At 61.9% G+C, this 57,671-nt stretch carries 52 protein-coding genes (2 of these 52 only partly in view); 15 read left to right on the top strand and 37 right to left on the bottom strand.

Annotated features, from left to right (window positions below):
• Window positions 1-238 carry the 3' portion of an ExbD/TolR family protein gene (locus tag JHX88_RS02400; protein WP_076522637.1) on the top strand. It extends 161 nt beyond the left edge of the window, so the window shows 238 of its 399 coding nt (coding positions 162-399); its start codon lies beyond the left edge, outside the window; it ends in the stop codon at window positions 236-238.
• Window positions 235-1,269, top strand: a complete 1,035-nt coding sequence (locus JHX88_RS02395) for a hypothetical protein (RefSeq protein WP_076522636.1) — start codon at window positions 235-237, stop codon at window positions 1,267-1,269. The genes JHX88_RS02400 and JHX88_RS02395 overlap by 4 nt, the downstream gene beginning before the upstream one ends.
• 370 nt (window positions 1,270-1,639) lie before the next feature.
• On the opposite strand, the gene tssH is transcribed toward JHX88_RS02395, so the two are convergent.
• The 12 genes from tssH to JHX88_RS02335 all read right to left on the bottom strand — a co-directional run bounded on the left by tssH (window position 1,640) and on the right by JHX88_RS02335 (window position 14,439).
• Window positions 1,640-4,273: a type VI secretion system ATPase TssH gene (gene tssH, locus JHX88_RS02390; protein WP_076522635.1), complete on the bottom strand. Its 2,634-nt coding sequence runs from the start codon at window positions 4,271-4,273 to the stop codon at window positions 1,640-1,642.
• A gap of 17 nt (window positions 4,274-4,290) precedes the next feature.
• Window positions 4,291-5,256, bottom strand: coding sequence for a type VI secretion system baseplate subunit TssG (gene tssG, locus JHX88_RS02385; protein WP_076522634.1), 966 nt, complete (start codon window positions 5,254-5,256; stop codon window positions 4,291-4,293).
• Window positions 5,253-7,163 carry a type VI secretion system baseplate subunit TssF gene (gene tssF, locus JHX88_RS02380; RefSeq protein ID WP_076522633.1) on the bottom strand — a complete coding sequence of 637 codons (1,911 nt, stop codon included), beginning with the start codon at window positions 7,161-7,163 and terminating at the stop codon, window positions 5,253-5,255. The genes tssG and tssF overlap by 4 nt, the downstream gene beginning before the upstream one ends.
• Entirely contained in the window at window positions 7,160-7,747 is a 588-nt protein-coding gene (locus JHX88_RS02375; RefSeq protein WP_076522632.1) for a GPW/gp25 family protein, read from the bottom strand. The genes tssF and JHX88_RS02375 overlap by 4 nt, the downstream gene beginning before the upstream one ends.
• A gap of 113 nt (window positions 7,748-7,860) precedes the next feature.
• On the bottom strand, window positions 7,861-8,358 hold the full coding sequence (locus tag JHX88_RS02370) for an Hcp family type VI secretion system effector (protein WP_076522631.1): 498 nt from the start codon (window positions 8,356-8,358) through the stop codon (window positions 7,861-7,863).
• A gap of 38 nt (window positions 8,359-8,396) precedes the next feature.
• Window positions 8,397-9,887, bottom strand: a complete 1,491-nt coding sequence (gene tssC / locus JHX88_RS02365) for a type VI secretion system contractile sheath large subunit (RefSeq protein WP_076522630.1) — start codon at window positions 9,885-9,887, stop codon at window positions 8,397-8,399.
• Between the two features lie 2 nt (window positions 9,888-9,889).
• Window positions 9,890-10,408 (bottom strand): type VI secretion system contractile sheath small subunit, encoded by a 519-nt coding sequence (gene tssB, locus JHX88_RS02360; RefSeq protein WP_076522629.1) that lies wholly within the window; start codon window positions 10,406-10,408, stop codon window positions 9,890-9,892.
• A gap of 76 nt (window positions 10,409-10,484) precedes the next feature.
• Window positions 10,485-11,840: a type VI secretion system protein TssA gene (locus JHX88_RS02355; RefSeq protein ID WP_076522628.1), complete on the bottom strand. Its 1,356-nt coding sequence runs from the start codon at window positions 11,838-11,840 to the stop codon at window positions 10,485-10,487.
• Between the two features lie 28 nt (window positions 11,841-11,868).
• Window positions 11,869-13,083 carry a type VI secretion system-associated FHA domain protein TagH gene (tagH, locus tag JHX88_RS02350; protein WP_076522627.1) on the bottom strand — a complete coding sequence of 405 codons (1,215 nt, stop codon included), beginning with the start codon at window positions 13,081-13,083 and terminating at the stop codon, window positions 11,869-11,871.
• Between the two features lie 6 nt (window positions 13,084-13,089).
• Entirely contained in the window at window positions 13,090-13,674 is a 585-nt protein-coding gene (locus JHX88_RS02345; RefSeq protein WP_076522626.1) for a DUF6931 family protein, read from the bottom strand.
• Window positions 13,675-13,891: 217 nt separating this feature from the next.
• Window positions 13,892-14,209 (bottom strand): hypothetical protein, encoded by a 318-nt coding sequence (locus JHX88_RS02340; protein WP_076522625.1) that lies wholly within the window; start codon window positions 14,207-14,209, stop codon window positions 13,892-13,894.
• The gene (locus tag JHX88_RS02335) at window positions 14,206-14,439 is read right to left on the bottom strand and encodes a hypothetical protein (protein WP_076522624.1); all 234 of its coding nucleotides are present in this window, start codon (window positions 14,437-14,439) and stop codon (window positions 14,206-14,208) included. The genes JHX88_RS02340 and JHX88_RS02335 overlap by 4 nt, the downstream gene beginning before the upstream one ends.
• 110 nt (window positions 14,440-14,549) lie before the next feature.
• On the opposite strand from JHX88_RS02335, the gene fliK reads away from it, so the two are divergent.
• Together fliK and JHX88_RS02325 are read left to right on the top strand one after the other, a co-directional pair.
• Window positions 14,550-15,887, top strand: a complete 1,338-nt coding sequence (gene fliK, locus JHX88_RS02330) for a flagellar hook-length control protein FliK (RefSeq protein WP_076522623.1) — start codon at window positions 14,550-14,552, stop codon at window positions 15,885-15,887.
• 11 nt (window positions 15,888-15,898) lie between these two features.
• Window positions 15,899-16,561: a flagellar hook capping FlgD N-terminal domain-containing protein gene (locus JHX88_RS02325; RefSeq protein ID WP_076522622.1), complete on the top strand. Its 663-nt coding sequence runs from the start codon at window positions 15,899-15,901 to the stop codon at window positions 16,559-16,561.
• A gap of 43 nt (window positions 16,562-16,604) precedes the next feature.
• On the opposite strand, the gene JHX88_RS02320 is transcribed toward JHX88_RS02325, so the two are convergent.
• The 7 genes from JHX88_RS02320 to JHX88_RS02290 all read right to left on the bottom strand — a co-directional run bounded on the left by JHX88_RS02320 (window position 16,605) and on the right by JHX88_RS02290 (window position 26,182).
• Entirely contained in the window at window positions 16,605-17,459 is an 855-nt protein-coding gene (locus JHX88_RS02320; protein ID WP_076522621.1) for a CE1 family esterase, read from the bottom strand.
• 21 nt (window positions 17,460-17,480) lie between these two features.
• Window positions 17,481-19,010, bottom strand: a complete 1,530-nt coding sequence (locus JHX88_RS02315; RefSeq protein ID WP_076522620.1) for an OpgD/OpgG family glucan biosynthesis protein — start codon at window positions 19,008-19,010, stop codon at window positions 17,481-17,483.
• A gap of 16 nt (window positions 19,011-19,026) precedes the next feature.
• Window positions 19,027-20,163 (bottom strand): OpgC family protein, encoded by a 1,137-nt coding sequence (locus JHX88_RS02310; RefSeq protein ID WP_272848164.1) that lies wholly within the window; start codon window positions 20,161-20,163, stop codon window positions 19,027-19,029.
• Window positions 20,164-20,240: 77 nt separating this feature from the next.
• Window positions 20,241-21,626, bottom strand: coding sequence for a tetratricopeptide repeat protein (locus tag JHX88_RS02305; protein ID WP_076522618.1), 1,386 nt, complete (start codon window positions 21,624-21,626; stop codon window positions 20,241-20,243).
• Window positions 21,627-21,876: 250 nt separating this feature from the next.
• Window positions 21,877-23,484: a thiamine pyrophosphate-binding protein gene (locus tag JHX88_RS02300; protein ID WP_076522617.1), complete on the bottom strand. Its 1,608-nt coding sequence runs from the start codon at window positions 23,482-23,484 to the stop codon at window positions 21,877-21,879.
• Window positions 23,481-24,488 (bottom strand): CaiB/BaiF CoA transferase family protein, encoded by a 1,008-nt coding sequence (locus tag JHX88_RS02295; protein WP_076522616.1) that lies wholly within the window; start codon window positions 24,486-24,488, stop codon window positions 23,481-23,483. Before JHX88_RS02295 ends, JHX88_RS02300 begins: the two co-directional genes overlap by 4 nt.
• 74 nt (window positions 24,489-24,562) lie before the next feature.
• The gene (locus JHX88_RS02290; RefSeq protein WP_076522615.1) at window positions 24,563-26,182 is read right to left on the bottom strand and encodes an acyl-CoA dehydrogenase family protein; all 1,620 of its coding nucleotides are present in this window, start codon (window positions 26,180-26,182) and stop codon (window positions 24,563-24,565) included.
• Between the two features lie 358 nt (window positions 26,183-26,540).
• On the opposite strand from JHX88_RS02290, the gene JHX88_RS02285 reads away from it, so the two are divergent.
• The 10 genes from JHX88_RS02285 (at window position 26,541) to JHX88_RS02240 (ending at window position 41,215) form a co-directional block, all read left to right on the top strand.
• Window positions 26,541-28,181: a GMC family oxidoreductase gene (locus tag JHX88_RS02285; RefSeq protein WP_076522614.1), complete on the top strand. Its 1,641-nt coding sequence runs from the start codon at window positions 26,541-26,543 to the stop codon at window positions 28,179-28,181.
• Between the two features lie 27 nt (window positions 28,182-28,208).
• A complete protein-coding gene (locus JHX88_RS02280; protein ID WP_076522613.1) occupies window positions 28,209-29,837 on the top strand; it encodes a long-chain-fatty-acid--CoA ligase in 1,629 nt (542 codons plus the stop codon).
• Window positions 29,834-31,567, top strand: coding sequence for an aldehyde dehydrogenase family protein (locus JHX88_RS02275; protein WP_076522612.1), 1,734 nt, complete (start codon window positions 29,834-29,836; stop codon window positions 31,565-31,567). The genes JHX88_RS02280 and JHX88_RS02275 overlap by 4 nt, the downstream gene beginning before the upstream one ends.
• 29 nt (window positions 31,568-31,596) lie before the next feature.
• Complete coding sequence (locus JHX88_RS02270) at window positions 31,597-32,217, top strand: TetR/AcrR family transcriptional regulator (protein ID WP_076522611.1); 621 nt, start codon at window positions 31,597-31,599, stop codon at window positions 32,215-32,217.
• A gap of 83 nt (window positions 32,218-32,300) precedes the next feature.
• Window positions 32,301-34,277 (top strand): alkyl/aryl-sulfatase, encoded by a 1,977-nt coding sequence (locus JHX88_RS02265; protein ID WP_076522610.1) that lies wholly within the window; start codon window positions 32,301-32,303, stop codon window positions 34,275-34,277.
• Window positions 34,278-34,490: 213 nt separating this feature from the next.
• A complete protein-coding gene (locus JHX88_RS02260; RefSeq protein ID WP_076522609.1) occupies window positions 34,491-36,575 on the top strand; it encodes a hydantoinase/oxoprolinase family protein in 2,085 nt (694 codons plus the stop codon).
• On the top strand, window positions 36,572-38,191 hold the full coding sequence (locus JHX88_RS02255) for a hydantoinase B/oxoprolinase family protein (protein ID WP_076522608.1): 1,620 nt from the start codon (window positions 36,572-36,574) through the stop codon (window positions 38,189-38,191). Before JHX88_RS02260 ends, JHX88_RS02255 begins: the two co-directional genes overlap by 4 nt.
• A 63-nt stretch (window positions 38,192-38,254) precedes the next feature.
• Window positions 38,255-39,070, top strand: a complete 816-nt coding sequence (locus tag JHX88_RS02250; RefSeq protein WP_076522607.1) for an NAD-dependent epimerase/dehydratase family protein — start codon at window positions 38,255-38,257, stop codon at window positions 39,068-39,070.
• Window positions 39,070-40,275: an NAD(P)/FAD-dependent oxidoreductase gene (locus JHX88_RS02245; protein WP_076522606.1), complete on the top strand. Its 1,206-nt coding sequence runs from the start codon at window positions 39,070-39,072 to the stop codon at window positions 40,273-40,275. The genes JHX88_RS02250 and JHX88_RS02245 overlap by 1 nt, the downstream gene beginning before the upstream one ends.
• A 28-nt stretch (window positions 40,276-40,303) precedes the next feature.
• Entirely contained in the window at window positions 40,304-41,215 is a 912-nt protein-coding gene (locus tag JHX88_RS02240) for a LysR substrate-binding domain-containing protein (RefSeq protein WP_076522605.1), read from the top strand.
• Window positions 41,216-41,227: 12 nt separating this feature from the next.
• Here JHX88_RS02240 and JHX88_RS02235 read toward each other — a convergent pair whose 3' ends face one another.
• Genes JHX88_RS02235 through phnG form a run of 8 tightly spaced genes read right to left on the bottom strand, consistent with a single transcriptional unit; the run spans window position 41,228 to window position 47,358 of the window.
• Complete coding sequence (locus JHX88_RS02235; protein ID WP_076522604.1) at window positions 41,228-42,358, bottom strand: alpha-D-ribose 1-methylphosphonate 5-triphosphate diphosphatase; 1,131 nt, start codon at window positions 42,356-42,358, stop codon at window positions 41,228-41,230.
• Window positions 42,355-42,885 carry a phosphonate metabolism protein/1,5-bisphosphokinase (PRPP-forming) PhnN gene (gene phnN / locus JHX88_RS02230; RefSeq protein ID WP_076522603.1) on the bottom strand — a complete coding sequence of 177 codons (531 nt, stop codon included), beginning with the start codon at window positions 42,883-42,885 and terminating at the stop codon, window positions 42,355-42,357. The genes JHX88_RS02235 and phnN overlap by 4 nt, the downstream gene beginning before the upstream one ends.
• A complete protein-coding gene (gene phnL / locus JHX88_RS02225) occupies window positions 42,882-43,565 on the bottom strand; it encodes a phosphonate C-P lyase system protein PhnL (protein ID WP_076522602.1) in 684 nt (227 codons plus the stop codon). Before phnL ends, phnN begins: the two co-directional genes overlap by 4 nt.
• A gap of 2 nt (window positions 43,566-43,567) precedes the next feature.
• Window positions 43,568-44,422, bottom strand: coding sequence for a phosphonate C-P lyase system protein PhnK (gene phnK / locus JHX88_RS02220; protein ID WP_084202737.1), 855 nt, complete (start codon window positions 44,420-44,422; stop codon window positions 43,568-43,570).
• Entirely contained in the window at window positions 44,422-45,261 is an 840-nt protein-coding gene (locus JHX88_RS02215) for an alpha-D-ribose 1-methylphosphonate 5-phosphate C-P-lyase PhnJ (protein ID WP_076522601.1), read from the bottom strand. Before JHX88_RS02215 ends, phnK begins: the two co-directional genes overlap by 1 nt.
• Window positions 45,258-46,349, bottom strand: coding sequence for a carbon-phosphorus lyase complex subunit (locus JHX88_RS02210; protein ID WP_076522600.1), 1,092 nt, complete (start codon window positions 46,347-46,349; stop codon window positions 45,258-45,260). The genes JHX88_RS02215 and JHX88_RS02210 overlap by 4 nt, the downstream gene beginning before the upstream one ends.
• Window positions 46,349-46,912 carry a phosphonate C-P lyase system protein PhnH gene (gene phnH / locus JHX88_RS02205; protein WP_076522599.1) on the bottom strand — a complete coding sequence of 188 codons (564 nt, stop codon included), beginning with the start codon at window positions 46,910-46,912 and terminating at the stop codon, window positions 46,349-46,351. Before phnH ends, JHX88_RS02210 begins: the two co-directional genes overlap by 1 nt.
• Entirely contained in the window at window positions 46,909-47,358 is a 450-nt protein-coding gene (gene phnG, locus JHX88_RS02200; protein WP_076522598.1) for a phosphonate C-P lyase system protein PhnG, read from the bottom strand. The genes phnH and phnG overlap by 4 nt, the downstream gene beginning before the upstream one ends.
• Window positions 47,359-47,447: 89 nt before the next feature.
• On the opposite strand from phnG, the gene phnF reads away from it, so the two are divergent.
• Entirely contained in the window at window positions 47,448-48,152 is a 705-nt protein-coding gene (phnF, locus tag JHX88_RS02195) for a phosphonate metabolism transcriptional regulator PhnF (RefSeq protein ID WP_076522597.1), read from the top strand.
• On the opposite strand, the gene JHX88_RS02190 is transcribed toward phnF, so the two are convergent.
• The 10 genes from JHX88_RS02190 to JHX88_RS02145 form a co-directional block, all read right to left on the bottom strand.
• A complete protein-coding gene (locus tag JHX88_RS02190) occupies window positions 48,137-48,757 on the bottom strand; it encodes an LbetaH domain-containing protein (RefSeq protein ID WP_076522596.1) in 621 nt (206 codons plus the stop codon). The genes phnF and JHX88_RS02190 overlap by 16 nt on opposite strands.
• Window positions 48,758-48,759: 2 nt before the next feature.
• A complete protein-coding gene (phnE, locus tag JHX88_RS02185) occupies window positions 48,760-50,076 on the bottom strand; it encodes a phosphonate ABC transporter, permease protein PhnE (protein WP_076522595.1) in 1,317 nt (438 codons plus the stop codon).
• Entirely contained in the window at window positions 50,073-50,951 is an 879-nt protein-coding gene (gene phnE / locus JHX88_RS02180; protein ID WP_076522594.1) for a phosphonate ABC transporter, permease protein PhnE, read from the bottom strand. The genes phnE (JHX88_RS02185) and phnE (JHX88_RS02180) overlap by 4 nt, the downstream gene beginning before the upstream one ends.
• A 65-nt stretch (window positions 50,952-51,016) precedes the next feature.
• The gene (phnD, locus tag JHX88_RS02175; protein WP_076522593.1) at window positions 51,017-51,931 is read right to left on the bottom strand and encodes a phosphonate ABC transporter substrate-binding protein; all 915 of its coding nucleotides are present in this window, start codon (window positions 51,929-51,931) and stop codon (window positions 51,017-51,019) included.
• Between the two features lie 22 nt (window positions 51,932-51,953).
• On the bottom strand, window positions 51,954-52,778 hold the full coding sequence (gene phnC / locus JHX88_RS02170) for a phosphonate ABC transporter ATP-binding protein (RefSeq protein WP_076522592.1): 825 nt from the start codon (window positions 52,776-52,778) through the stop codon (window positions 51,954-51,956).
• 124 nt (window positions 52,779-52,902) lie between these two features.
• Window positions 52,903-54,591, bottom strand: a complete 1,689-nt coding sequence (locus JHX88_RS02165) for a thiamine pyrophosphate-requiring protein (RefSeq protein WP_076522591.1) — start codon at window positions 54,589-54,591, stop codon at window positions 52,903-52,905.
• 37 nt (window positions 54,592-54,628) lie between these two features.
• On the bottom strand, window positions 54,629-56,077 hold the full coding sequence (locus JHX88_RS02160) for an aldehyde dehydrogenase (protein WP_076522590.1): 1,449 nt from the start codon (window positions 56,075-56,077) through the stop codon (window positions 54,629-54,631).
• 32 nt (window positions 56,078-56,109) lie between these two features.
• Complete coding sequence (locus JHX88_RS02155) at window positions 56,110-57,321, bottom strand: NAD(P)/FAD-dependent oxidoreductase (protein ID WP_076522589.1); 1,212 nt, start codon at window positions 57,319-57,321, stop codon at window positions 56,110-56,112.
• 3 nt (window positions 57,322-57,324) lie between these two features.
• Window positions 57,325-57,648: a 2Fe-2S iron-sulfur cluster-binding protein gene (locus tag JHX88_RS02150; RefSeq protein ID WP_076522588.1), complete on the bottom strand. Its 324-nt coding sequence runs from the start codon at window positions 57,646-57,648 to the stop codon at window positions 57,325-57,327.
• Between the two features lie 11 nt (window positions 57,649-57,659).
• A protein-coding gene (locus tag JHX88_RS02145; RefSeq protein WP_076522587.1) for a cytochrome P450 crosses the window boundary here: on the bottom strand, window positions 57,660-57,671 show its 3' end. The gene runs 1,164 nt beyond the window's last position; only the last 12 of its 1,176 coding nucleotides appear in the window; its start codon lies beyond the right edge, outside the window; it ends in the stop codon at window positions 57,660-57,662.

The raw sequence follows: 57,671 nt of genomic DNA, 5'->3' as shown, positions 1-57,671 counted from the left end.
GCCATCCGCCCTGCCCTCTCCGATCCTCGAGATACGCTCGACCACGGATTGGCTGCTGGATGGCCAACCGGTGTCGCCCGATTTGCTACCGGCCGCGCTATCCGGTTCGGACGACATCCTGCATCTGATGATCGACAAGGATGCCGAGGCAAGCCTGCTGATCTCTGCGCTCGGCCATCCCGAACTGGCCAGCCGCGAGGTGCGATTGGTTACGTTGCGCGCGGGGCCGGGACAATGATCGGCGCGACGGGCCGTAATTCAACCTGGATCCAGGCGGTACTCCTATCGGTCTCGCTGCATGGCGCGGCTGCGGCGGCATTGATCTACCGCCCCTCGTGGAACCTGCCCGCAGCCCCGCCGCTCGAACAGTTGCAGCTCGAGATCACGACGTTGAACCAATCCTCGACAGAGGTCGAAACACCGGCACTGACATCCACTGCGACACCAGAAGCTTTTGAAAACAACCCGGAACCAGAACCTCTGGAGCAATCCGAAGAAGACATGCTGGCGCATCTTGATGACGGGCAGATCGCCCCCGTATTGTCGGATCAGATGCTGCCGATGATCCAGAGCCCCGCATCCGATACACCCTCCAGCCAAGCCGAACCGGGCGGAGCTGAGCCCGATGCCGCAAGCGGCGAAACCGCTCCCACCGATCCGCGGCTGGTCGAATTGTTCGACCGCATCCGCAGCCTCCTGACCGAGCCATGCCTGCTTGCCCTGCCAGCCCTGCGTGGCGATGACGCGATTCAGCTTGGCGTGCTGGCCGCCAATGACCGGAAGATCTCGAGACTGATGGACGACCTGACCGAAGGCCTGACGACCGAGGTGACCGAAGCCGCCGTCTTGCTGGATCAGCGGCAATGCCCGGGGCTGACCTTCGCCCGGCAGGATCCGCTCTACCCGGTCTTCGGTCTCGGTATTCAGCTGGAATCCCAGCAGGTTGCGAGCGGGGCTTCGCTGCGGGGGCAGATTTCGGGCGGAACGGGACGCTACAATACCCTGCTACTGATCGATGACAATGGCGTTGTGCACGACCTGCGGCGCTTCCTGATCCGGTCGTCGAACCGCATCCGGTTCGACGCTCCGGTGGCGCGCTCGGGTGCGGCGCGGGACACGCATCAGTTGATCGTGGCACTCGCCACACCGCGACGGCCCGAGACCGTATCCCGCCTGTCGGGCCAATTGGCCGAACCTTTCTTTGAGGCGCTCAGCCGGGAAATCGGCGAGGAGGCGATGGTCGGGGTCAGCAGCGTCTATATTCGCTGAATCCAGATATCGTGGCGGCGCAGGTCGCAACAGCTACGTGCGTTGCATTGGTCATCCACGCAACGGGATCGCGATTCAGCCAGCAAATGCTGGGAATCCGGCTGCACAACCCGTACACAGGGCGTACACCGGCAGCCCGTGTTGCACGACAAATTTCGGCCTTTCGCGGACAGCCCGAACGAACAAGGCGGCACCCGGGATATCGCATCCCCAAAATCAGTATGAAAAACATACTAGCCCCCGATGACCGCGACAACTTCCTTCGAAGGAACAACCTGTCCCTTCTTCTTCATACAAATATCCCGGGGGTCCGGGGGCAGAGCCCCCGGCCATCGCGGGACGCAATCAGGAAGCGAAACGGACCCGGACGCTAGGCGAATTCATAGCCGAAACCGTCATCCGTGACCTTGATGGTGACATCCGACATCACCTCGCCACTGACCATGCGCGCCAGCACCTGCCGCGACAGGTCGGGCAGGATCGAGTTGGTGATGATATTGTCGATCATCCGGCCGCCGCTGTCGGGATCGCGGCACTGATCGACGATATGCGAGATCACCGCATCGTCCCAGACCAGCTTGGCGCCCTGCGATTCCTTCATCCGGCGGGCGACCGAGCCCAGCTTGAGACGCGAGATCCCGGCCAGCACCTCGCTGCTCAGCGGCACATAGGGAACGGTCACGATCCGGCCCAGAAGCGCGGGCGGGAAAGTGCCCAGCAATTCCTCCTTGAGCGAGGCCTCCAGCGTCTCGGTGTCCTCGATGATCCCCTCGGGCGCGAGGTTCATGATCGTGCCGGTGCCGACATTCGAGGTCATCAGGATCAGCGTGTTGCGGAAATTGATCGGACGGCCATTGCCGTCCTCCATCCGGCCCTTGTCGAAGACCTGGAAGAACAGTTCATGGACATCGGGATGGGCCTTTTCCATCTCGTCCAGAAGCACGACGGAATAGGGTTTGCGCCGCACCGCCTCGGTCAGCCGTCCGCCCTCGCCATAGCCGACATAGCCCGGAGGCGCGCCTTTCAGCAGGCTGACGGAATGGGCCTCCTGGAATTCGGACATGTTGATGGTGATGACATTCTGTTCGCCGCCATAGAGCGACTCGGCCAGCGCCAGCGCGGTCTCGGTCTTGCCCACGCCCGAGGGGCCGCAGAGCATGAAGACCCCGATGGGTTTCTCGGGATTGCCAAGGCCCGCGCGCGCCGTTTCGACCCGGCGGGCGATCATCTGCAGCCCCGGATCCTGACCGATCACCCGTTCCTTCAGGTGGTCCGCCAGTGACAGCACCGCCTGCAATTCATCGGCCACCATGCGGCCAGCGGGAATGCCGGTCCAGTCGCTTATGACGCTGGCGACGGCCTGATCGTCCACATGCGGATAGATCATCCGGTCATCGGCATTGATCGCATCCAGCTTGCCCATCCCCGTGGTCAGTTCGGCCCGGATGGCGTCGGAATCGACCTCTTCGCCCTTTTCCTTGGCCAGACGGGTGCGCAGGTCGAGGATGTTCTCGACAATGCTTTTCTCCAACTCATAGGCGGCCTCAAGCGCGGTCAGCTCGTCCTTCCGGGCCTGCAATTGCTCTTGCGCCTCGGCGAGCCGGGTTTCCGGGTTCGCGCCCAGTTCACGTTCGGCGGATTTGGCGGCGATCTCGGTTTCCAGCGAGGCGATGGCAGCCTGCAGATCGGCGATGCGGGCGGGGACGGAGGACTGGCTGACCGCCACCCGCGCGCAAGCGGTATCGAGAAGCGACACGGCCTTGTCGGGTAATTGCCGCGCCGGGAGATAGCGGGCGGACAGCTTCACCGCCGCCTCGACCGCGGCATCCGAGATGCGGACCTTGTGGTGTTCCTGCATCGGGCCCAACAGGCCGCGCATCATGTAACAGGCGGTGTCGATATCGGGCTCATCGACCTGCACCGGCTGGAAGCGCCGGGTCAGCGCCGGGTCCTTTTCGAAATAGTTGCGGTATTCGGCCCATGTCGTCGCGCCGATCGTGCGCAGCGTGCCGCGCGCCAGTGCCGGTTTCAGCAAGTTCGCCGCATCGCCGGTGCCCGCCGCGCCACCTGCGCCGATCAGCGTATGCGCCTCGTCGATGAACAGGATGATCGGGGTGGGGCTGGACTGCACCTCGTCGATGACCGAACGCAGGCGCTGTTCGAATTCGCCCTTCATGCTGGCCCCGGCCTGCATCGCGCCAATATCCAGCATATGCAGCCGCATGCCCTTCAGCGCGGGAGGAACCTCGTCCGCGGCCAGTTTCTGCGCGAAACCTTCGACCACGGCGGTCTTGCCGACTCCGGCCTCGCCGGTGAGGATCGGGTTGTTCTGCCGCCGGCGCATCAGCACGTCGATGATCTGGCGGATCTCGTCGTCGCGGCCCACAACCGGGTCCATCCGGCCTGCTGCCGCATCCGCCGTCATGTCGACCGAGAACCGGCCAAGCGCGGTCGAGGCCCCCGCCGCGTCTCCCCCGCCCCCCACGGCCGAGCGCAGCCCGGCGCCATCCATCGGGCGCATGTCCTCTTCCTCGGAATCGGCCCAGATGGTGCGGGATTCGCGGCCGATATGGTCCGGCGATAGGTCGTCGAACACCGAGGAATATTCCACCAGCGCGTGGCGCAGCGCCTGATCGTTCAGAAGCGCGACCAGAAGATGCCCGGTGCGGATCTGCGCCTCGCCGAAGAACAGCGAGGCATAGGTCCAGGCGTGGTTCAGCGCGTCGGCCAACCGCTCGGATATACCGGGTGTTTCGGTGACGTTCTTCTGCAACGCCGCCGCCGCACCGTCCAGGTCCTTGAGGATTCGGGCGCGATCCAGCTTGGCCTCGCGAAGCGTGATCGAGATATCGCAGTTCTGGTTGGAGATCGCATGAAACAGCCAATGGCACAGCTCGACATTGCGATTGCCGTCCGAGCGCGCCTGCCGCATCGCCTGAAGGAAGGCATCATAGCCGACGCGGTTCATCTTGCCTGCAAATTTCTCGATGGTAATGGCGGTCATGCTTGGCCTCTTGTTGATCAGTGTCCCTGAGTCAGGGCAAATCGTGAAATCTCGATCTTTTCTGCTGCCTGCATTTCAGCAGACGGAGCCAGCGCGGCAAGCCAGCCCAATGAAATGGTTTCGCCCATACGCGCGGTGGGAATTTCGGCCGGGGGCAGCGTCAACGCCAGATCCACCTCGTAGGAGCGGCCCAGATACCAATAGACCAGATCGGCGAGACGCTGGTGCCTGTCCTGGCCGGGCAGGAAACTGCGATAGGTCTCGGCATCGGGGATATGCAGGTGGACGCAGATCTTTTCGCTGACCGATTGCAGCCGCGCGCCCAGATACATGTCGCGCCCCAACCCGCCACCCGATCCCAAACCGCGCCGCTCGTCCTCTTCGAATTCCAGCCACGCGGGCACATGTTCCTCTACTTCCGCCTGCAATCCGAAATAGCTGGTCAGCATCTGCCGCAAACGCACGGCACTGCGGACCCTGCCACCGAAGATTGAAACCAGCGGCAAGCGGGCGACATCGGGAAAACTGTCATGCTGCAGAAACGCCGGGCTGCCGGTTCCTGCCACCGCCGCAACATAGCGGGCGAAACGGTCCTCGTCCGGGCGGTCATGCTGACTGATGGCATGGGAATCGGACCAGGCGCGGAAAAATAGCTGGTAGAACCGCGCCGCGAGCATGTCGACGAAGCGGACGAAACCCTCCTCGCCCTCTTCCTGCCAGCGCAGCACCTCTTCGGTCAGGTTCAGGGGAAGCGCACCGTGGGGGCCGAAAAAGCCCATGAAATTCGCCCGCAGCCTGATCCGATCATCCTGCCTCGGCTCGGCCGGGATCAGGTCGGCTGCGGGAAAGGCAAGCCGGGGATCCTGCCCGATCTCGACGATCTCGTCGCTGAGCCGCGTCGAACGGCCGATGCGGGGGCGATCCGGCCTCTCGCGTTCGAGGCGCCTGAGCAGCGCCAGAAAACTCGCGCCGTCCAGGTTCATATCAGTGGGCCCGTGCCGGTGCGGGGCGGCCATTTGCGAATTACCCCGCGCTGCTTGCTGACAGTCACCATCTGCGTGAAGCTGTTGATGCTGACATATTCGGCGAAGAAGCGATCCAGGACGGCGGCCATCAGGATGATGCCGCTACCCTCGAAGCCGGTTTCGTCGAAAGTTACCGAAATCTCGAGACCACGCGCGGGGAAATATCCCTCGGCACGCCGCAGCGAGCGGGTAATAGGCCGGACATTCAGCCCTACGACCGCCGCGATCTGGGCTTCGGTCACGCTGTCGGACAGGTCGGCGAACAGCGTCAGAATTTCACGCAGACTGGCAGCGCCGTCGCGGCCATAACGATCATCGAGTCCGAAGTGATTGAGCGCCAGATAGGAGATCAGCCGCCAATAGACATCGCCCTGCCCGGTGCGGTGCGGTCCCGCCCGCTCGGTCTCGGTCATGGCTTCGCGCGGCGCAGTCGGGCCGTTAATGCAGCTGACCGACATCTGCCGGTCCGACACGACATTGAAATCCTCGGAGCGCACGAGGGGCAGCGCAGAGGGAAGATGCCGGTTCGAACACAGGGTCCGCAGGTGCAACCGATGTGCGCGGTCGCCGATCACGGATTCCGGCGGCTCATAGATCGAGACATAGGTTTCGGTGCCGCGATAACCGCTGCGCATCCCGTGACGGCGTTCGGATTCGGTCATCCGCCGCGGCTTGCGGCGGCTCGTATAATAATAGGTCGAGCGCTGCGAGGTCGCCCCTTGCGGCAAGGCATAGAGCGGCTCGACATCGACCCGCTCATGAGCCGTTCCATAGGTGGCATAGACCTGCAGCAGCCGATGGACTTCGTAATGGCTCATCGGACCGGAATCGGGCATGACGACATATTCATGCCGCTTGTCATCCAACCTGATCTGATTCGAGCCCTCTTCGAACAGGTTGATCGCCGGCGCACAGTTCAGCCTGATGTCCCCTATCTGGGTCAGACGTGCAAGATCGTCATCAACGCGATCGAATTCGAAGATCACCTGCATCTGCCCTGTCGCGACATTGCGCAGGATATCGGTCAGGCCCGTTAGCCGGAACCCCAGGAACTTGCGTGGAAATGCATAGAAATCGCGCAGCAGGGCAAAACCCTCGAACAGGTTCGACTGACGATCGAGCAGCAATTCATCCGTGGTAAAACCGATCTGATCGATCTGATCGGGATGCAGGCGGAAGAAGCAGGGATCGCCGTTCGGCCGCAGCCAGCGAAGCGATATGCGCGTGACATTGCAGTGGATCTGTTCGTAAAGCGCGATCGCCCGAAACATGTCGCCGGTCAGGTGGAAGGTCAGCGCATCCTCGCCCAATGCGGATATGGGCTGTTCATTGGTCGACTCGATATCCATCTGCAGCCCGGCGCGCGTAGCCCGGTCGGGGTCCTGCCCAAGACCGCCAAGCGCGGTCGTGCGGTCGTGATAGGTCAACCCCGTCAACCGCAGCGGCAACACGGTCATGGGCGCGGTGGTGCTGAAACGGCAGGTCACCCGGTTATCGGCATCACGGAAACTGGCGTCGAGATATGTGTTGCGATTATAGCGCCGGACGCTCGGATCGCCTGAATCCTTGGTCGTTGCCGGGGCCTGAACCATCATGCAGCTGGGTATCGGCGACAGCGCATCGGGGAATATCTGCTCGAGCAGTTCGGTGGTAAAGCCGCGGAATTCCTCGTCCAGCTTGAGCTGAACACGCGCCGCCAGAAAAGCCGTCCCTTCGAGCAATCCGGCAATCGTCGGATCGATATTCTCGCGCAGCACACCGCCAAGCCGATCGGCCAATCCCGGGAATTCGTCGGCGAATTCCGCCGAGCGTTCATAGAGAATATCCAGTTCACGCTCGTAAGCGTCGCGGAAAGCTTTCTTCATGCGCCGCCCTGCATCCGCTTCATGGAAACCTTGCCCGCTGCCGGATCCACCTCGGCATAGAATTGCAGCGGAATATCAGTCGGATCCGAAATCATTTCCGCCATGATTTCGAATGTCAGACGCTGATCGACCGAAGGATCGTTTTCATCCACGCGAACCTCGATCGTCTCGGCACGCAATCTTGGTTCGTTGCGGATCAACGCGACGCGGATCGCATTGGCCATGTCGCCCGGCGTCCGATTGTTGCGCCACAGCGAATCCATATCCTGGAAGCCGTGATTGATGACCGAGTCGCGCACCCGCGGCGAATCGGACAGGTCGGTGATGACATCCAGGCGAATCGTGTTCATCAGGCTGGCGATATCCAGCGCGAGATTGCGCCGCAACGACGCCTCGCTGGCACCCTCGCGGCGCTTCTGGCTGACCAAGGTCAGATCCCGCTCGCCTTCGGTATAGCGACGGGAATTGTCGCGCGAATCCCGGCGTCCAGCGGAATCGCGGAAAATATGCAGAAGCGACATTTCCCGCAGGCTGCCCCGCGCGGAATCATCGCCCGGAGCGCCGGAAGGACGACGAGAAGCCATGATATCTCCTGATCGCATGGTTGCGGGCCATGTTAGAAACATCCCGTGCCAAATGAAACAGGGCCGGCACCAGATAGCGCCGACCCTGCCACGAATTCATAAGGATCGGAGGCTTACGAGCTCCATTCCTTGTTCTCGGCGATATCGAAGCCAGCCACGGTCTCGGCACCGGCTGCGCCCGATTCTTCCTGCAGGGTATAAAGCACCTCGAACTTGCGGAAGTTCAGCGTCACGGTTTCCTGGATGCGGTCCAGACCGTCCTTGGCGCCGCCGGTGTTGTAGCTGGTGATCATGATGTTTTCCATCTTGATCCGGAAATACTCGACCGGCGCCGCGCCGCCCGACTTGCGGACGATCAGCTCGCCATTCTCGATATGCTCGCCCTTGGTGGAGCGCTTGATCAGGTCATTGGTGGCCAGGTCGACATATTTGGTCAGCGTGATGTCCTGCACGTTGACCTTGCCACCGCCGCCGCCCGAGCCGATATGCGTGGTGCCGGACTGGGTCAGGCCCCAGTTCCATGCGAGCACATCGATCTCGTCACGATGCGTATCGTCCTGCGATTCGCCACGGATGTTGTTCGAGAGTTTCAGGAAAATATCGACAGCCATATGTAGAACTCCTTTTACTGCGGCAGTCAGCTTGAAAATTATTTACCCTTGGGCAGTTTGGAAACCAAAGACATTCCGACGTCCATGCCTTCCAACTGGAAATGCGGCTTGAGATAGAATTTGCCCATATAATAGCCCGGATTTTCTTCGTCCTCAACCACTTCCACTTTCGCACCGGCCAGCGGTTTCTTCGCCTTTTCCCGCTCGCTGGCGCTTTCCGGATTGCCTGAAACATACTTGTTCACCCAGGTTTGCAACTGGGTCTGAAGTTGCAGGCGATCGGGGCTTTGCCCGATCTTGTCGCGGACCATACACTTCAAATAATGGCTGAATCGTGACACCGCGAAAATATATGGCAGGCGCGACGACATGTTATCCGACGCCGTGGCCTGTTCATCCACGTATTTCTTGGGACGATACAAGGTCTGGGCCCCGATGAAGGCAGCCTTGTCGGTATGCTTGCGGTGAATCAGGCCGATCAGCCCGGCCTTCGACAACTCTCCCTCGCGCCGATCGGTGATCGACACTTCGGTCGGACATTTCAGATCCTTGGACCCATCGCCCGTATCGAAATTATGCGTTGGCAGGTTCAACACCTCGCCGCCCGATTGCACGCCGCGAATTTGGACGGTCCAGCCATGCTCCTTATGCGCGCGGTTGATATTCACCGCCAGCGCATGGGCAGCGTTCATCCAGGAATATTTCTTGCCCTCATGCCCGTCGGTCTCTTCCTCGAAGTTGAATTCCTCGACAACGGAATTCGAATTCTGGCCATAGGGCTCACGCGCAAGAACGCGTGGCATGGTCAGGGCGACATAGCGCGAATTCTCGGAATCGCGCAGCCCGTTCCAAGCGGCATAGTCCGGCGTGTCGAAGATTTCCGACAGGTCGGGAGGGGTGCTTAATTCATTCCAGCTATCCAGCCCCAGCAATTCCGGAGCCGAAGCCGAGATGAACGGCGCATGTGCAGCGGCAGCGATCTTGCCCATGTCCCGCAACAGGGCAACGTCACCGGTGCTGTGATCGAAATAATAGTCGCCAATCAAGGCACCGAAGGGTTTGCCGCCAAGGGTCCCGAATTCTTCTTCATAGACCAGCTTGTTCAGCGGTGACTTGTCCCACTTGGCGCCCGGATAGCGCCGCATCATCTGTTGCAGCTCTTTCTTCGAGACGTTCATCACCTTCACGCGCAGCGAGGCGTCGGTCTCGGAATTATTGACAGTATAGGCAAGGCCGCGCCACGAGGATTCCAGCTTCTGGAATTCCTCGTTATGGATAACCTCGTTCAACTGCTCGGACAGTTTCTGATCCAGCTTCGACAGCATCGCGTCGATGGTGTCGATTACATCCTCGGCGATCAGCGTCTGGTCGTCCAGCGCCTCCCGCACCAGGGCCACGACGGCATTGTCCACCTCTTTGGCGGCGACTTCCGATCGCGGCTTGATGGTCTGTTTCAGGATGTCCGAAAATTCGTCCAGCTCGGACAGGGCAGCGGCTTCAGAGACCTGCGCCTGATTTTCCTGCGCCATAATCAGCTGTCCTCTTCAGATGTGTCTTTCCCCACGTCACGCTCGGCAAGCGCGGCCATCAGGTCAGGATCGTTCAGCAATTTTCGGATCTGGTCCTGCGCCTTGGGCTTCGAATTCATGTAGCGCTGCAGATTGGCGAGATGTTGACGCGCCTCCAGCAGCTTTTTCAATGCCGGAACCTGGGCTGCGACCCGGGCCGGGTTGAAATCATCCATGCTTTCGAAGTTGAGCGTGACCCCCAGGCGATCCGCCCCACCCATCTTGTTCTCGACATTGAACGATACGGCCGGCCCGACGCTTTTCATGTAATCGTCCAGCGTGGATGCGGTGACATCGGTAAAATCACGCTCCTCCATATCGGGTTTCTCGACTTCCGACGCATTCCCGGACAGATCGGACAGCACACCCATCACGAAGGGCAGTTCAACCATCTTCTCGGAATCGTACGGGTCCTCATAGGAAATATTCACCCGGGGAGGGCGATTGCGTTTCAGGAAATCTGTCGACTTATCGGATGCCATCTATCCAATCCCTCCACTACGGGATAACGAAAACGTCAATTTATTCGCAAAGTCAATGCGAACTCTATTCGAAAATCTAGCCGTCTTGCACTGTGGCAACAAGTAATTCGGCCATAATAGCGTCAAATCTCTTTTCCAACATTTCACGTGCTTTGACAAGGAGCAAGGGAATAGGGCTAGCCGGTTCCTGGGCCGCGAAATAACCCTCAACCCCAAGCAAATGGCCTATAAGATCGCCCCGCCGGGTGATCGTCGGCAATGCCGTCGCCTGCCCCGAAGCCTGTTGATCCTGCTCAAGGCCGGATGTGGTAAGCTCTTTCAAGCGGGCCATCGGCAAGCTGAAACTACTGCCCTGCCCGATATGCAGAACGACATTTCCGGCTTGTGTCGGCATGAGGACCTCGATCGCCTCGACCAGCGGCGCGCCGACCAGAAGCCGCGCCTGCGTTACCAGAACGAGCGCGGGCGAAGATGGCTCGTGACCCGCAAGCCATGTCTTCGCAGCGTCCAGCGCGGCAGCCGCGGTAGCCCGGTTCGGAATGGTCGGGACCGTCCCGGCCTTGGCCTTGGGTGGCGCAGAGGGCTGCCCGGTCGGGGCCGAATCTTCGACCGCTGCCTCGGCTGCATCCTCTGTCGCATCCACCGCGGCCATGGCTGCGGCACTGGCAGACCAGGGGCGCAGATCCGGGCGTACGGATGCGATCATGCCCTGCATGTCGGCAATCGCGGCACGGACCGCACCCAGATCGGGAGTAAAGGTCCTGACCGGATGACTTGCCGCCAGCCCCCCCATCCGGTGTAACGCGTCCGCGACACGGGTCAGCTGATCGTTCACATTCGTCACGGACCGCTGATTTGCCTCGGAGCGCAGCGGCCCCAGCAGATCGCTGCCGGCAATGTCGCCTTCGGATTTGCGCGCCTCGGCCTTGCCGCCCGCAACCATGTGGCGACGCAATGTCACCTCGCCATTAGACACGAGGGACAAGTGCAAAAGTGGCATCACCACGGCCGGCTGACTGTTGAGTGCCTCGATCGCAGCACGACGCTCTCCCGCCCCGCGATCCACCTGGGGATGCACCTCTTCGGGCCATTGCCCCATCATGGCGGCCATATCCTCGACGGTATCGGCGAAATCGCCCAACCGCCCGGCCAGGATCTGGAACCGGGCCAGAAGCCCCATCAGCCGCAAGTCGCGACTGCGCGCCAAAAGCCTGTCGATGACCGCCTTCTCTTTCCCGAGATCGACCGAACGCGGGTCGAACAACCTATCATCGCTGCCGTCTTCAGCCGTCCCCGGCGTGAAGTAACGTTCGGGCATTCGCGCCTCGGCCTCGAAATAGTAATCGACGAAATCGGGATCGTCCTCGCGCTCGAGATCGGGACCGCAAGGATCCTCTTCCGAGATGGGGGCCAGCAGGTTGACCGGTGCCAATGCAGATCTCCTTGTTCCTCACGGCCGCTCAGCCAGAGCCGCGACCGCCTTGTTCGTCGGCCTTGCGATAAGCCGCTGCGAATAGCTTGATGAATTCGTCCAGGATTCCGTTTTCGCTGGCGGTCTTGGCGTCCCATCGCTGCACATAGCTGTCCCATGCGCGCGATTTGCGCCCGCCAAGTGCACCGCCCTTCGCCTCCGCCTCGATCCGGGTCGGCTCCAGGTCATGCAGCAATTCGATCAGTGCAGGTTGCAGAGCCGCGAACAGGGCGGCCTGATGGCGGCGCAGATCGCCAAGCGCCTCGTCGAAACCGGCCGCGCCGGCCATGAATCCGGCGCGCGGACGCAGGAACAGCGCCTCCAGCGCCTGATCCGCATCCGGCAGGAATTTCAGCGGGTTATTGTCGGTGGCCCCCCGCATCGTCCGCTCTCCTCCGCGCGTGAAATGCCGCGCGGAGGCCCGGTCCTGTAGTGCGGACATGAGTTGCGACGCCGTCGCGCGCATGGTTTCGCCAAGAGCCCTGCCCAGATCGTCGGGGCTGACCTCGGCAGCAAGGGCACTGTCGAGCCCCGCCCCTTCGCAAAAGGCGCGAACGAATGCCGCCTGATCGACCGGTGCCGGTGGCGGCGCAGTTGGGGCCTGAACGGCCATCGGCGCTGGCTGCTCCGGTCTGGTCGGGGCTGGTTGCCCGGTGCCGGGCTGTGGCGGTTGCTCCGGCACCTCGGGCTCGGGCGGAGCGTCCGGGAATTCGACGAAATCGTCGCCGAAATCATCCTGACGCTTAGGGGAATCGCCGATGTCGATGTCCATCGGCGCGGGTACCTCTCCGCCGATGGACCAGGGATCATCCCCCGGATCCTCGAAAACGGGCTGATCGACCCGATGTTCCGGCAATGAGCCGGGGGACATCGCGCCCTGCGTGTCCGGCACATCTAAAAGCGCGACGACGATATACTGCCCGACCTGAAACCGGTCGCCATTTCGCAGCGCATGTGGGCCATCCAGTCGATGCCGATGCCCCTGCAGGAATGTGCCATTGGTCGAGACATCGCGAAGCCACCACTGGCTCCCATCGAAACTGACATCGAAATGATGCCCCGAGATATAGCGGCTGGCATCGGGCAGGACCCAGTCCATTCCCGACCGCCGCCCGGCCTGGATCCCGGCTTCGGGAACAAGGATGCTGACCGGCCCGCCATCATCGAGGACGTGATAATTCTCTATTTGCAAGGTCAGGGTCATGTCACATCAATAGGCACGAAAGAGGGATTCGGCCATGTCGAGAATGCGCGCGAGATAAACCGAGCGCTGCGACAGCGGTACGCGCGCAAGACAGGACAACACGGCACTGTTGATCGCAACCGGAGCCTTGTGCGCCGGGGCAGGCTCTGGATCATTCGGCGCAGGCTTTCCCGTCGACCAGCCGACCGCAAGCCCCAGCAGGACGGACGGCCCGCGCGCCGGTGCCCAGAGCGCCTCTTTCATGATGTCGTGGCGCAGCCGGGTGGTCGGATTGGCCAGCCACGCCGCGATCTTCTGCATCATCGGACGCTCTTGCGGGTGCAGATGATCCGCCATCAGGCGCAGGCATTCATAGCCCCAGCCAGCCGCATTGGTGGGCAAGGCCGCGAAAGCCGTATAGGTCACCGCCTCTTCCGGAGTCGTCGAGGCCCGCAACCGGGCAAGAAACCGCAGCCCGTCCTCGTCCTCGCGCGGACTCAACTTGACCAGATCGGCCAGACTTTGAAGCTGTACGAACAGCGCTCGCGGGTCTTCTTCACGAAGTGTCCGTCGCGGCCTTTCTGTTGTATCGTCCTGATCAGAAGGGCTCATATCAATCCATTAGCTAATATCGGCAGAATATTCCGACTGCGGCTGGATTATGAAAAGACAAATACGCCAAGGCAACCCGCCTCGTTGCCTTCTGCGGGTTCGCGACAATTTTATTCAACCGCAATCCTGTGAACCCGGCGTGAGCCGTCTTCTCGCCGGACGACCAGAAAGCATTGGTCTAAAACGCTTTAAGCGGAACCTGCCAAAAGCAGCGCCGTCAGAATCTGCGCGGCAGGGCTGCAACTGTAGAGGCAATCTGCCGCTGCCCCATGTCATCATATGTCTGCAGTGTTCGCGCCGCCTGGATGATCTCGTGAACCTGCTCGATTGCCGCCTTGGTGCCACGCAGGGAGGCTTCAGCCAATTCATGCAATTCGTCGATCGCCGCCCGCAGCTCCTGTTTCAAAGCCTCGTCCGGCGGGGATTGGTCCGCAGCCGCTGAAAACCGTTCTATCTTGTCGAGCGCCAGTTCCATATTCCCGGCGACGATTGCCGCACGCGCGGCCGACAGATGCTTGACCAGTGAAACACTCATCGCAATTCTCCGAGCCTCAGATCAAGACGCGCGGAAAGAAGCCTCGCATATTCCTGATTCAGGAAACTGGAAAAATGTTCCTCCCCATGCCCACCGGCAAAGCTTCCCTTGGAGGCTTGCGGGTTACAATATTTCAGCATCTCTTCAAGAAACGCTTGCTCGAGACGATCCTGGAGAGGCGCTGCATCTCCCCCTGCGGGCGGAGTCGTTGTTAGTGAAGCAATCTGCATCCTGTTCTCCTGCATATTGGACCGTGGCAGTTTTAGCTTCGCCAGGTAAATAATTGGTAAGGAGTGCGGCTTACAAGAAATCAGGATTTCAAGCGTGGGACCGCCAGCCAATGGATTTGATTATCCCTCAGATTATCTCCGCCGACACCGGTAAAGACATGCCGGCTTTGCAAATCGGTCCCACGGTGGAAATCGATCCTCGAACCGATACCCTCCCCTCGATCGAGTTTTTTCAGGCCCTGGAAACGAGTGCGCATCCCCTGCTTCCATCTGAAACGGAAACGATTCAACTGACAGTTCCCGAGGGCGAAGGCAATCGTGTAGCCGACACAGAACCTGTCGCTGAAATTCTGGAAGGCTGGTCGGGCATGACGGCGTCGCTACGCGCCGATCCGGCGGGGGACTATACTGACGAAGTCATCCGACCTGATCGATGGGAAACTAATTTCGTCGGGAGAGAGCATGCACCGGTTTCGCCGGACACGCATCAGGCCGTAGATACCGTACCTGATGTCGCTACAGGCTTCAGGTCTGTGGAATCCACTGCAGAATTTGAAAAGAGGGCCACGGTCGCAGATTCAGTCGGCGAAACGCTGGAGATAGAAAAGGATAGCGCTGAGCCCCCCGTTTCTGCCCATGGAACAGCGCTGCAGCCCGTTGCCGGGCGCGAGCTGGCCTTGCGGGCGCCTGCAGTCGTATCGGATGCGGCAAACCCTGCCCCCTCCGACTATTCCGAAGGTGATTCAGCCCGGATCACAAGACTAAATTCCGGCCCGATCGCAACGCGAGAAGCTTCCACGATGCCCACTCCACCAGCCGCCGGAGCAGATGATTCCGGCTCATATGCTCCCTCATCCGATATTCCGACAACAAATATCGGCCTCAATTCCGTCGATTCGACCACAGGCATCGCAGTACAGAGGGCCATTCCCTCGGCCATCGGATCACCCGACCTGTCCGCGCCCCCGCCTGCGATCAGCGATCAGGCATCGACATCGGAGGCAGGGCTGCAAATCAGCACACGCTCGCCAATAGCCTACACCGGATCGGTACTGCGCCAAATCACGGATGCAGTCGTCACAATGCGCGATGAGATGGTCGAAATCATGCTTTCTCCGGAAGAGCTGGGCCGGGTCCGGATGGTCCTGACAGGTCATGACCGCGCGCCGCATCTGACAATCTGGGCCGAGCGGCCAGACATTCTCGACCAGATGCGCCGCAATTCGGATACGCTGTTGCAGCAGTTCAACGACGAAGGCCTGGCCGACACGACCTTGAATTTCCAGGGAGGACGCCGCGAAGACCCCGAGGGCAAGGCAGCTCCGGAATGGCCGTTAGAAAGAGGCGATTCCGATCAGCACGGGAAATATGTTCAGACCGACCTGGATCATGCGGCGCCCGTTCTGCCGATGCGGACGGGAAGCCAACGAATTGACATCAGAGTGTAAAGGACGCGCGCATGATTACCGCGACGGAAAACAGGACAGCGAACGGCTTCACGACATCATCCCCGACTCCACCGGGAATCAGTACGAACGCCGATTTCTCCACCTTCCTGAGATTGTTGACGACGCAGATCCAGAATCAGGATCCGCTCAACCCCATGGAAGGCAGCGAATTCGCCGTGCAGCTTGCGACGTTTTCGGGCGTGGAACAGCAGGCTCATACGAACAAGCTGTTAGGCGAAATGATCACGCAGACGGGCGCAGGCGGATTGGGACAAACCGCCGGCTGGATCGGCAAGGAGGCACTCAGCACGGCACCCGTCTGGTTCGGAGACGAAGCCTTGACGCTGGACATCGCCCCCGATCCCCGCGCCGACGATGTCGCGCTGATCGTGCTGGATGCAGAGGGGCGCGAGATGACGCGCGAGATGATCGGAACGGGCACCGGTCCGGTGGATTGGTTTGGGCGTGACGCATCGGGGCAGAAACTGCCCGATGGCCGGTATTCCTTCCGGATCGAGAGCATGCAGGCCGGTGATGTGATCGCCGAGTCCGACGTCGGCGTCTATGCCAGGATCGAAGGCGTCAGGTCGGGACCGAACGGCGTCGCATTGGTCTTTGCGAATGACGCTTCGGCATTGGTGACGCAGGTTAGCGCATTGCGGCAGCCCGAATAGCAGCGACATCCATCTGTCCGGGTCCATCCTTGCGCCGGACCGATCACCGGTTGCCCGCCTCGTACCAATCCAGAACCATGTCGGTCCAGCCGGAAGGAACGGTATGCCCACCCGGATGTAGCGCAAAGACAAGGGATGTCCCGGCGGCACAACTGCTCCAGCTACGGATCAGGAAATCACCCTGATGCGCGACATCGTCGGGATTTGCCTGCGAACAACGGTTCGCCCTTCGCCAGATTCCCATCGCGGCGAAGACATCGCCTTGGGTAAGCGTACCATCCCCGACCGAGCGTCCTTCCAGCGGCACCGTCCCGTCCGACCAGCCATGGGTATGGTGCAACCTGACCGGACCGGTGCATTCCTTTGGATGCGGACGCCAGAAACTGCCAGCGACTGGCGCATAGGCATCGAAACTTTCCGGCGCCTCGCAAGCGACATAGCTGGTCATCGAACCGCCGATCGAAAAACCGGAAAGCACCATCCTGTCCCGGTTCAATCCGAAACTTTCCGCGACCTCATCGGCAACTTCACGTAGAAACGCCCCTTCGTCCCGGCCGTCACGATTACCGGGATGGAAAAGCCAGCCGCGCCCGTCACGCCCCTCTCGTGGGGTCCCATCGGGTGCGATCACCGCATAGCCGCGCGCTGTCGCAGCCTCGATCCTGCCTTGGTTATGCATCACGGCAGCGCCCTCGCTGCCCCAACCATGCAGGAACATGATCGCGGGCCAGCCGCCCCGTGGCGCCTCCCCTTCCGGCAAGGCCAGGTGATAGCTTCCGCCATTCGGGAGGGCATCAAGCCTGCAGGCTCCGGCAACCCCCGCACAATCCGCTAGCGAAACCCCCGGCAGAGCCGCGGACAGAACCGTCGCGAGAAGGCAGGCAAGGCTCGGCTTCATCGGACATCCCCGGACATCATGTCAATCGCTCCAGCGATACAGCCACACCTCACTGACCCGGACACCGTCGCGGTGCAGTTCCGCACGTATTTCGGGCCGGGCACCTTTCGCAGCGTTCAGCGTGAAGGCGAGGCGCATTCCGCCGGTTCCCGGATTATACTGAACGGTCGGGTTGCTGATATTCCCGATACGCGAATGCACCCGCGCCTCGAGTTTTGCGGGATCAAGGCCAAGCGCCGCATGCTTGGCAAAATCGATGGTGAAGATCCGCCCCTCCTCGAACACCCGGCGGCCCGACCTGCTATTCAGAACCTCTGCGACAGCGCCATCCACCGGGGCGGAATCGCACCAATGCAGCTTATAGGCAAAGTGATGTCCACGTCCTGCGCGCAGCGGTTCGGATGGCCGCCAGAAAGCCACGATATTATCGTAGATCTCCTTGTCCGCCGGGATCTCCACCAGCCCGACAAAACCCGGCCCCCAAGAACCCATCGGCTCGACCCAAAGCGAGGGACGGCGTTCGTAATGCGCCTGGAGATCGCCGAAATCGCCCTCCTCACGTGCGCGCTGCATCAATCCGAAGCCTCGGGTGCCGCTATCCATGAAATAGCTGATGCCAAGCTGGTGAGGATTGGAGAGAGGCCGCCAGATCTGCTCTCCCGCGCCGTTCACCATCAGCAAACCGTCGCTGTCATGCACGGCATCCCGGAAATCATCGAATCGTGAGCGGTTGGTCTGGTCGAAGAGGAACATCGACGTACCCGGCGCAATCCCCGCCGCAGCCAAGTCGACGCGGGGAAACAGGGTGCATTTCACCTCCATCCGCGTCTGTGCGCCCTTTTTGATCTTGAAACTGTAGGCCCCGGCGACACTGGGACTGTCCAAAAGCGCATGGATCGTGATGTCCGGCGCGTTCGGCTCGGGCGTCTCGATCCAGAATTCGCGGAAGGAGGGGAACTCCTCGCCCTCGGAACTGCCGGTGCCGAGGGCGAGCCCGCGCGCCGACAAACCGTAAACCTGCCCTCGTCCGAGTGCACGGAAATAGCTGGCCCCCTGGAAAACGGCATATTCCTGGAACACGCCGGGTTTTTCCAGCTCGCCGCGCAGACGGAAACCGGAAAAGCCCATTCCATCGGTGGGCAGGTCGGGAAACTGGTCGGTTCTGTCGAATGTATCCAGATCGAACAGAACCGGGCGGGCCTGCCCATCGGCAACCGCATTGATTTTCACGGGCCGGTCGAACAGATAGCCTGCAGGGAAGAAGTCGACCACCGCCGGCCGGCCCGTGTCACGCCACAGGGCATGCCGTTCGTCGAACCAGATGTTGCGAAATTCATCGTAATTCAACTCGCGCCAGGACAACGGCACCTGCTGCGGCGGAGCATAAAGGCTGGATGCCAGCTCTTCCGCCTTGTCGCGCAACATGTCGGCGCTGAACGGTTCCGGCTCGCCGAGTTTCACCGGGTCATGCGTCTCTGCCCATGCTGGCGAACCCAACGCCCAACCTAAAGAGGCAAGCGCCGCCGAGGAAATCACTTGTCGTCTGTGCATCACGATCCTTTGCTTTTCATATGCCCGACATGCCGGGTGTCGCGGCGGGTTGCCGGGACGGCGCCGCCGGATTTGCCGCCTGACGCCAAGGCTGCCGCTTGAGATAGGCCACGAAATAAGCCACGCCGGTAATGACCGCCGCACCAAGGAGATTGACGATCGCCGCGTTGAGAGGGCTGCGTCCGAAGATGTCGAAAAGCACTCCCAAAAGGCGCGCGAGGATCATCGATGTCATGAACACCGCCAGTGACTGTTGCCCGACCTTGCGGATGATGGCGACGATAGCGGTCCACCACCGCCCGCCGAACAGCCGGGAACCGCCAGGCCCCGCCGCAATCCAGGCAAGATAGGCGAGGCTGAGGAAATGGATATAGCGGAGGATGCCGAAATCCGTCTTGGTGAAGAGGAATTTCCACTCCCCACGCCACTCGCGGATGAAGTCGAATTCCCTGTAGATCCTGAACCAGGCAACCGGGATGGTCGCGAGAACGACAATCAGGGCCATGACGATCAGCAGGCGGTTCACCGGCGGCGCGGGCAACCAGCCCGCCATGAAGGCAAAGCCCGTGAAGAAGACCAGCTGCCATGTGAGAGGATTGAAGAACCATTGCCGCGTGCTGGAATTGTTGAACCAGTATTCGGCGGGGAATCCGAAACCGGTCACACTCGTCACCAGCCAAAGCGCGACACAGAACCCCATTGCGAAATTGGGGTGGATACGGGCCAACGCCATGACCAGCGGCAACAGGGCGAGGATCACCAGATACATCGGCAGGATGTCGAAGTAATTCGGCACATAGGTCAGCGTCATCAGCCCGACCGTGTTCGGCCCCGGATTGTTCAGGAATGGGTAGAGGTTGAGCGAGCCCACGTAATCCTTCTCGAACCAGCCGGTCATGTTCAGGACGACCATGGCCAGAAGACCGGTCACGAAGACACCGATATGAGCCCAATAGACCTGCCACACCCGATGCACGATGCGCAGCGTTCCCATGAACCAGCCCGCCTTGCGGAAGATACTGCCAAAGGCGATCGCCGAGGCCATCCCCGAGCAGAACACGAAGATCTCGGTCGCGTCGGAAAAACCGAAACGGGCAGGTATCCACAAGGTCCAAGGATTCCCGCTGATATGGGCGATCAGGATGATATACATTCCCAGCCCCCTGAAAAAATCCAGCCGAGGGTCTCGCGCCGGTTTTCCCGGAGGGCTGGAGGTGGATAATACAGCGCTCATATGGACTCCTCTATCCCGGACGAACGGCTTTGCGTTTCGCACGTAGATGCCCTGACAGAGGCGAGAAAGTCCAATCTGCGCCTCGTATACCCGTCCTGATGCCCGCCACGCGCCTTGACCCGTTCATTCAGCAAATTCTCGGTCTCGTCCAGATAGCCGCCGCGCAATCCCGCCTCGACGGCGATGCGGGTGAACACGTCGCGCTGCGCATGACTCCCTCCGACTGCCTGCAAATCCGACAGCGCCTTGCGCATATGCAGCCAGGAGACACCGTAATTCCCCGCGGCATAAGCCTGCAGGCTAAGCGCGGTATTATGGCCGTTTCTCCCGATGATCGCCTTCGCCTCGCCGTCAGAAGAACGCGCCTTGGCCATATTGCCGATCAGCCGGGCGGCCGCCTGTTCACGCTTGCCGCCAATCAGGGCCAGCAGATAATGCAGATCCGCGAAGGCCAAGCAGCCATCCCCTGCCCGCTTGTCCGAAAGATCGGCAACCTCTTCCCATCGGTCGCCGACCGGGACTCCCTCCAGCTCCAGCCGGGCCAGTAGCGAGGTCGCATTGGCGATATCGCGATAATCATCGGTCTTTTCGCGCCGGATCTCGGTGTCATACAGGTCAAGCGCAGCGTCGAAATTGCCAAGATCAAGATACATCAGCGCCTGGTGCCACCAGACGTGAAAGCGGAAATTATTGCAATGCGCCCAGGACGCCTCGCGCCCATGCAACCAATCCAACCCCTCCTGCGCACGCCCGGTCGAATCATAGACATGGGCCACCGCATGCAGCCCCCAGGCATCGCTCGGCGCCAGTTCGACGGCCCGCATCCCGGCACGCTCGGCCCGCGCATATTCGCCGGTTTCCTCAAGCGTGAATGCATGGCAGCCCAGAAGATAGCCCTTCGCTGCATGCCCCTCCCAATGCGGCAGCACCCCCTCGGCAGAGCGGCGCATGACATCGGGCCGGCCCATCACGAACTGGATGGCCTGCACCATCTTCATGGCCAGCGCATCGCGCGGGTTCTGGTCCAGCACCTGCTGCAAGCGATCCGCCGCGGCGCTCGGACGGCCCTGCAGCCAGAACCCGAGGGCGTCGATAAACCCCGTCTCGGCGGGGTTGGGGGGCAGGCGTTTCGCCGCAGCGAGCGCCTCGCGATAAGCCTCTTGCGCGACGGCGACCATTTCGGTCCGGCCCAGCAGCAGGCAGGCCAATCCGCGAACCGCTTGCGCCAGCGCGAAATCCGGGGCTTTCACGATCACCTCGTTCAGATCCGCCGCCGTTGATTCCGCGTGCGACAAGATCCCGGTCACGACACGGTTCCATGTGGGGATATGCTGCCTGTCCAACGACACGCCAATGCCTGACAGGTCCGCCGCATATGTCATCGTTACTCTCCTGATTGCCGGTCCGGACATGTCTGGCATCGCAGAACGGACCCGGATTACTTGTTGAACAATTCGACAGAGAGCATCTTTCGTTACAGAAAATCAGCATTTTATTTATCGCTTGCAGAAGCCTCCCGGAGTCGCGGAGAGATAAACGCCCCACGGGGTCAATGGTTTCTACGGCTTTCCACTGCAAGCTGAATCCCGCCAGCTTCATGACAGGATGGAATGCGGAACCAATATCGGAGCGTCAGAACGCTCCGTCATAGGCGCACGATCCGATCCGGATTGCCAACAGCGTAAAGCAGTCGCGTTCAAGCGCCTTGCCTGCCTCGATCGCAAGGCTCGCGGCATCGTCGATCCAGACCCCATGCCCGCCAAATGCCTGCGCCAAGGCGGGGTAGTCGGTCTTGCCCTTGAAATCGACTCCCAGGTTGGGACGTTGCCCCGCCCTTTGCTTCATCTCGATCAGCGACAGCGAGCCGTCGACCAACACCGCCAGGATCACCGGCAAGCCGAGATCGCGCAGCGTGGCCAGATCGCCAGCCCCCATCTCGAGCCCGCCATCGCCCAGAATGGCCAAGGAAGGCGCCCCAGGGCGTCCCAGGCTGGCGCCTGCCGCCAGGGGCAAAGCGCAGGCCATGGTGCATAAAGCGCTGGATTGCAGCATCAGTCGCGGCTCTGGGCAGGTCCAGATCTGGCTGGCAAGGATGCGATGCGCGCCTGAATCCGCCGTGACAACCGTTTCTGGCGGCATCGACTCACGCAAGGTCCGGAACACCTGATGCGGTCCCCAGCCCTCCGGCTCGGCAAAGGCTTGCGTCAAAGCCTCGCGCGCTCTGGCAGGCTGCTCCGATGGCCAGCGGGAGGGGGCATCGTGATGCAAAGCCTCCAATGTCATGCCAACATCGCCGATCAGCATCTCATCGGCGCGGTGCATCCCATGTGTGCGCGGAACGGGGGCGATCTCGATCACGCGGGTGTCATCGCCCCATGGATCGCGCCAACCGGCCCGCATCTCGATGGGATCGTAGCCCGCCAAAAGGATCATATCCGCCTCGGCGATCAGCGGCATCAGGATCTTGTCTGCGCGCGGAGACAGCCCTGCCCCGCCAAGGCATAGCGGATCGGCCTCGTCCATCAGCCCCTTGCCCTTGTAGCTGGTGATCAGCGGTATCCGATGCCGACGGCAAAAACCGGCGACAGCCAGACCCGCGCCATCGTTGACGGCATCCACCCCGGCGATCATCAGCGGCCTGACCGAACCCGCCAGCGCCTTGCGGATACGCTCCAGATCCGGGTGATGAGGCACCGAGGGCGGCGTGAAGGACAAGGCCCGCGACGGCGGCTCTTCGCTCTCTCCCTCGGCCACCGAGATCGGAATGTCGATATGCACCGGCCCCGGCTGGCCCGATCTGGCAATCGTGATCGCCTTTTCCATCACCGCCCCGACGGCCCCTCCGACCGCCCGGAAGCTGGCCTTTACTACCGGACGCAACAGGGCCTGGTGATCGAAGACCTGGTGGGTATATCGCTCGGCCTCGGCCGCATCGACGCAGCCGGTCAGGAAGATCAACGGCACCCGGTCCTGCATCGCGTTGGCCACCACGTTGACGGCATTGGCAACGCCCGGCCCGAGAGTCGCGACCAGCACCGGCAGATCGCCTGTCACATGCCAATGCCCCTCGGCAAAGAAACCCCCGGCATTCTCGTGCCGAACCAGCGTAAAGTTCACACCGGCCCGGTCCAGCCCCTCGATCAGCGCCAGCACTTCGCCGCCCGGCACGCCGAAAGCCCGTGTCGCCCCGGCATCCGCCAGCATCCGGCCGATGATGTCGGCGCCTGTCCGATTTGTCATTCCATTTCTCCGATCACGCCCGAGGCTTTCAGCCGGTCAAGCTCCTGCCGGGCCAGCCCCAGATGATCCCGCAGCACCTCGGCAGTATGCTGACCCAACAGCGGCGGCGCATTGCCATAATGCACCGGCGTATCGCTGAATTTCAGCGGATTGCCGATCAGATCGACATTCCCGCCACCCGCAAGAGGATGCGGCAGGCTGATGCGCATGTCCCGCGCTGCCACCTGTGGGCTACCGAACACCTGCCGCAGATCGTTGATCGGCCCGCCCGGCACCGAGAGCACCTCCAGCCGCTCCAGCCAGTCAGAGGCCGGGCGCGCGCGGGTGATCTCTTCGATGATCGGGATCAGTTCGGCGCGATTGCGGACCCGGTCGCCATTCGTGGCAAAACGCGGATCATCGGCCAGGTCAGCGCGCCCGGCATCGCTGACGAAACGGTGAAACTGGGCATCGTTGCCGATGGCGATGATGAACTCGCCATCCGAGGCGGGGAATGCACCATAGGGCACGATCGTCGGATGGTCGTTCCCACGCCGGGGCGGAACCTGCCCGTCAGTCAGATAGCCGACGCCCTGATTGATCAGCCATGCCACTTGCGTATCGTAAAGGCAGACATCGATATGCTGCCCTTGCCCACTATTGTGACGCGCCTGCAGCGCCGCGAGAATGCCCGTCAGCGCATACATGCCGCACATGACATCGGCGATCCCGACCCCGACCTTGAGAGGACGGCCATCGGCCTCACCCGTCAGGCTCATGATTCCCGCCTCGCCCTGGATCAGAAAATCATAGCCCGCCCGATGCGCATTCGGACCGGTCTGCCCGAAACCGGTGATCGAGCAATAGATCAGGCGCGGGTTCACATTCGACAGGCTGGCGTAATCCAGCCCGTAACGGGCCATGTCCCCGCTCTTGAAATTCTCGACCAGGATATCGGCCTTCTCCGCCAGCTTGCGGATCAATGCCTGCCCCTCGGGATCGGCAAGCGGAGCAGCGGACGACATAACAACGAACTCCCGAACCGGATCTAAGAGACGACTCGGCCATTTGAGTGGCCTTCACCGCAACGGGTTTATCATCATCCGATCCGGTCAAGCAATTCGCGCGGCACCGGACCGGGTAGCGATCCCGTGACATGCCCGCGTTCGCCCGCGATGCGGGTGGTGACAAAACCGTCGGCCACGGCAGACACACCGGCGCGGATCAGCACGGACGCCGTCAGCAGCAAGGCCGTGCGTTCGGCAAACCACCTTGCCTCGCCTTCCGGCGGCAGGCTGGGCCAACGTTCGGCATGTGCCTTGAGCGCAGTGTCGTAGCGGCGATCGCTGCCGGTGGCGGCCTCCAGCTCCGCACGCAGCGCATCGGCCGCCAGCGGTTCGCGGGCCAACGTGCGCAGGATGTCGAGGCAGATGACATTGCCCGACCCCTCCCATATGCCGTTCAAGGGGGCCTCGCGGTAATAAAGCGGCTGACCGGTTTCCTCGATATAGCCCATGCCGCCCAGCACCTCCATCGCCTCGTAAGTCACGATGGGGCAGCGCTTGTTGCCCAGGAACTTGGCGAGGGCGACGCCGATCCGGGCAAAGGCGCGGTCTTCCGGGGCGGTGCCGTCAAAGGCCCGCGCCACCCGCAGACCGAGCGCCAGAGCCCCTTCGCAATCCAGCGCGAGATCGGCCATGACCGCCTGCATCAGCGGCTGGTCGATCAGCCGCTTCTGAAACGCGCTGCGGTTCTTTGCCCAATGATTAGCCGCACTTATCGCCCCTCGCATCAGCCCGGCCGGGGCCAGGGCGGTGTCCAGGCGCGTGTGGTGGACCATCTCGATGATGGTCCGAACGCCCGCACCCTCATCGCCCAATCGATAGGCGATGGCGTTATGATATTCGATCTCGGATGACGCGTTGGAGCGGTTACCGAGCTTGTCCTTCAGGCGCTGGATATGGATGGCGTTCCGCTCACCCTCCAGCCAGCGCGGCACGAGGAAGCAGGTCAAACCGCCGGGGGCCTGTGCCAGCGTCAGGAAACCATCCGACATCGGAGCCGAGCAGAACCATTTGTGGCCGGTCAAGCGATAGGAATCTCCTTCCGGTTCGGCCCTCGTGGTATTGCTGCGCAAATCGGAGCCGCCCTGCTTTTCGGTCATCGCCATGCCGAGCGTTGCAGAAGATTTTTCATTTATCGGACAAGGACTTGGATCATAGGCACGCGCCGTCAACCGTGGCTGCCAGATGGCCGCCAGCTCGGGATTTTCGGCCATTGCGGGGACGGCGGCATAGGTCATCGTCATGGGGCAGCAATGGCCCGGCTCGATCTGGCTGGCCAGGTAGACCATGGCGGCATGGGTGACATGACCGCCCGGAGTTCCGTCCCAGGCAATTCCGGCATAACCTGCGCTCAGGCTGGTCCGCATCAACTGATGCCAAGCCGGATGAAAGCGGACTTCGTCCAACCTGCGCCCGCCCTGATCGAAAACCACCAGCTCGGGACTGTGCCGGTTTGCGATCTGACCGGCCTCGCGCATATCCGCGCGCCCCATGGTTTTTCCATAATCTGCAAGGGGTTCTGCCTGCCCACCCTCGCGGGGGACAGCTTCGCGCAGAGCGATGTCGCCTTGCCACAGATCGCTATCGCCCCGAGCGGGCGGCTGATTCTGGACTTCGTGGGTTTCGAACTGGCTTCGTGCTGCGGAATGGGTCATGGCTCCTCCTTTGGATAGAATAGGGTCGTACCGCCTTTGCGGTCCAGCGGCGGGCAAAGTGACGTGACGTGATTTGATCCGGCACGCCTTCTCTCGCGATGCAACGGCTGCGCGCGCTGCATGGAACCCCCTCGCAACACCGAGTGAGCTTTACCCAGCAAATGCTGGGTTTTTGGGCCACACAACCCGTACACCGCGCGTGCACAGGACGTACACAGATCGTACACAAGCTGCGAGTGTTGCGCATCGGATCTGCGGTAGGCGGCCATATTTCCTCGTACATTTTTATTGTTCAAATGTACGAAATTATGTTAATCATTGAATCAGCGAGGAGCAACAATCAAAAACAGGGGTGGTCATGGAATATGACTATGTCATCGTCGGCGGAGGCTCGGCCGGATCGACATTGGCCAATCGGCTGAGCGCGGATCCGAACAACAAGGTTTGCCTGCTGGAAGCTGGCGGAGAGGGGCGCAGCCTGATCGTGCGCGCGCCAGTGGGCGTCGTGGCCATGATGCCCGGTTACGGCAAGATCAACAACTGGGCCTTCGATACCGTGCCGCAGCCGGGTCTCAATGGCCGCATCGGTTATCAGCCGCGCGGCAAGGCCTTGGGCGGGTCATCTGCCATCAATGCGATGCTGTATATTCGCGGCCATGCCAGTGACTACGACGAATGGGCCGAGTTGGGGAACGAAGGCTGGGCGTGGAATGACGTGTTGCCCTATTTCCGCAAGGCCGAGAACAACGAGCGAGGCGAAAACGAGACGCATGGCACGGGCGGGCCGCTGCAAGTCTCCAACCAGCGCTGCCCCCGCCCGATCACCGCCGCCTTCATCGAGGCGGCGCAGGAAAACCAGCTTGGTTTCCGCGAAGATTTCAATGATGGCGAGCATGAGGGCGCCGGGTATTTCCAGGTCACCCAGTTCCATGACGGCGAAAAGCGCGGCGAGCGCTGTTCGGCGGCGGCGGGCTATCTGCATCCGATCATGGGGCTGCGCAAGAACCTGACCGTGATCACCGGCGCGCAAGCGACCCGTGTCCTGTTCGAGGGCAAGCGGGCCGTGGGACTGCGCTATCGCCAAGGCAAGAAGGACCACGAGGTCAAGGCGCGACGCGAGGTGGTGCTGGCCAGCGGCGCTTTCGGATCACCGCAATTGCTGATGCTGTCGGGGGTCGGACGTCCCGACGATCTGCGCCAGCAGGGCATCGAGACTGTGCACGAGTTGCAGGGTGTCGGCCAGAATCTGCAGGACCATATCGATTTCATCATGGGCTACAAATCGAAGGACAAGGACAATTTCGGCCTCGGCTTCGCGGCGGGCGCAAAGATGGTGAAAGAGGCGCTGAAATGGCGCAAGGACGGCAATTCCATGATCGCATCGCCCATCGGCGAGGGGGCGGCGTTCTTCAAGACCTCGCCCGACCTAGACAGGCCGGATTGCCAGATCCATTTCGTCGCGGCGATTGTCGATAACCACGCCAGGAACCTGCATTGGGGCTATGGCTTCTCGTGCCATGTCTGCGTTCTGCGTCCCCATTCCGTAGGCGAGGTGTTCCTGCAAAGCGGCGATCCACTGGCACCTCTCGGCATCGATCCGAAATTCCTGTCGGATGATCGCGATCTTCAGACGCTGATGAAGGGCGCGAAGATGACGCGGCAGATACTCGAATCGCCGGCGCTGGAGAAATACCGGCACAAGGAATTGTTCGGCATCCATGACAACATGACCGACCAGGAATGGGAGCAGGTCATCCGCAACCGCGCCGATACGGTCTATCACCCGGTAGGCACCTGCAAGATGGGTCATGACGACATGGCGGTCGTGGACAGCCGGTTGCGCGTCCACGGGATGGAAGGGCTGCGCGTGGTCGATGCATCGATCATGCCGACACTGGTTGGCGGAAACACCAATGCGCCGACGATAATGATTGCGGAAAAAGCCTCGGAGATGATCCTTGAGGATGCGGCCGGCGGCAAGGCCGTCCGCGCCGCTTAACGACGACAGAACACGGGAGGAGAACCCATGAACGGAACCATGATGCATCAGTCGCTGACGACCGGCTCGCTGATCGATCACGCCGCCCGCTATCACGGCGGAACCGAAATCGTCTCGGTCGAGACGACGGGCGGGATCGAACGCACGAACTGGGCCAAGGTGGATGCCAATGCGCGCAAGCTGGCCTCGGCGCTGGATAAGCTGGGCGTCTCACAGGGTGCACGTTGCGGCACGATCGCCTGGAACAACCGCCGCCACCTGGAGATCTATTTCGGCGTCGGTGCGGGCGGGCGCGTGACGCATACGATCAACCCGCGGCTGGCGCCGGAACAACTGATCTATATCGTCAATCACGCGGAAGACGAGGTGATGTTCTTCGACCGGACCTTCCTGCCCGCCGCAGCCCAACTTTGCCAGCACTTCAAGACGGTCAAGCATTGCGTCCTGATGGGGCCACGCGACGAGGAAGCGGCCGGAATGATCGAGGGCCTGCTGTTCTATGACGAACTGGTCGAGACCGGCGATTCGGACTACCAATGGCCGGAACTGGACGAGAAGGCTCCGGCGGCACTGTGCTATACGTCGGGGACGACCGGCAATCCCAAGGGCGTCCAGTATTCGCATCGCTCGCTTGTGCTGCATACGCTTGGCGCCAATCAGCCGGACGGGACCTGCATCTCGGCCATGGATGCGCTGTTGCCGGTTGTGCCGATGTTCCATGTAAACGCCTGGGGGATTCCCTATATCGCCGCAATGGCCGGTGCGCGGCTGGTCATGCCGGGACCGAAGCTGGACGGCGAAAGCCTGGTGCAACTGCTGAATGACGAAAAGGTCACGGTGGCCTTCGGGGTGCCTACGATCTGGATGGGGCTCTTGGCGGCGCTGCGCTCCTCAGGCGAGAAACTGCCGCATCTGACGCGGTCATTCGTCGGCGGAACGGCGCTGCCGCCCTCGATGATCGACGCTTTCCGCGAGGAATTCGACGTCGAGCTGATCCATGCATGGGGGATGACCGAAACGGCTCCGGTCGCGACGCTGAACAAGCTGCTCTACAAGCATGGTGAGTTGCCGCTCGAGACACAGCGCGAATTGCGCCATGCGCAGGGCAGACCCCTGTTCGGGGTCGAGCTGCGGGTCGTGGACGAAGCGGGAACACGGCTGCCGGATGACGGCGAAAGCCAGGGTAGCCTGCAGATCCGCGGGCACTGGATCGTAGAGAGCTATTTCGGCAAGGGCGAAAGCGCGCTGTCGCCGGATGGCTGGTTCGATACCGGCGATGTCGCGACAATCGATCCGGACGGCTTCATGGTTATCCGCGACCGGGCCAAGGACATCATCAAGTCGGGCGGCGAGTGGATTTCCACGGTCGACTTGGAAAATATCGCCATCGCCCATCCCGGCATCGCCAATGCCGCCGCCATCGCTGCCTATCACCCGAAATGGGACGAGCGCCCAGTGCTGATCTGCGTGCGGGCCGAAGGGGCGAATGTCGAGGAGGCGGAACTGTTGGCCAGCTACGAGGGTAAAGTGGCGAAATGGCAGGTGCCGGACCGCGCGATCTTCGTCGAAACATTGCCGATCGGCGCAACCGGCAAGGTGCAGAAGAACAAGCTGCGCGAAGAATACGGGCAGACCTTGGTGGAGAGCGGGCAATGACCGCGCTTCGCCAGAAGTCGACGGCGGATGCCCCCCGAACCGAACTGGACGAGGCACTGGAGGCGCTGGACAAGGCCAAGCATGATTGGGCCCGTGTGCCTGCCGCCGACAGGCTGTTGATCCTGGACCAAGTCAAGGACGCGCTGCTGCCGGTGACCGAGGAATGGGCCGCAACGGCGGCGCGGGCCAAGCAGATCCCCGCAGATAGTCCTCTGGTCGGGGAAGAGTGGCTGTCAGGGCCCTATGCCCTGATGGCCGGTTGCAACGGGCTGATGGAGACCCTGTCGCAACTGGAAGACAAGGCGTTCCTGTCTCATCTGCCAAGCCGCAAACTGCCGAATGGCCAGCTTGCGCTGCGAGTCATGCCGCATTCGATCTGGGACAGGTTGCTTCTGTCGGGTGTCCATGCCGATGTCTGGATGCAGCCGGGAGTCTCCAATGCCAATCTGGCCGAACATGCCGCCTCTCTCTACGATACCCCCCCCAGGGAACGGCGTGGCAAGGTGGCACTGATCCTCGGCGCGGGAAACATTGCTTCGATCGCACCGCTGGACGTCTTCCAGAAACTGTTCCTCGAGAATCAGGTTTGCATTCTCAAGATGAACCCGGTGAACGACTACCTGACGCCGTTCCTCGAGGCCGCGCTTGCGCCGCTGATCGAACGGAACGCCCTGCGGATCGTCAAGGGCGACGGAGCGGCCGGAGCCTATCTGACCGATCATCCGCTGGTTGAGGAAATGCATATCACCGGCTCGCAGGCCACGCATGACGCCATTGTCTGGGGCACGGGCGAAGAAGGCGTGCGAAACCGCGCCGCGGGAACGCCCCGCAACAGCAAGCGCATCACCTCGGAGCTGGGGGCGGTCTGCCCGACCATCGTCGTGCCGGGACCGTGGAGCAAGGCCGATATCCGCTTTCAGGCCGAACATCTGGCCACGCAGAAGCTGCATAATTCCGGTTTCAACTGCATCGCCTGCCAGGTGCTGATCACGCAGCGGGGCTGGGAGCACGGACCTGCGCTGATCGAAGCCACCGAGAAAATAATGGCGCGCTCGACCCGCCCAGCCTATTATCCTGGCGCCGATGACCGGCTTGCGGATTTCGCGGCGCAATCAGAAAACCCGACGAGGATCGAGCGCGGCGACGCACCGCCACTGATCGTTACCGATACCGAGGACACGGATTATTTCCGCCAGACCGAGGTTTTCGCCCCTGCCATGTCGCGCACGGAGCTACACGCCAAGGATGCAGAAGACTTCCTGCGCCGGGCCATCATCTTTGCCAATGAACGGCTGCATGGCACCCTGGGCGCGAATATCATCATCCACCCTAAAACGATCAAGGCCATCGGGCGGCAGCGCCTGACCGAGATCATCGCGGAACTGCGCTATGGCACCATCGCGATCAACGCATGGACCGGCTTGGGCTTTCTTCTGGCTCCCTGCCCCTGGGGAGCCTTTCCCGGCCATACGCTGACGGATGTGCAAAGCGGGATCGGAACCGTGCATAACAGCTTCATGCTGGAAAAGACCGAGCGCGTGGTCGTCGAGGCACCGTTCCGCCCCTTTCCGCGCAGCCTTCTGGGCGGCAAGCCGACACTTCTGCCGCGCCCGCCATGGTTTATCACCAATCGCCGTCAGGATAGGCTGGGCGAGCTTCTGGTCGATTTCCAACACAGCCCCGGCTGGCGGAAATTGCCGCGTATCTTTCTTAACGCGTTACGGGGTTAGGGCGAAATCGAAACAAGCAGAGCAGTCAGATGAACGAACATGTGCCGGACCCGGCCGCAAAACTGGAAGAGCGCGCCAAGCGCAAGGCCGCCAAGCGCGAAGTCAAGAAGACCGAGATCGCCGCCAGCACGCTGGATGCGCTCAAGCAGCTCGGCTATGCCAACACCACCCTGCGCGATATCGCCGCGCAATCCGGCATGTCCCTAGGAAGCCTGACCTACTACTTCACCGACAAGGTCGAACTGATCACCTATTGCGTACGGCTCTACAAGGCAGAGTTCATCGACCGGATCGAGAAATCGGTCACGAGCGCAGAGGGACGCGACGCGGTCATCGATGCCTTTGCCGACGAGCTCACCCGCTCCATGACCGAGGATCTGCCGACGCATCGGCTGTGGTACGACATCCGAAGCCAGGCAATGTTCGACCCGGCATTCCGTCCGGTGGTGGAGGAAATCGAGGGCAAGCTGCTCGAAACCTTGACCCGCGTGGTACAAGCGGCCGGACAACAGGATACCAGCGCCGTCCCCCTGGGCTATGCCATGATCGATGGCGTGTTCCGCTTCCTGCTGCAGAGCCGTGACAGGCACGCACGGGACAATGATGAGCTCATGGCGATATTCACTGCAATTTTGCGCAGAATTTTCTAACATAATCAAACCGATAACGGGAAGGGTAGATGCCGCGGAACGCCTCTGCTCCGGAGCATCATAATGGGAGGACAAACGGGGAAATGAAGTATTCAGTATCGGCTATAGCGGTGACGCTAAGCCTCGCCCTGGCCGGGATGGCCCATGGGCAGGACAGCAAAGGCGCAAGCGAAACGACAAGGGCCAGCAACGCGGCGGTCTTGGAGAACTTGCCTTTCGAAGACCGCCGTTCCTTCGACAACGCGCATCGCGGCTTTGTCGCGCCACTGCCGGAGGGGGCGATCAATGGCGCGAACGGCAATCCGGTTTGGGATGCGGGGAAATATGCCTTCATCGCAGAGAATGAAGCCGCGCCCGATACGGTGAACCCGAGCCTCTGGCGGCAGTCTCAGCTTTTGAATATCGGCGGTCTGTTCGAAGTCGCCGAAGGGATCTATCAGATCCGCAATTACGATCTGTCGAACATGACGGTCATCGAGGGCGACGAGGGCATCACCGTGATCGACCCGCTCCTGTCGGCCGAAACGGCAGAGGCCGCGCTTGATCTGTATTACGCCAACCGCGGTGAAAAGCCTGTCAAGGCGGTGATCTACACCCACAGCCATGCCGATCACTTCGGCGGGGTGCGTGGCGTCGTGGACGAGGCGGATGTCGAAGCCGGCAAAGTCAGGATCTATGCGCCCGAGGGCTTCATGGAACACGCAATCGCCGAGAACGTGCTGGCGGGCAATGCGATGGCGCGCCGGGCAAGCTATCAGTTCGGAAACCTGCTGCCTCCCAGCCCACAGGGTCAGATCAGTGCGGGCCTTGGCGCGACGACCTCCGCAGGCGCGATCACGCTGATCCCACCCACGGATTACATCAGCGAGGACGGGCATCGCGAAACGATTGACGGTCATGTCTATGAATTCATGATGGCACATGGCTCGGAGGCCCCGTCGGAATTCGTGTTCTACATGCCGGAGCTGAAGGTCCTGAACATGGCCGAGACCGCGACGCATATGCTGCACAACACCTATACGTTGCGCGGCGCCAAGATTCGCGATCCACTGGCATGGTCGAAATACCTGAACGAGTCGATCAACCGTTGGGGCGACGAGGTCGAGATCCTTTATAACCAGCACCAATGGCCGGTCTGGAGCAATGACGAGGCGGTCGAGCATCTGAAATTGCAGCGCGACATGTATCGCTTCATCCATGACGAAACGTTGCGGCTGGCCAATCACGGCTACACGATGAACGAGATCGCCGAGATGATCGACCTGCCCGACGCGATCGAGCAGAGCTTCTCGAACCGCGGCTATTACGGGTCGTTCAGCCATAACGTGAAGGCCACCTATGTGCTGTATCTGGGCTGGTTCGACGGCAACCCGGCCAACCTGCATCCGCTGCCACCGGTCGAGACAGCCAAGCGTTACGTCGAGGTTATGGGCGGAGCCGAAGCCGTGCTGGAAAAGGCCCGCGCATCCTACGAGGCCGGAGAATATCGTTGGGTCGCGCAACTCGTGAACAATGTCGTCTTTGCCGATCCCGACAACCAGGCAGCGAAGGACCTGCAAGCGGATGCGCTGGAGCAGCTTGGCTACCAGGCGGAATCCGGGGTCTGGCGGAACTTTTACCTGAGCGCCGCGAAGGAACTGCGCCAAGGCGTCGCCGAATTGCCGACGCCGAATTCGGTCACGCCGGATACGTTGCGCGCCATGAGCCTCGATCTGTATTTCGATTACATGGCGGTGCGGCTGAACCATCCCGAGGCTGACGGCAAGCAGATCACGCTGAATTTCGTATTTCCCGATGTGGACGAGAAATATCTTCTGGAGCTGGAAAACGGCGTGCTGCACCACACGGAAGGCGCTCAATCGGACCAGGCGGACACGACGATCACGCTGGATCGCGCCACACTTGATGCGATCACGCTACAGCAAACGACAATGCAGGAGGCAGCGCAGGCCGGAGATGTGACATTCGAAGGCGATCCCGCCAAGTTGCAGGAACTGATGGCGCTGCTCGACAATTTCGAATTCTGGTTCAACATCGCGACTCCGAACCCGGTCCAGTAGGGGCTGAACAGAACGAAACAACATCAGGCCGGGCATCAGCCCGGCCTTTCCATTATTTCGGCTGAAAACTTTGACAAGAATATCTTGTCTTTCCGGTTGGACTTATTGTTTCCTTTGCATGCAGGTTCCGGGCTACATCTTTGCGGAACGCGGGATTGCCCGAATGCAAGCGGCATTCGTCAGATACGCGGCATCTGCTGTAAAGGAGAGCATATGAGGTCCGGTCAAGACATCCGACTCGGCGCCGATATCGGCGGCACTTTCACCGACATCGTGCTGGATCTGCACGGCACGGTCTATTCGGCCAAGGTGCTGACCAATTACACTGCCCCCGAGCAGGCGATTCTGGACGGCATCGCGATTGTCACGCAGGACGCGGGCATCTCGCCGTCGCAGATTGATCTTGTCATCCACGGCACGACTCTGGCCACCAATGCGCTGATCCAACGGCAGGGCGCCCGCACCGCGCTGATTACGACCGAAGGGTTCCGCGACGTGATCGAGATGCGCACCGAGAACCGTTTCGAGCAATATGACCTGAACCTTGTCCTGCCAAAGCCGCTGATCCCGCGCGAGGATCGTTTTCCGGTCAAGGGCCGGATCAATGCCCAGGGCAAGGAGTTGCAGCCGCTCGACGAAGCCGCGCTGGCAGAACTGGCCGAGCGGATCGCCGAGCAGGATTTCGGTGCCGTCGCCATCGGCTTCATCCATTCCTACGCGAATGGCGCTCATGAGCAGCGGGCGCGAAAGATCCTGCAGCGCAAGCTGGACCTGCCGATCTCGATTTCCTCTGAGGTCTCACCGCAGATGCGCGAGTTCGAGCGTTTCAACACCGTCTGCGCCAATGCCTATGTCCGTCCACAGATGGCCAGCTACCTGTCGCGCTTGCAGGACCGGCTGAAAGAGATGGGCGCGGTCTGCCCGGTTTTCATGATCCATTCGGGTGGCGGGCTGATCACGGTCGAGACGGCGGTGGAATTCCCGGTAAGACTTGTCGAATCCGGACCGGCGGGCGGGGCGATCTTTGCCGCCGATATCGCCCGGCGCTTTTCGCTGGATCGCGTCGTCAGCTATGACATGGGCGGCACGACCGCGAAGATCTGCCTTATCCAGGATTACCAGCCGCAAACCGCCCGGACCTTCGAGGTCGCGCGGACCTACCGCTTCTGCAAGGGCTCGGGAATGCCGATCTCGATCCCGGTCATCGAGATGATCGAGATCGGGGCGGGCGGCGGCTCCATTGCCTGGGTCGATGACATGGGACGCATCCAGACCGGCCCGGAATCGGCAGGTTCGGAACCCGGGCCCGCCTGTTACCAGCGCGGCGGAACAAAGCCCGCAATCACCGATGCCGACCTGGTGCTGGGCAAGATCGACGCCGACAACTTCGCCGGCGGCAAAATCAAGCTGTCGGGCGACAGTGCCCGCAAGGCCATCTCTGCCAATGTCGGAGACAGGTTGGGACTGGAGCCCATGGCAGCTGCTTTCGGCATCTGCGAGGTTGTGGACGAGAACATGGCCAACGCCGCCCGCGTTCATGCGGTCGAGAACGGCAGGAACATCTCGGATAACACGATGATCGCCTTTGGCGGTGCCGCGCCATTGCACGCCGCAAGGCTGTGCGAAAAGCTGAGCATCGACCGCTGCCTGATCCCGAATGGTGCCGGCGTTGGCTCTGCTATCGGATTCCTCAAGGCACCCTTTGGATACGAGGCGGTCGGATCGCAGGTCATGGCACTGTCGCGCTTCGATGCGAGCGCGCTGAACGCGATGCTCGACGGATTGAAGGACAGCGCCGAGAGTTTTGTCCGCGCGGGTGGCTCCGGGCAGATCAATCGCGAGATCGTGGCCTTCATGCGCTATGCCGGGCAGGGATGGGAAATCCCGGTGCCCCTGCCCGACCGGCAATTCAAGACAGATGACAGTGACATGATCGAGGCGGCCTTCCGCGAACGCTACGCCCAATTCTTCGGCCGCGCCGTCGATGGCCCCGAGATCGAGTTCGTGACTTTTTCGGTCAAGGCGCAGGACAGCCGACCCGAAAGCACAAAAGAGAGTTTGACCGAGGATGGCAGACCCGTTGCAGCGTCCGCCAGCCGCGAGATTTTCGACCCCGATATCGGCGCATCGACGGAAAGTGCCATCTTCGAACGTGACAGCCTGACAGCAGGTGACCGGATCGCGGGTCCCGCAGTCATTGTCGAAAGCGAAACCTCGACCGTTGTCACGTCGCTGTTCGATGCCGTCATTCAGGCCGATGGCACCATTCTTCTTGTTCGGAAAGGAGGCGCGGCATGAACCAGATCGATGAAATTCGCATGCAGGTGATGTGGAACCGGCTGATCTCGGTTGTCGAAGAGCAGGCGCTGACACTGATCCGCACCGCCTTTTCGACCTCGGTGCGCGAGGCAGGGGACCTGTCGGCGGGGGTGTTCGACGCGCGGGGCCGGATGCTGGCGCAGGCAGTGACGGGGACTCCCGGCCACGTGAATACCATGGCCGAGGCGGTGCTGAACTTTATACATGAAATCCCGCGCGATCAGATGTATCCGGGCGATACCTATGTCACCAACGATCCATGGTTGGGCACAGGCCATTTGCACGACGTCACCATGGTGTCTCCGTCGTTCCGGGACGGTGTGCTGATCGGCTTCTTCGCCTGCACCGCCCATGTCGTCGATGTTGGCGGGCGCGGTTTCGGGGCCGATGGCAAATCGGTTTACGAGGAAGGTATCCAGCTTCCGATCATGAAATTCGCTGAACGTGGCGAGGTGAATGCCGATCTGCTGCGCATCCTGCGGAGCAATGTGCGCGAACCCAACCAGGTTATCGGCGATTTCTATTCGCTCGCGGCCTGCAACGATGTCGGCCATCAGCGCCTAACCCGGATGCTGGACGAGGTGGGACTGGCCAATCTTGGCGACTTGGGAGAGTTCATCTTTTCGCGCACCCATAGCGCCATGATGGAGCGGATCGCGGCGCTGCCCAAGGGAAGCTGGTCAAACGAGATGCTGACCGACGGCTATGACGACCCGATCAACCTGGCAGCCCAGGTCACGATCGGCGACGACAACGTGCATGTCGATTTCAGCGGCAGTTCCGGGATCAGCCGGTGGGGCATCAATGTGCCGCTGATCTATACCAAGGCCTATGCTTGCTATGCGATCAAATGCGTCGTGGCGCCCGATATCCCGAACAACTCGGCCTCGCTGGCGGCGTTCTCGATCTCGTCGCCGGTCAACATCCTGAATGCGCAGCGCCCCGCGCCGGTCTCGTTGCGTCACGTCATCGGCCATATGGTCCCCGACGTGGTTCTGGGCGCGCTGGCCAAGGCTTTGCCAGGCAAGATACAAGCCGAAGGGGCGGGTGCATTGTGGAACATCCATATATCGGCGCGTCCCGTAGAAGGAACCGAGGGGCGGCGGGCCGAGGTGCTGCTGTTCAACTCGGGCGGAATGGGCGCGCGCCCAACGCTGGACGGGCTGTCCGCGACCGCTTTTCCTTCCGGCGTCATGACCATGCCGATAGAGGCGACCGAGCATACCGGCCCCATCGTCATCTGGCGCAAGGAATTACGGCCTGATTCCGGCGGCGCGGGCAAATATCGCGGCGGCCTGGGCCAGGTGATCGAGATAGCGCCCGAGGAAGGTCACGAATTCGATTTCTCGGCGATGTTCGACCGTGTCAGTGCCCCGCCCCGAGGGCGTGATGGCGGAGAACCCGGCGCGTCCGGAGAGGTGGCGCTGGACGATGGCGCCAAGCTTCGCCCCAAGGGCTGGCAGCACGTCCCCGCAGGTCAGCGACTTGTGTTGGATCTTCCCGGCGGCGGCGGCTTCGGCGATCCTGCCGAGCGTAGCCCGGATGCCGTGGCAGAGGATATCCGCAAGGGCTATGTGACCAAAGCACCGAAATGAGACCCGGATCGCCCGTCCTGCTACGCTGGCGATCATCGAACTCGAACAGAAGAGGCAACAGATATGGCGAAACCCTTTAACCGCATCCTGATCACCGGCGCGGCTGGCGATCTTGGCAGTAAGCTGCGCAAGGGACTGGCACCGCTGGCCAATCACATCCGGCTGGCCGACCGGACCCCGATCAACGATCTGCAGGATCACGAGGAAGGACTGGTCTTCGACCTGTCCGATGAAGCCGCCACCATCGAGGCCACACGCGATGTCGATGCCATCGTCCATTTCGGCGGCGCCTCGCGCGAGCGGGTTTGGAACGACGTGCTCGATTCCACCATCCGCGGCAGCTATCACATTTATGAGGGCGCGCGGAAACATGGCGTCAAGCGCGTGGTCTATGCGTCGTCGGTCCACGCCATCGGCTATCACAAGCTGGAATCGCATATCGATACCGAAGCGCCGGTGCGCCCTGACAGCCTGTACGGCGTGTCGAAATGCTTCGTCGAGGCGCTGAGCAGCCTTTACTGGGACAAATACGGCATCGAAACCGCTTGCCTGCGCATCTTCTCATCCTTCCCCGAGCCTGCCGACCGCCGGATGCTGTGGTCGTGGCTCAGCTACGACGATTGCGTGCGGCTTGTCAGTGCCAGCCTGACCGCCTCACATGTCGGTCACAGCATCAGCTTCGGCCTGTCCGACAACCGCGAAAAGCCGGTCGACAATTCAAAGGCCGGGCATCTGGGCTATGTCCCGCAGGACAGCGCCGACCCCTACCGCGCGCAGGTCGAAGAAAAGACCGAACCGCTCGACCCCAAGGCGGCAACGACCCGGCACTTGGGCGGTTGGTTCGTGGAGCTGGGTCATCCCGATGACGAGGGGTCCTGATGCAGGACAGCTATGACGTGGTCATTGTCGGCGGGGCCGTTATCGGCTCGGCCGTCGCTTACTACCTGACTGCAAATCCGGATTTCACCGGTTCGGTGTTGGTCGTCGAGCGCGACCCCACCTATGCGACCGCCTCGACATCCTTGTCCTCTTCCTCGATCCGCACGCAATTCTCGAACCCGATCAATGTCAGGATCAGCCAGTACGGCTCGGAAGTGATCCGCAGTTTCGCCGAGATGATGGCGGTCGGGGACGATCGGCCCGATCTGAATTTCCATCCCGGCGGATATCTGTTTCTGGCCAGCACCCCCGAAGGTGCCCGGACCCTGCGCGAGAACCACGAGGTTCAGCGGACCTGCGGTGCGGATGTCGTTTTGTGGACACCAGATGAACTGGCCCATGCCTTCCCGCATCTGCGCGTGGACGATATCCTGCTGGCCTCTTACGGGCGGTCGGGTGAGGGTTGGTTCAACAACACCGGGCTGATGCAGGGCTTCAAGGCCAAGGCGCGCGTGCAAGGTACGGAATACGCGACTGATGAGGTGGTGGCCATCGCCTCGGACGCTGGCAGGGCCAATTCGGTCACGCTGAAGTCGGGGCGCAAGATCGATGCGGGCTGGATCGTCAACGCCTCGGGCCCGCGGGCGGCACTGACGGCGCGAATGGCCGGGCTGGACATACCGGTCGAACCACGCAAGCGCACCTCCTTCGTTTTCGACTGCGCCCGCTCACCCGAGGGCAGTGCCCGGGTCAACGACGGGCGTCTGCCACTGATGATCGATATCTCGGGCACCTATTGTCGTCCCGAGGGCAGGTTCTTTCTGACCGGTTGCCCTCCGCGCGATGATGTGGCGGTCGATTGGGACGATTTCGAGCCGCAATACGACCTGTTCGAAGAGATGATCTGGCCCGCACTCGCCGCACGCTCCGAATCCTTCGAGGCGATCAAGGTCGTCAACCAATGGGCAGGTCATTACGCCTTCAATACCCTCGACCATAACATGGTGGTAGGGCCGCATCCCGAAATGTCCAATTTCATCTTTGCCAACGGGTTCTCGGGCCACGGGCTGCAGCAGGCCCCGGCCACTGGGCGTGGCGTGTCGGAACTGATCACCTATGGTGAATTCCGCGCGCTCGACCTGTCCGAGTTGGGCTTCGAACGTATCGTCGAAAACCGTCCCTTCCTTGAAAAGGCCGTCATCTGATCGAATCCGCCATGACCGAGACCGCGATATGACTCGCCTGCCACCGCTAAACGCGCTGCGCGCCTTTTGGGCAGTGATGCGCAAGGGCAATTTCCGGGCGGCAGCGGCAGAGCTTCTGGTGAGCCCGCAAGCGGTCAGCCAGCAGATCCGGCTTCTGGAGGATACGTTGGACGTTACCCTGTTCGAGCGCAGGGGCCGCAAGGTCGAACCCACAGAACGCGCGATCCTGCTGTCGCATTTCGTGCAGGCCGGGTTCGACGAATTCACCGAAGGCATCCAGCGGGTCACCAACTCTGCCCATCGCCATCGCATCAATATCAATGTCAGTCCCTATTTCGCGACCCGCTATCTGGTCGAACGGCTGGAGCGTTTCCGCGACAGGCATTCGGGCGCCGATCTTCGGCTGACAACCATGATCGAGCTACCCGATTTCACGAGCGACGAGGTGGATGTGGCAATCCAATGGGGCTTCGGTCAGTGGACGGATTTCGAAACCGCATTGCTGATTTCAGATCCCAAGATCATTTGCTGTGCACCCGAACTGGCCAAGCATATCAGGACACCGGAGGATCTGACCCGTCACAGGCTGCTGCATCCGATCCTTGCACAGGATCTATGGGCACGGGTGCTAAGGCATCTGGGGTTGGAGCCGCATGATGCCGCAAGCGAAATCCAGTTTCAGGACGCAGCCACAATGCGTCGCGGCACGATCTCGGGAATCGGGGTCGGATTGATTTCCCGCATCGATGCGGAAGAGGATCTGAAGGCCGGAACGCTGGTCGCTCCGCTTGGCACGAACGCGCTGATCGATATGGACGCGACGGATATCCCGGGTTTTTACCTGATCCTGCCTCGCGCCCATCGCAGGATCGGCATCGTCGCAAGCTTCTGTGACTGGATCACATCCGAAAACTGGAACGATTTTCCACAGGCGCGGTGATCCGCAGCGCGATCAGCCGAGCTGCACCCCCTTGACCCAAACGCCGGTCAACCGTGCGGTCCGGTCCAGGTCGGTCAGCCGGATCAGGTCGGCGCGCAGGCCCGGCTCGATCCTGCCCCGGTCGGTCAGCCCGGTCGCCCGCGCCGGAGCATCGGTGACGGTCGCGAAGGCGCGCGGCAAATCCTGCCAGAAACGCGCCAGATGGCAGGCACCCAGCAGCAGGCTGGAGGGGATATAATCCGAGGACAGGATATCCAGCAGGCCAATGCCCGCCAAATCCTCTGCCGCGACATTGCCGGAATGCGAGCCGCCACGGATCAGGTTCGGCCCGCCCATCATCACGGCAATCCCATGATCACGGCAGGCACGGGCGGCCTCTTCGGTCGTCGGGAATTCGGCCAGCTGGATGCCATAGCCAGCGCTGGCCGCGACCTGTTCAGCCGTCGTATCGTCATGGCTGGCGAGCGTAGCGCCTATCCTTGCCGCCGCCGCAACGGCACCGGCCTCATGCGCCTCGCCATATCTGTCACGAAGGGCCCGCAGCCGCGCGACATGCTCGGCAAATTCCGCATCGCTGAGCCCCTTCTTGCCCTGCACATATTGTGCCAGTTTCGTCAGATCACGGAATTGCCGCTGGCCGGGCGTATGATCCATCAGGCTGACCAGCCGCACCCGGTCATCGGGGCCGAACTCGGCCAGTTCATCCAGCAGGGTTTCGCTGCAAACCTCGGACCGCAGATGAATCCAATGGCTGATCCGCGTGCGGCCTGCAGCGCTGAGCGCGTTGATCTCGCTGACCAGGGGGCGGGCATATTTCGTGTAGCCCGCACCGTCCTGTGGGATCGACCCCACGCGGACGGCATCCAGCACCGTGGTGATCCCGGCAGAGGCCAACTCGCCGTCATGCGCGAAGATCGCCGCGGAATGCGGCCAGAAAACACCGGGGCGCGGCTGGATATGGCGCTCGAGATTATCGGTATGCAACTCGACCAGCCCCGGCGCGATATGCGCGCCCTCGCAATCCGCCGCACCCACGGAGACCGCGCCACCCTCGGTTATACCGGCGATGATCCCGTTCTCGACATGGATTGCCCCGCGCATGACGCGGTCGGGCAGGATCAGTTCAGCATTGGCCAGGATCATGGAATCAGCACCTCGTCCAGCGCGGCGATAAAGGCTGCGGTCGCGTCCTCGAGATCACCGGAGTTATCGATATATGTGACAGGCAGATCGCCCGGATGGAACCCCGCTTCACGCTTGATGCGCGACCGGATCTGTTCGGCCCCTTCGCGACCGCGACCGGCAAGACGCGTGGCGAGCACCTCGGGTGCGGCACCGATATGGATGACCGATAGACCGGGAAAGACTTTGGCCGCGCGGGCCAGAACCCCCCGCGACAGGTTCACGAGCCAAAGCCCGTCTTCCGCGATATGCGGAACACCATAACTCAATCCATGAGCCTGCCAGTCCAGTGCGAAACGGCCCTCGCCCTGCATCCGCTCGAACTCTGCTGATGAAACTCCGTCAAAATCCTCACCCCCCGATTCAGCCGGGCGGGTGATGACACGGCGTACAAGCCGCAGATCCGGTCGCCGTTCGGCCGCGCGGATCATCAGCGTGTCCTTGCCCGCCCCCGACGGCCCAACCACCGCCACAACCCGGGCGGTCATGCCACCCGCCCCGGAATGAAGCCCCCGACATCGACCTGCCGGTCGCACAGACGCTCGCGCGCAGCCTCGTCGTGGAAGATGCCAAGGATCGCGGCACCGCGCATCTTCGCCTCCTCGATCAGCCTCATGACGGTTTCGCGGTTGGCGGTATCAAGGCTGGCTGTCGGCTCGTCCAGCAAAAGCGCCGGGTAAGGATGAATGAAACCACGGGCGATATTCACCCTCTGCTGCTCACCACCCGAGAAGGTCGTCGGCGACAGCCCCCACAGGTTCTCGCCGATATTCAGGCGCGACAGTAGTTCCGCTGCCCGCGCCTCAGCCTCATCCTCTGCGACCCCGAGCGCCAGCAAGGGTTCGGCCACGACACGCAGGGTCGGGACACGGGGGACGACCCGCAGGAACTGGCTGACATAGCCAAGCGTCGAACGGCGCAGCGCGATGATCCGGCGCGGCTCCGCCCCCGATATCTCGGCATCGCCCACCCTGATCATGCCGTGATCGGTACGGTAATTGCCCCAGATCATCCGCATCAGGGTGGATTTTCCCGCGCCCGAGGCCCCGGTCAGTGCCACGCATTCGCCCTTTGCCACGGTCAGCGAGGCCCCCTCCATCACCCGCAACACGGTGCTGCCTTGATTATGGAGGGTGAACTCCTTGGCTACATTCTGCACTTCGATCATTGTCACACCTGCAATACGGATGAGACCAGCAGCTGAGTATAGCCGTGCTGCGGATCGTCCAGAACCTGGTCGGTCAGGCCGGTCTCCACCACCCGGCCGTCCTTCATCACGATCAGCCTATCCGCCAGCAGGCGTACCACCGCCAGATCATGCGTAACCAGCACCGCTGACAATCCCATATCACGGACCAGCCCGCGCAGCAGGTCCAGCAGGCGCGCCTGAACGCTGACATCCAGCCCTCCGGTCGGTTCGTCCATGAAGGCCAGCCGCGGCCCGCTGACCAGGTTGCGCGCGATCTGCAGCCGCTGCTGCATCCCGCCCGAGAATTGCCGCGGGCGGTCGTCGATGCGGGTGACGTCAATCTCCACCCGCCTCAACCAGTCAGAGGCAGCCTCGCGAATGCGCCCGTAATGCCGCGCCCCCGTCGCCATCATCCGCTCGCCGACATTCCCGCCGGCACTGACCCCCATGCGCAACCCGTCCCTTGGGTTCTGGTGAACGAAGGCCCAATCAGTCCGTGCCAGGTGGCGGCGCTGAGACTCGCTCATCCGCAAGGTGTCAACCAAACCATGATCCCGCGTGTCGAACAGAACCTCGCCCGCATCCGGAAGAAGCTGCCCCGAAAGACAACCCAGCAGCGTCGATTTCCCCGACCCGCTCTCGCCGACAACGCCCAGCACTTCGCCCGGCCACAGGTCGAAACTGATATCGTCGCAGCCGATCCGCGCGCCGTATCGCTTTGTCACCGAGCGCACGCTCAACAGGGAGCTGTCGGGATCTAGGTATTTGGGCAAAGAAGAAGCATGAACTTCTTCTTCACGAAAAATATCCCCGCCGGAGGCATCCAGCAGTGCCATCACGCACCTCCTTTCGCATTCTGAGCGCAATAATCGGTATCCGAGCAAACGAACATCCGCCCGCCCGCATCGTCGGTGATCACCTCGTCCAGATAGCTGGAGGTCGATCCGCAGATCGCGCAGTCATGATCGGCTTTCGAGGCTGTGAAAGGATAATCCTCGAAATCCAAACTCCGGACGCTTGTGTAGGGCGGCAGCGCATAGATGCGCTGTTCCCGGCCCGCGCCGAAAAGCTGGATCGCGGGGCAGTCATCCAGCTTGGGATTGTCGAATTTCGGGATCGGAGACGGATCCATGACATAACGGCCCGCAACCTCGACCGGATAGGCATAGGAGGTGGCGATTTCCCCGTGCCGGGCGATATCCTCGTAAAGCCTCACTTGCATCAGCCCGTAATCGGCCAGGGCATGAATCCGCCGGGTCTCTGTCTCCCTTGGCTCAAGAAAGCGCATGGGTTCGGGGATCGGCACCTGATAGACAAGGATTTGATCCTCGGCCAGCGGCGTTTCCGGGATGCGGTGGCGCGTCTGGATCATCGTGGCGTCAGGTGTGCGCTCGGTGGTCGCCACCCCGGCGGTTCGCTGAAAGAACTTGCGGATGCTGACGGCATTGGTCGTGTCATCGGCGCCTTGGTCGATGACCTTCAGCACATCCTCGGGCGTCAGCACCGCCGCCGTGACCTGCACACCGCCGGTGCCCCAACCATAGGGCATCGGCATTTCGCGACTGGCGAATGGCACCTGATAGCCCGGCACGGCGATGCCCTTGAGGATGGCGCGGCGGATCATCCGCTTGGTATCCTCGTCGAGATAGGCGAAGTTGTAGGCTCGGTCGGTCATGCGGCGTCCTCTTCCTGATCGGTCAGACCCGCGCGAAGACGGCGCACCAGTTCCAGTTCAGCCTGAAAATCGACGTAATGCGGCAGCTTGATATGTTCGAGGAAACCCGTCGCCTGGATATTGTCGCAATGCGACAGCACGAATTCCTGGTCCTGCGCCGGAGCGCCCTGATCCTCTTCGCCCAGTTCCTCCCATCTCAGCGCCCGGTCCACCAGCGCCATGGCCAGCGCCTTGCGTTCGGTCTGACCGAAGGTGAGGCCATAGCCGCGGGTGAACTGCGCTGGCTCCGTGCGCGAGCCCTTGAACTGGTTCACCGTCTCGCATTCGGTCACCTCTATCTCGCCGATCTCGATGGAAAGGCCCAGTTCGGGGATATCCATCTCGACCGCGACCATGCCGATGCGCAACTCTCCCACGAAGGCATGGTTGCGGGCATAGCCCCGCTGCGTCGAATAGGCGAGGCCGAGCAGAAACCCCTCGTCGCCGCGGGCGAGTGCCTGCAGGCGGAGGGCACGGTCAGCGGGCAGTTCCATCGGCTCGCGGGTGAGGTCGGCGGGCAAGGTTTCGTCAGGTGCCGCATCCTCGATCAAACCATCGCGATTCAAAAAGGACAGCACATGCGGGGTTGCGGCGGGTTCGGCTTCCCCGCTTGCCGCCGGCGGTTCCGTCGGCAACTCCCCATCCGCCATCAACCGGAAATCCAGCAGCCGGTGTGTATAGTCGAAGGTCGGGCCGAGGATCTGCCCACCCGGAGCGTCCTTGAAAGTGGCCGAAACGCGGCGTTTGACCCTCATTTCCGCTGTGTCTATCGGGTTTGACGCACCGAAACGCGGCAGGGTGGTGCGATAGGCGCGGATCAGGAAAACCGCCTCGATGAGATCGCCGCAGGCCTGCTTGATCGCCAGCGCGGCAAGATCGGGATCGTAGAGCGATCCTTCGGCCATCACTCGCGTGACGGCAAGGCTCATCTGGTCACGGATCTGCGCGGTGTCCAGGACAGGCTGGTCGGCGGGGCCGCGACGGCTGCGGTCCAGCCAGGCATGGGCGGCGTCGATGGCGCGCTCGCCTCCTTTGACGGCGACATACATCAGCGAATCTCCGTGGATCTTGGCAGGGCGGCAATGCGCTGGTCAGAGGTCAGAATCGCGTCCCACCCCAGTGGAAACAGCGCGTGATTGGCGGCGAAGGCCTGCGGCTCCGGCAATGCCAGCGTGGCGGTGTCGCGGATGCCGGGACCAGTCAAACGGGACGGCGCCGCATCAAAATCATGACCGTCCACGATCAGCGTCGCAGCACGGTCGGGATATTCCGGCGTACCGATGCCGAAGCGGTCGATCGGCCGCAGCGCCGCCCATTCGCCAAGCGCGAAGGCGGCATCCTCGGCCGCAACCAGGGGCGAGGCGCAATGAAACGCGATCCAGTCCCGAAGCACCGGGCTGTCATGTGCCCCGGCCAGATGCAGCGGCGTCGTCCGGTCGCAAAGCGTCAACAGAACCGTCGCGGCAGCAGGCGATATCGGCGCCGGACCAGAGACAGCCCCTAGAGTAGAGATCGTGCCTGGACGAGCCATGACGCTCAGGATGGCGCGGAAAGCATGGGCGCCATCGCGCGCCGCGTCTCTGAACCCGCCTGATAGATTCTGCGCGGTCATTCGTCCTCTCCCCGAACCAGAGTGAAGAATTCGACGCGGGTCGCGGCGGCTTCCGTGGCAATGGCCTTGCGCCGGGCAGCCTCCTCATCACGTAACGGAGCGAGTATTCGTGCCTCGATCCCTGCGGTGTCCTGTTGTGTCATTGCGTCAATCAGTGCCGCCCGCAGCGCGTGGCCTTTGTCGCGGCCCTGCACATAGCCATGCCCGACCTCGCCCGAGGGCAGTCGGATACTGGCGCGGGTGACGGTCTTTTCGCCGAGATTGAACGGCGCACCGGTTCCCCCCGCGCGCCCGCGGACCATGACGGCGCCGATTTCGGGCGCGCGAAGCAGATCATGCTCGGGCAATTCGGGGAGCAACTGCGCCAACCGCTCGGACGGGGCGCGGGCCAGCAGGCCAAGCACCTCCTTGCGGACCGGATCGGGGGTGGTTTCAGGGCGTGACATGTCTTGCCTCATGTCCTATACAACTAGACATCTAGTAGCTGATCGCGGACCGCGCGACAATCCGGAAAACATGAATTTTTGGTGACGGAATGAGCCTGTGGCAAAGCATCGCCGACAATCTGCGGGCCGAAATCGCCCGCGGATTATGGCCACCGGGAACAAAACTGCCCGCAGAGGCAGAGCTTGCGGCGCGGTTCGGCGTGAACCGCCATACCTTGCGTCACGCGACGAAGGTGCTGGCGGATGAGGGTCTGCTCTATTCGCGGCGCGGCGCGGGGGTTTTCGTGGCGGCAAGCCCGGTCGATTACCCACTGGGAGACCGGGTGCGTTTTCATCGCAATATCGAGTTGGCGGGAAAAGTGCCCGGCCGGGTTCTGGACGCGGTTATGACACGTCCTTCGGATGCGGCCGAGGCCTCTGCCCTCGGGCTGTCGACCGGCGACAAGGTGCATGTGGCCGAAGGGGTCTCGATGGTGGACTTCAGGCCGGTTGCACTGTTCCGCACGGTGTTCCCCGCCGACTGGTTGCCGGACCTGCCCGCCGCGCTGCGCGAGAGGAAATCGGTCACGGCGGCACTGTCGGCATGCGGAATCGACGATTATCGGCGCATCTCGACCCGTGTGACCGCCAGGATCGCAGATGCGACGCAGGCCGTGAAACTGCAGATCGATCCGGGTGAGCCCTTGCTGCGAACTGAAGCAATCAGCGAATCGCAGGGGCGACCGGTCGAGCATGGTCTGACATGGTGGGCAGCCGAGCGGGTGACGCTGACCCTGCCTCACGACATTTCATAGCGGTCGAGAAACACCTCGACCGGCAATTGACGGAAATCGGGCAATGCCCGGCGCAGGCGGTCGTGATCCCAATCCCACCAGCCAAGGCGTGCCAACCTTGCGCCGATCCCGGGGGCAAAACGGGGCCGCAATTCGCGCGCCGGGCAGCCGACGACGATCATCCAGTCCGGGACATCCCTGGTCACCACCGCCCCTGCCGCGACGATGGCGCCGTTGCCGATGGTGACTTCGGGCTTGATGATGGCTCCGTGGCCGATCCATGTGTCATGGCCGATCACCGTGCGTCGAGAGGCACGGGCGGCAAAGAAATCGGGATCGGCTTCAGCATCGTCCCAGTAATATTCCGACCGGTAGAGGAAATGATGCAGGCTGGCCGTGGTCATCGGGTGATCGGTCGGCCCGATACGCGTCATCGCCGCGATATTGGCGAATTTCCCGATGCTGGTATTCGCGATGTCCGACAGCCGGTCGCAATAGCTGTAATCCCCGAATTCCGAATGCAGCACCCGCGCCCCCGCACCGACCTCGCAATAGCGGCCGAATTGCGAGTTGACGATTTCGGTGTCCTCATGGAGAAGCGGTGCATCCGGTGAAAGTTTCGGCATGTTCAGCCCCGGATCAACCGCGCCCGGATACGACCGGACAGCCAATCCATAAGGATCACCATCAGTACGATCAGCACGATGTAATAGGTCACGTGCTCCCAATCCTTCTGGGTCTGCATCGCCTGCATCAGGAGCAACCCGATCCCGCCTCCGGTGATGGCGCCGATGATCGTGGCGCTGCGGGTATTGGACTCCAGGTAATAGAGTAGTTGCGACAGGATCACCGGAGCGATCTGTGGGATGACCGCCCATCGGATGCGCGGCAGGGGACCAGCCCCGGTCGAACGCAGCCCTTCGACAGGCTTTTCATCAATATTCTCAAGCGCCTCGGAAAACAGCTTGCCGAATGTGCCGGTCTCGGTTAGCAGCATGGCAAGGCTGCCGGTCAGCGGTCCGGGTCCGAAGGCGCGCGACAGAATAATCGTCCAGATCAGTGCATCGACTCCGCGCAGAAAGTCGAAAAACCGCCGGAAAGCCTGCCGCACGATCCGCATGGGTGCGAAATTCGACGCGGCCATGAAGGCCAGCGGCAGGGAAATCAGGCCCGCCCCGAATGTGCCCAGAAAGGCCATCAGGATCGTTTCAAAGATCGCCCATGCGACATCGCCATGATGCCAGATGCTGTTGCGCCAGAAATCCCGCGCCATCCCCGCTATGTTCGAGCGCTCCGGGTCCAGCCTTTCACCACTGACCGCCAGGCCCACCAGTTCGGTAAGGGATCTGCCGTGGAATGGGCTGGAGAGATCGAAGAAGAACAGTTCCCATCCGGGCTGACGGCGAAACACCTCGCTGCGGGAACGGGTGACGGTCAGCCGCGCTCCCCCCGGCAGATCTGCACTGAAACGCTTGTCCGAGATGCTGAAGCCTTCGGGTGGGTTGGGAATATCGGTCTCAATCCCGTCGGAGACAGGCCGAATGTCATAGCTTGCTTCGGAGGTGGTCAAGGTGACCAGACCATCCCCGGCGAAGGTGACGGAGTTGTCCCGCGGCAATGCAATCTCGCGTCCGCCATCGGGGCGAACGGTTATCCAGTCGGGCTCGTCATCAGCGGAAAAGGTCGCGTTTCGCATCCCCTCGACTGAGGCCTCTATACCGCCATCGGTGCGATTGTTCCGGGTGACATGGATCTTGTAGGACCAGAAATCCTGCAACAGCGCCGCGCCATTGTCCCACCGCGCGCGCCCGGCCAGCCCGGCAATGTCAAAGGCGACCGCCACATAAAGCAGATATGCCAGCACCACAGCAGGCACCGCCAGCGAGAACAATCTCTTGCGCCCGATCAGCCGATGCGCGGGATGGGCCTCCAGAACCGCCATCATATCCGTCCTCCGGCTTCGCCACGCTCTTGCCCGCGCACCAGATGCTCGCGCGCCATCGATGTCAGCTGATCGAAGAACACGATGGTCGCGAAGAGCAGGATGAAGATGGCCGCCGCCGCGTCATAACGGCCCTGCCCCCAGCTTATGGCGTTGCGCAACTCATAGCCGATGCCGCCTGCCCCGACGAAACCGAGGATGGCGCTGGCACGGATGTTGATCTCGAAGCGCAGCATGGCATAACTGGCCCAGTTCGGGGCGACCTGCGGGATGATGCCGAACCAGACCCGTTGCAGCCAGCTTGCACCGACGGATTCCAATCCTTCGACCGGCTGAAGGCTGGCGTTTTCCGCCACTTCCGAGAACAGCTTGCCCAAGGCGCCCACGGTATGGAACCCGATGGCCAAGGCGGCGGGAACCGGGCCGCCGCCAAGAATGAAAATCAGCACCAGCGCGATCACCAGCTCTGGTACCGCGCGGGCGATATCCAGCAGCCGCCTGAACAACGGCACAAGCCGCGGCCATGGTGCCAATCCCCGCGTGGACAGAAGCGCCATGATCCCGCCCCCGATAGCCCCCATCAGGGTTGCGACGGCAGCGATGTTCAAAGTCTCGACCAATGCGGGCAGGGCCGACCAGATCAGACTGGGCAGATTGCCCGCCTTGCTTGCCGCCTCGGCGATCAGTTCCGAGGGAAAATCGAAGACCTGCGACAGTCCTTCCCAGAACCCTCCGGCGTTGCGACTGTCGGCAAGACGGAAACCCGAAATCATCAGCAGGGCGAAAATCGCCCAGAGCAGGGCACCATAGCTGCGGCGGCGCGATAATTGCCCGCGATAGGCAGCGGCGATGGCGGCAGTACTGTCAGTGGATGTCATCCGGGAGCCTTCATCGAATGGAAAAAGGCGCGAAGCGTCTCGCTCCGCGCCAACCGGTGAAGCGATCAGCTATCCTTGCCCTGCTCGCGCTCGCGGATCTTGATGATGGTCTTGTAGGCGTCATGCGTGACCGGATCGAATCCGGCGGTTTCGCCGCTTGCGACGCCATAGGCGCATTCCGGATCGGTGTCGATCATACCGGCCAGCAATGCGGTGAACTCGTCCTTGACCTCTTGCGGCAGCGCCTTGCGCACAACCATCGGACCTTCTGGGATCGGGTCGGATTTCCAGATCTCGACCAATTCGTTCATGTCCACGATACCCGAGTCGACAGCCTTGCGCAGCGCACCCGAGTTATAGCCGTCTTCCCAATCGCCGAGTCCGTCGGCCCAGGTCACGCCGGCATCGATATCGCCATTGCTGACCGCAACAATGGTCTGTTCATGTCCGCCGGTGAACTTGATTTCGGCGAAATACTCGCCCGGTTCGACCGAATAGCCGGCATCCGGCATCTCTACCGACGGAATCAGATAGCCCGAGGTCGAATTCGGGTCACCGAAACCGAGAACCTTGTCCTTCATGTCGTCCATTGATGCAATGCCGCTGTCCTTGCGGGCAAAACCGATGGAATGATAGGTCGAGGCACCGTCCAGATTGGTCTTGACCAGTATCGGCTCGACCGCTTCGGGATCGGTCAGATAGACCTTGGCATAGCCCGAAGCGCCAAGGATCGCCGCGTCCAGCGAACCGCCCAGAAGTCCCTGGATCACACCGTCATAATCGGCCGGGGTGAACAGCTTGACCGGCACGCCCAGTGCTTCCTCGGTTGCGACACGCAGGCATTCGTTATTGGTCATGCGCTCCTGCGCATTTTCTCCGCCGAGAACACCGATATTGAACTCGGAAATTTCCTGCGCGGCGGCCAGATGCGGCGTGGCCAGCGCCGTGGTCAGGGCCAGAAGGGTCAGGCAGCGTGTCATGTGTCTCTCCATGTGTTGAAAGTCAGTCCGCCAGCAGCCGCTCGGCATATTCCTTGTCGGCGGGGGCAGGCACATCGATGGCGGTCGAGGTGGTGCCTTCGCTGAACTCGGCCCCGGCGCCATAGATGTCGCGGGCGGCGCCGGTAGTCAGCTGAGCGGGGGTGCCGTCAAAGACGATCCGGCCCTTGCGCATCCCGATCACCCGGTCGCAATAGCGCCGCGCAGTATCCAGCGTGTGCAGGTTGGCGATGACGGTCCGGCCATCCTCGTCGTGAATGCGGCGCAAACTGTCCATGACGATCTGCGCATTCATCGGATCGAGACTGGCGATCGGCTCATCGGCCAGGATGATCTTGGGGTCCTGCATCAGCGCCCGGGCAATCGCCACGCGCTGTTGCTGCCCGCCTGACAGGGCCACGGCGCGCTTGGTGGCCTGTTCGGCGATGCCCAACCGGTCAAGGATCGACACGGCGCGGTCGATATCAACAGGCGACCAGATATTCAGCAAGGTCGAGGCCAGCCCGCGCTTGTTCAGCAGTCCATGCAACACGTTGCTGACGACATCGAGCCGTGGCACCAGGTTGAACTGCTGGAAAATCATCGCGCAATCGGCCTGCCAGGACCGCTTCTCACGTCCGCGCAAGGTCAGAATATCGCGTCCATCGATCACGAGGCTGCCTTCGCTGGCATCGGTCAGCCGGTTGATCATTCGCAGCAGGGTGGATTTCCCCGCCCCGGAACTGCCGATGACACCGATCATCATTGGTCGATCTATGGTGAAGCTGACGGAATCCACGGCCCGCGTGGTGCCGAATATCCGGGTGATCTGTTGCGCCTCGATCCGCATTCCCGCTCCTGCCAAGTGGTCGGCGCAGCAATGGCGGGAATGCGTGACAGGTCGCTGACAGAAAGATCACGGTTTGATGAAGCTTCGGTCGGTCGCCCCTGCTATCCGCATCGCGGAGACCTTTTCAATCGCGCAAAATGCTTGCCTCGATCAGTGCGAGGCCCCGGTCAGCACGGACATGCTCGACTGCCTCGATCAGTGCCGCGCGAAAGCCATCATGATCGGACACCTTTCGCGCCCATGCCCCGCAAGCCTCGGCGACCGCTGCATAATCGGCCGATGGCGAAAGGTCGGTCAGCGGCATCTGGTTGGTTCTGGCGGCGAAACCCTGTGGGTAAAGCTGTTCGACCGAGGCCCGCACCGCGCCCCATTCGGAATTGTTGAGCACGATGACGAGCACCGAAATTCCCAGTGCCGTGGCGACCTGATGGCAGGCCACCGGATTGGCGAACATGTACGAGCCATCGCCCGTCGTCGAAATGACCAGCCGTTCGGGCATCGCCAGCTTGTAGCCCATGCTCGCGGGCAGACCGAAACCAAGACCGCCGGAATGCGGGCTTTCATACCAGGCATGAGGCGTTTTCAGCCGCATATCCGGGAACCGCGCGCCGAGTTCACCGAATATCGTGCCGTCCTCCCGTTCCGCCAGCGCCGCGACTTCGCCACTGATCCAGCGTTTGGTCAGATGCGGACCCTTGGCGTCCTTTTGCCGCGCCTCGTCACGCTCGGCCCAGCTTGCCGCGTTTCTTTCGGCGATTGCCGCGAAACGTTCGCTGCGCGATCCGGGATCGAGACCTGCCATAGCATCGGCCAATGCCAGGACATTGTCACCCAGATCACCGGGCAAGGACAGGTCCGAACGGAAATTCCGTATCGGCGTCTGCGCGAATAGCGGATCCTGCCCCAACTGGATGACCGTGGCGTCGGGCCTTGGTGCGTGCCGCTCGGGCTGCCAGGGGGCGAGGCTGTCCAGAACCAGGACGACATCCGCCTCGGCCAGCCAGGGGCCGGGATCATGTCCGGTCGCCATGGGGTGATCCGTGGGGATCGCCACCTGCAATGCCCAATACTGACAAACCGGGATCGCCCAGTCCTCGGCAAGTTTCGTCAGCGCCGCAAATGCCTGGGCGGAACCCGCCCCCCGCTGCGCAAAGATCACCGGAGATTTCGCAGCAGCCAGTGCTTTCGCCGCCATCGCGATGTCTTCGGGATGCGCCATGGAGCGGGCAGGCCGCATTGCAGCGGGCTCTTGCGGAAGGGAAACCGGCTCGCACAATACCTCGCGCGGGAGCGAGATATAGACCGGACCGCGCGGCACCGAACAAGCGATGCCATGGGCACGGTCGGTCAGTTCCGCCACCTGCTCGGGAAAGCGCAACTCGTAATCCCATTTGCAGGCCTCGCGGACCAGCGCATGCTGATCCAGCATTTCCTGCCCCCAGCCAATCGGCACCGTGCGCGCGCCGAAACGGCCCTTCTCGGTGGTTGGCGTCCGCCCCGAGAACAACAGCATCGGCACATTATCCGCACGCGCATTGATCGCCCCGATGGCGGCATTGGCGAGTCCGACATTGGTATGCACCATCACCGCCTGCGGCTTGCCGGTTGCCAGCGTATAGCCATGGGCCATCGCCATGGCGGCGCCTTCATGCGGGACCGTTACCGCCTTGGGCAGGGGCATGTCCTTGGCCGCCGCCTCGGCCAATCCCTCGATGATCGGCGGAAAATCCGTGCCCGAATTGGCAAAGATATAGTCGACACCGAGGCTTCCCAACCTCGCCGCCAAAGCCGCACCGGCGCTTGTTTCGACCATCTGCGGCCTCCTTGTCGTTGATCGGCCCCGCTGACGCTCAGATCGGGTAATGCTGGGCGGGGTCCTCGATGCTGATCCACCGCAACTCGGTGAACTCGGCGATCCCCGCATCACCACCGAAACGGCCATAGCCCGAGTGCTTGACGCCGCCGAAGGGCATTTGCGGTTCGTCGAACACCGTGGGGCCGTTGATATGGCAGATGCCGCTTTCGATACGCTGCGCAACCTCCATCGCCCGGCGCAGATCCTGCCCGAACACGCCGGCGGTCAGGCCGTATTCGGTGTCGTTGGCGATCTCGACCGCATGATCGGTATCCCGTGCCCGAATGACGGCAGTGACCGGACCAAAGCTTTCCTCGCCATAGATCCGCATCTTGGGCGTCACATGATCCACGATGGTCGGCACCATGATCGCGCCCTCTGCCGGAACATCGCCACCAACGGCGATCGTCGCGCCCTTCGCCCGCGCATCTTCGATCAGTTCCGCAACATGGTCCACCGTATCGCGATCCACGCAGGCGGCGATGTGGACCTGCTCTGCGGGATTGCCGGTTTTCAATTCAGCCGTTTTCGCCACGAGAGCCGCAACGAATTCATCCGCCACCTTTTGGTCCACGATCAGCTTTTCCGTCGACATACAGATCTGACCCTGATTCATGAAAGCACCGAATTTTGCCGCGTTCACCGCCCCGTCGATATCGGCATCATCCAGCACGACAAGCGGTGATTTTCCGCCAAGCTCCAGCAGGCAGGGCTTGAGATGCTTCGCCGCCCGCTCGGCGATGATCCTGCCGACGCGCGACGAGCCGGTAAAATTGATGCGCCGGGTCAAGGGATGATCGATCAGCGCATTCACAACCTCGGGCCCGTCCTTGGCGTCATGGGTGACGATGTTCAGCACCCCGTCGGGCAAGCCCGCCTCGCGCATCGCATCGCCCAGCATGCGATGGGTGCCGGGGCATTTCTCCGACGCTTTCATGACGACGGTATTGCCGCAGGCGATGGGCATGGCGAAACAGCGCACGCCAAGGATCTGCGCGGCATTCCATGGTGCCATACCTACCAGCACCCCTATAGGCTGACGATAACCCATCGCCAGCGACCCGGGCTTGTCCGAGGGGATGACCTCGCCCTTGATCTGCGTCGTGATAGCGGCAGCTTCACGCAGGATCTTTGCGGCGAACATCATGTTGAAGCTGTGCCAAGGCCCGCTACCACCCGTTTCGGCAATGCCGTGTTCGATGAAGCGCGGGGTCCATTCATCCAGGATATCGGCGGCCTTGTTCAGGATCTTGCGGCGCTCGGAAGGGCCGGTCTTCGACCATGTCTGGAACGCGGCAGCGGCCGATTGAACGGCCCTGTCGACATCCTCTGCCCGTGCCGCGCCCGCCGTGGTGGCAACCTTGCCATCGACCGGATTCACTCGCTCGAACGTCCCGCCACTCGCGGACACGTCCTTGTTATCAATCAGCAAACCATATTCCATCGCGTCATCCCTCCCCTTGCATTCCCGTTCGCTCAGGCCGCCGCCATGACCGCCTTGAGATCGTAACCCACAGCCTCCAGCACTTTTCGCGGAACTCGCCCCTCACTCGCCAGAAGCCTGCGCGCAGCCATATGTGCCCCGGCATTGCCAACCGTTTCAACTGCTGCGAGCCTGTCACCCGCGAAACAGAAAACCGCCAGCTTGCCATCGGCCTCGGCAACATGCCAGTCATCGGCATCCGGAGCATAGCCCGCGATCTGCAGCTTGCGATCACCCTGGTTGCTCCAGAACCAGGGGACCGCGCCATAGGGTTTGGGTCGGCCAACCAGTCTCGCCGCGATGGTCCGTGCGTGATCGGTTGCCGCCTGCACCGATTCCAGACGAGCCGCCACACCGCTGACCGGCTCGACAAAGCGGCAGCAATCGCCGAGCGCCGAAATATCCGGATCGGAACTGTGCAAGAGATCGTCCACGACAATACCGTCATCGGTGGTCAGACCGGCGTCCTCGGCAATCGAGTCATTTGCGATCACTCCGGCAGCAAGAACCACGGTATCGCCGGAGACTTCCGAACCGTCCCCAAGCCGCACCGCAAGCGAGCCTTTCGCATCGGTGACCGCCTCCGCGAACTGTCCAAGATGCACCGACGAACCCCAATCGCTATGCGCGTCCAGAAAATGCCGCGAAATCATGGGCGCGACCGCCCGGCCCATCAACCGATCCGCACCCTCGACGACAACCACCTCTATACCGCACGCCCGTGCCACAGCGGCGAATTCCAGCCCGATGAACCCGCCACCGATGACGACCACCCGGCGCATCTGCTCCACACGATCCCGCAAGGCCCTTGCGTCGGAAAGCGTCCGTAGCGCCAACACGTCGGGCCGATCCAGCCCAAGAATGGGTGGGATGCGATTCCTGCTACCCGTCGCCAGTACCAGATGGTCATAGGCGATGCGCGCGCCTTCCCCGGTCTCTACCTCCATCGCCGCCCGGTCGATGCCGGCCACGCGGGTCGAGCCGATGATCTCGATGCGCTGCTGCTCGTAGAAATCCGGCGCCCTCAGAAGCAGGCGCGCATCGTTGCCGTCCTTGAGATAGTCCTTGGAAAGCGGCGGGCGTTGATAGGGCAGCCCCGGCTCTTCCCCGATCAGTGTGATCCGCCCGGAAAATCCCTCTTGCCGCAAGCTGGCGGCGAGTTGAAAACCGCCCTGCCCCGTGCCGATGACGACGACGCGCTCCATGGCCTAGACCTGCCGCTCGGGCAAGCGGACCACCAGCCCGTCCATGTCCTCGGTGATCTTCACCTGGCAGGAGAGGCGGCTTGCATCGGTGATCTCGCAAGGAGAGAAATCCAGCATGTCGCGCTCGTCCTCATCGGCTGCGCCGGTCCTGTCCAGCCAATCGCCCTCGACATAGACATGACAGGTCGAGCACATCATCTCGCCGCCGCATTCCGCAAGGATTCCATCGACGTTATGGGCACGCGCAACCTGCATCAGGCTGTCGCCCGTCCCGGCATCCACTACCGTTTCAGCGCCGTCTGCCGCGATAAAGGTGATACGAGGCATCGTTCCGCTCCCTAGTTCAGGCG

The sequence above is a fragment of the Paracoccus saliphilus genome, from assembly GCF_028553805.1.
In the GTDB taxonomy this organism is placed as follows: domain Bacteria; phylum Pseudomonadota; class Alphaproteobacteria; order Rhodobacterales; family Rhodobacteraceae; genus Paracoccus; species Paracoccus saliphilus.
This window is presented reverse-complemented; position numbering and strand designations above follow the sequence as displayed.

Excerpts from the sequence above, each read along its gene's own strand:
- JHX88_RS02270 (WP_076522611.1), top strand. The coding sequence starts at position 31,597 with ATGAACGAACATGTGCCGGACCCGGCCGCAAAACTGGAAGAGCGCGCC.
- JHX88_RS02335 (WP_076522624.1), bottom strand. The coding sequence starts at position 14,439 with ATGCAGATTGCTTCACTAACAACGACTCCGCCCGCAGGGGGAGATGCA.
- phnF (WP_076522597.1), top strand. The coding sequence starts at position 47,448 with ATGAGCCTGTGGCAAAGCATCGCCGACAATCTGCGGGCCGAAATCGCC.
- phnD (WP_076522593.1), bottom strand. The coding sequence starts at position 51,931 with ATGACACGCTGCCTGACCCTTCTGGCCCTGACCACGGCGCTGGCCACG.
- JHX88_RS02285 (WP_076522614.1), top strand. The coding sequence starts at position 26,541 with ATGGAATATGACTATGTCATCGTCGGCGGAGGCTCGGCCGGATCGACA.
- phnG (WP_076522598.1), bottom strand. The coding sequence starts at position 47,358 with ATGTCACGCCCTGAAACCACCCCCGATCCGGTCCGCAAGGAGGTGCTT.
- tssF (WP_076522633.1), bottom strand. The coding sequence starts at position 7,163 with ATGAAGAAAGCTTTCCGCGACGCTTACGAGCGTGAACTGGATATTCTC.
- JHX88_RS02255 (WP_076522608.1), top strand. The coding sequence starts at position 36,572 with ATGAACCAGATCGATGAAATTCGCATGCAGGTGATGTGGAACCGGCTG.
- JHX88_RS02340 (WP_076522625.1), bottom strand. The coding sequence starts at position 14,209 with ATGAGTGTTTCACTGGTCAAGCATCTGTCGGCCGCGCGTGCGGCAATC.
- JHX88_RS02375 (WP_076522632.1), bottom strand. The coding sequence starts at position 7,747 with ATGGCTTCTCGTCGTCCTTCCGGCGCTCCGGGCGATGATTCCGCGCGG.
- JHX88_RS02280 (WP_076522613.1), top strand. The coding sequence starts at position 28,209 with ATGAACGGAACCATGATGCATCAGTCGCTGACGACCGGCTCGCTGATC.
- tssG (WP_076522634.1), bottom strand. The coding sequence starts at position 5,256 with ATGAACCTGGACGGCGCGAGTTTTCTGGCGCTGCTCAGGCGCCTCGAA.
- tssC (WP_076522630.1), bottom strand. The coding sequence starts at position 9,887 with ATGGCGCAGGAAAATCAGGCGCAGGTCTCTGAAGCCGCTGCCCTGTCC.
- JHX88_RS02305 (WP_076522618.1), bottom strand. The coding sequence starts at position 21,626 with ATGACATATGCGGCGGACCTGTCAGGCATTGGCGTGTCGTTGGACAGG.
- JHX88_RS02150 (WP_076522588.1), bottom strand. The coding sequence starts at position 57,648 with ATGCCTCGTATCACCTTTATCGCGGCAGACGGCGCTGAAACGGTAGTG.
- tssB (WP_076522629.1), bottom strand. The coding sequence starts at position 10,408 with ATGGCATCCGATAAGTCGACAGATTTCCTGAAACGCAATCGCCCTCCC.
- JHX88_RS02215 (WP_076522601.1), bottom strand. The coding sequence starts at position 45,261 with ATGACCGACCGAGCCTACAACTTCGCCTATCTCGACGAGGATACCAAG.
- phnK (WP_084202737.1), bottom strand. The coding sequence starts at position 44,422 with ATGGCACTGCTGGATGCCTCCGGCGGGGATATTTTTCGTGAAGAAGAA.
- phnE (WP_076522595.1), bottom strand. The coding sequence starts at position 50,076 with ATGATGGCGGTTCTGGAGGCCCATCCCGCGCATCGGCTGATCGGGCGC.
- JHX88_RS02315 (WP_076522620.1), bottom strand. The coding sequence starts at position 19,010 with ATGCACAGACGACAAGTGATTTCCTCGGCGGCGCTTGCCTCTTTAGGT.
- JHX88_RS02165 (WP_076522591.1), bottom strand. The coding sequence starts at position 54,591 with ATGGTCGAAACAAGCGCCGGTGCGGCTTTGGCGGCGAGGTTGGGAAGC.
- JHX88_RS02265 (WP_076522610.1), top strand. The coding sequence starts at position 32,301 with ATGAAGTATTCAGTATCGGCTATAGCGGTGACGCTAAGCCTCGCCCTG.
- JHX88_RS02240 (WP_076522605.1), top strand. The coding sequence starts at position 40,304 with ATGACTCGCCTGCCACCGCTAAACGCGCTGCGCGCCTTTTGGGCAGTG.
- JHX88_RS02190 (WP_076522596.1), bottom strand. The coding sequence starts at position 48,757 with ATGCCGAAACTTTCACCGGATGCACCGCTTCTCCATGAGGACACCGAA.
- fliK (WP_076522623.1), top strand. The coding sequence starts at position 14,550 with ATGGATTTGATTATCCCTCAGATTATCTCCGCCGACACCGGTAAAGAC.
- JHX88_RS02370 (WP_076522631.1), bottom strand. The coding sequence starts at position 8,358 with ATGGCTGTCGATATTTTCCTGAAACTCTCGAACAACATCCGTGGCGAA.
- phnL (WP_076522602.1), bottom strand. The coding sequence starts at position 43,565 with ATGATCGAAGTGCAGAATGTAGCCAAGGAGTTCACCCTCCATAATCAA.
- JHX88_RS02260 (WP_076522609.1), top strand. The coding sequence starts at position 34,491 with ATGAGGTCCGGTCAAGACATCCGACTCGGCGCCGATATCGGCGGCACT.
- phnH (WP_076522599.1), bottom strand. The coding sequence starts at position 46,912 with ATGACCGCGCAGAATCTATCAGGCGGGTTCAGAGACGCGGCGCGCGAT.
- JHX88_RS02290 (WP_076522615.1), bottom strand. The coding sequence starts at position 26,182 with ATGACCCATTCCGCAGCACGAAGCCAGTTCGAAACCCACGAAGTCCAG.
- JHX88_RS02210 (WP_076522600.1), bottom strand. The coding sequence starts at position 46,349 with ATGTATGTCGCCGTCAAAGGAGGCGAGCGCGCCATCGACGCCGCCCAT.
- JHX88_RS02245 (WP_076522606.1), top strand. The coding sequence starts at position 39,070 with ATGCAGGACAGCTATGACGTGGTCATTGTCGGCGGGGCCGTTATCGGC.
- JHX88_RS02160 (WP_076522590.1), bottom strand. The coding sequence starts at position 56,077 with ATGGAATATGGTTTGCTGATTGATAACAAGGACGTGTCCGCGAGTGGC.
- JHX88_RS02325 (WP_076522622.1), top strand. The coding sequence starts at position 15,899 with ATGATTACCGCGACGGAAAACAGGACAGCGAACGGCTTCACGACATCA.
- JHX88_RS02320 (WP_076522621.1), bottom strand. The coding sequence starts at position 17,459 with ATGAAGCCGAGCCTTGCCTGCCTTCTCGCGACGGTTCTGTCCGCGGCT.
- tagH (WP_076522627.1), bottom strand. The coding sequence starts at position 13,083 with ATGACCCTGACCTTGCAAATAGAGAATTATCACGTCCTCGATGATGGC.
- phnC (WP_076522592.1), bottom strand. The coding sequence starts at position 52,778 with ATGCGGATCGAGGCGCAACAGATCACCCGGATATTCGGCACCACGCGG.
- JHX88_RS02250 (WP_076522607.1), top strand. The coding sequence starts at position 38,255 with ATGGCGAAACCCTTTAACCGCATCCTGATCACCGGCGCGGCTGGCGAT.
- phnE (WP_076522594.1), bottom strand. The coding sequence starts at position 50,951 with ATGACATCCACTGACAGTACTGCCGCCATCGCCGCTGCCTATCGCGGG.
- JHX88_RS02300 (WP_076522617.1), bottom strand. The coding sequence starts at position 23,484 with ATGACAAATCGGACAGGCGCCGACATCATCGGCCGGATGCTGGCGGAT.
- JHX88_RS02155 (WP_076522589.1), bottom strand. The coding sequence starts at position 57,321 with ATGGAGCGCGTCGTCGTCATCGGCACGGGGCAGGGCGGTTTTCAACTC.
- JHX88_RS02295 (WP_076522616.1), bottom strand. The coding sequence starts at position 24,488 with ATGTCGTCCGCTGCTCCGCTTGCCGATCCCGAGGGGCAGGCATTGATC.
- phnN (WP_076522603.1), bottom strand. The coding sequence starts at position 42,885 with ATGACCGCCCGGGTTGTGGCGGTGGTTGGGCCGTCGGGGGCGGGCAAG.
- tssH (WP_076522635.1), bottom strand. The coding sequence starts at position 4,273 with ATGACCGCCATTACCATCGAGAAATTTGCAGGCAAGATGAACCGCGTC.
- JHX88_RS02235 (WP_076522604.1), bottom strand. The coding sequence starts at position 42,358 with ATGATCCTGGCCAATGCTGAACTGATCCTGCCCGACCGCGTCATGCGC.
- JHX88_RS02310 (WP_272848164.1), bottom strand. The coding sequence starts at position 20,163 with ATGTATATCATCCTGATCGCCCATATCAGCGGGAATCCTTGGACCTTG.
- JHX88_RS02345 (WP_076522626.1), bottom strand. The coding sequence starts at position 13,674 with ATGAGCCCTTCTGATCAGGACGATACAACAGAAAGGCCGCGACGGACA.
- JHX88_RS02395 (WP_076522636.1), top strand. The coding sequence starts at position 235 with ATGATCGGCGCGACGGGCCGTAATTCAACCTGGATCCAGGCGGTACTC.
- JHX88_RS02275 (WP_076522612.1), top strand. The coding sequence starts at position 29,834 with ATGACCGCGCTTCGCCAGAAGTCGACGGCGGATGCCCCCCGAACCGAA.